56 protein-coding genes and 1 tRNA gene (2 of these 57 cut by a window edge) are annotated in these 56,891 nt (G+C 68.8%); 36 read left to right on the plus strand and 21 right to left on the minus strand.

All coding sequences use genetic code 11. The annotated features are described in order from the left end of the window. A protein-coding gene (locus tag RCP80_RS19440) for an NERD domain-containing protein (RefSeq protein WP_308479230.1) crosses the window boundary here: on the minus strand, positions 1–560 show its 5' end (the start). 1,093 nt of this gene lie to the left of the window's left edge; only the first 560 of its 1,653 coding nucleotides appear in the window; the start codon lies at positions 558–560; its stop codon lies beyond the left edge, outside the window. A 95-nt stretch (positions 561–655) separates the two neighbouring features. On the opposite strand from RCP80_RS19440, the gene RCP80_RS19445 reads away from it, so the two are divergent. Next, the gene (locus tag RCP80_RS19445) at positions 656–1,636 is read left to right on the plus strand and encodes a pirin family protein (protein WP_308479231.1); all 981 of its coding nucleotides are present in this window, start codon (positions 656–658) and stop codon (positions 1,634–1,636) included. Further along, positions 1,636–1,968 carry a GNAT family N-acetyltransferase gene (locus RCP80_RS19450; RefSeq protein ID WP_308479232.1) on the plus strand — a complete coding sequence of 111 codons (333 nt, stop codon included), beginning with the start codon at positions 1,636–1,638 and terminating at the stop codon, positions 1,966–1,968. The genes RCP80_RS19445 and RCP80_RS19450 overlap by 1 nt, the downstream gene beginning before the upstream one ends. Here the strand turns inward: RCP80_RS19450 and RCP80_RS19455 are convergent, their stop codons facing one another. From RCP80_RS19455 to RCP80_RS19470, 4 genes are all read right to left on the minus strand, one after another. Beyond that, positions 1,969–2,193 (minus strand): hypothetical protein, encoded by a 225-nt coding sequence (locus RCP80_RS19455; protein ID WP_308479233.1) that lies wholly within the window; start codon positions 2,191–2,193, stop codon positions 1,969–1,971. A gap of 166 nt (positions 2,194–2,359) precedes the next feature. After that, a complete protein-coding gene (usfY, locus tag RCP80_RS19460; RefSeq protein ID WP_308479234.1) occupies positions 2,360–2,671 on the minus strand; it encodes a protein UsfY in 312 nt (103 codons plus the stop codon). 368 nt (positions 2,672–3,039) lie between these two features. Next, entirely contained in the window at positions 3,040–3,861 is an 822-nt protein-coding gene (locus RCP80_RS19465) for a TspO-related membrane protein (protein ID WP_308479235.1), read from the minus strand. Between the two features lie 216 nt (positions 3,862–4,077). Next, positions 4,078–4,160, minus strand: a tRNA-Tyr gene (locus RCP80_RS19470). Between the two features lie 118 nt (positions 4,161–4,278). Between RCP80_RS19470 and RCP80_RS19475 the strand changes: the two genes are divergently transcribed. The 3 genes from RCP80_RS19475 to RCP80_RS19485 all read left to right on the plus strand — a co-directional run bounded on the left by RCP80_RS19475 (position 4,279) and on the right by RCP80_RS19485 (position 7,434). After that, positions 4,279–4,770: a YajQ family cyclic di-GMP-binding protein gene (locus tag RCP80_RS19475; RefSeq protein WP_308479236.1), complete on the plus strand. Its 492-nt coding sequence runs from the start codon at positions 4,279–4,281 to the stop codon at positions 4,768–4,770. Positions 4,771–4,838: 68 nt separating this feature from the next. Beyond that, the gene (locus RCP80_RS19480) at positions 4,839–6,350 is read left to right on the plus strand and encodes a flavin-containing monooxygenase (protein WP_308479237.1); all 1,512 of its coding nucleotides are present in this window, start codon (positions 4,839–4,841) and stop codon (positions 6,348–6,350) included. Positions 6,351–6,408: 58 nt separating this feature from the next. Continuing rightward, positions 6,409–7,434, plus strand: a complete 1,026-nt coding sequence (locus RCP80_RS19485) for an NAD(P)H-dependent glycerol-3-phosphate dehydrogenase (protein ID WP_308479238.1) — start codon at positions 6,409–6,411, stop codon at positions 7,432–7,434. A 6-nt stretch (positions 7,435–7,440) separates the two neighbouring features. Here RCP80_RS19485 and RCP80_RS19490 read toward each other — a convergent pair whose 3' ends face one another. Further along, positions 7,441–7,974, minus strand: a complete 534-nt coding sequence (locus tag RCP80_RS19490; RefSeq protein WP_308479239.1) for a hypothetical protein — start codon at positions 7,972–7,974, stop codon at positions 7,441–7,443. Between the two features lie 127 nt (positions 7,975–8,101). Here RCP80_RS19490 and RCP80_RS19495 point away from each other — a divergent pair, with 127 nt between their 5' ends. The 11 genes from RCP80_RS19495 (at position 8,102) to RCP80_RS19545 (ending at position 20,272) form a co-directional block, all read left to right on the plus strand. Further along, positions 8,102–9,394 (plus strand): PE-PPE domain-containing protein, encoded by a 1,293-nt coding sequence (locus RCP80_RS19495; RefSeq protein ID WP_308479240.1) that lies wholly within the window; start codon positions 8,102–8,104, stop codon positions 9,392–9,394. 484 nt (positions 9,395–9,878) lie between these two features. Beyond that, positions 9,879–10,640, plus strand: a complete 762-nt coding sequence (locus RCP80_RS19500) for an MlaE family ABC transporter permease (RefSeq protein WP_373693382.1) — start codon at positions 9,879–9,881, stop codon at positions 10,638–10,640. A 1-nt stretch (position 10,641) separates the two neighbouring features. Next, positions 10,642–11,499 carry an MlaE family ABC transporter permease gene (locus RCP80_RS19505; RefSeq protein ID WP_308479241.1) on the plus strand — a complete coding sequence of 286 codons (858 nt, stop codon included), beginning with the start codon at positions 10,642–10,644 and terminating at the stop codon, positions 11,497–11,499. After that, positions 11,500–13,101: an MlaD family protein gene (locus RCP80_RS19510; protein ID WP_308479242.1), complete on the plus strand. Its 1,602-nt coding sequence runs from the start codon at positions 11,500–11,502 to the stop codon at positions 13,099–13,101. It begins immediately after the preceding gene. Next, entirely contained in the window at positions 13,098–14,153 is a 1,056-nt protein-coding gene (locus RCP80_RS19515; RefSeq protein WP_308479244.1) for an MCE family protein, read from the plus strand. The genes RCP80_RS19510 and RCP80_RS19515 overlap by 4 nt, the downstream gene beginning before the upstream one ends. Continuing rightward, positions 14,146–15,192, plus strand: coding sequence for an MCE family protein (locus RCP80_RS19520; protein ID WP_308479245.1), 1,047 nt, complete (start codon positions 14,146–14,148; stop codon positions 15,190–15,192). Before RCP80_RS19515 ends, RCP80_RS19520 begins: the two co-directional genes overlap by 8 nt. Next, positions 15,189–16,307 carry an MCE family protein gene (locus RCP80_RS19525; RefSeq protein ID WP_308479246.1) on the plus strand — a complete coding sequence of 373 codons (1,119 nt, stop codon included), beginning with the start codon at positions 15,189–15,191 and terminating at the stop codon, positions 16,305–16,307. Before RCP80_RS19520 ends, RCP80_RS19525 begins: the two co-directional genes overlap by 4 nt. Continuing rightward, positions 16,304–17,569, plus strand: coding sequence for an MlaD family protein (locus RCP80_RS19530; protein WP_308479247.1), 1,266 nt, complete (start codon positions 16,304–16,306; stop codon positions 17,567–17,569). The genes RCP80_RS19525 and RCP80_RS19530 overlap by 4 nt, the downstream gene beginning before the upstream one ends. Continuing rightward, complete coding sequence (locus RCP80_RS19535; RefSeq protein ID WP_308479248.1) at positions 17,566–18,819, plus strand: MlaD family protein; 1,254 nt, start codon at positions 17,566–17,568, stop codon at positions 18,817–18,819. The genes RCP80_RS19530 and RCP80_RS19535 overlap by 4 nt, the downstream gene beginning before the upstream one ends. A 26-nt stretch (positions 18,820–18,845) precedes the next feature. Continuing rightward, positions 18,846–19,466 carry an Rv1363c family protein gene (locus RCP80_RS19540; protein ID WP_308479249.1) on the plus strand — a complete coding sequence of 207 codons (621 nt, stop codon included), beginning with the start codon at positions 18,846–18,848 and terminating at the stop codon, positions 19,464–19,466. Positions 19,467–19,483: 17 nt separating this feature from the next. Then, positions 19,484–20,272: a DUF3298 domain-containing protein gene (locus tag RCP80_RS19545; RefSeq protein ID WP_308479250.1), complete on the plus strand. Its 789-nt coding sequence runs from the start codon at positions 19,484–19,486 to the stop codon at positions 20,270–20,272. A gap of 7 nt (positions 20,273–20,279) precedes the next feature. Here RCP80_RS19545 and htpX read toward each other — a convergent pair whose 3' ends face one another. Both htpX and grcC1 read right to left on the minus strand, forming a co-directional pair. Further along, positions 20,280–21,185 (minus strand): zinc metalloprotease HtpX, encoded by a 906-nt coding sequence (gene htpX, locus RCP80_RS19550; RefSeq protein ID WP_308479251.1) that lies wholly within the window; start codon positions 21,183–21,185, stop codon positions 20,280–20,282. Between the two features lie 72 nt (positions 21,186–21,257). Further along, on the minus strand, positions 21,258–22,265 hold the full coding sequence (gene grcC1 / locus RCP80_RS19555) for a nonaprenyl/(2E,6E)-farnesyl/geranylgeranyl diphosphat synthase (RefSeq protein ID WP_308479252.1): 1,008 nt from the start codon (positions 22,263–22,265) through the stop codon (positions 21,258–21,260). Between the two features lie 27 nt (positions 22,266–22,292). On the opposite strand from grcC1, the gene menJ reads away from it, so the two are divergent. Then, entirely contained in the window at positions 22,293–23,519 is a 1,227-nt protein-coding gene (gene menJ / locus RCP80_RS19560) for a menaquinone reductase MenJ (protein WP_308482934.1), read from the plus strand. Between the two features lie 2 nt (positions 23,520–23,521). Beyond that, positions 23,522–24,001 (plus strand): GAF domain-containing protein, encoded by a 480-nt coding sequence (locus RCP80_RS19565; RefSeq protein WP_308479253.1) that lies wholly within the window; start codon positions 23,522–23,524, stop codon positions 23,999–24,001. Between the two features lie 4 nt (positions 24,002–24,005). On the opposite strand, the gene RCP80_RS19570 is transcribed toward RCP80_RS19565, so the two are convergent. Both RCP80_RS19570 and RCP80_RS19575 read right to left on the minus strand, forming a co-directional pair. Continuing rightward, complete coding sequence (locus tag RCP80_RS19570) at positions 24,006–25,772, minus strand: hydroxysqualene dehydroxylase (protein ID WP_308479254.1); 1,767 nt, start codon at positions 25,770–25,772, stop codon at positions 24,006–24,008. 57 nt (positions 25,773–25,829) lie between these two features. Beyond that, a complete protein-coding gene (locus RCP80_RS19575) occupies positions 25,830–27,068 on the minus strand; it encodes a TetR/AcrR family transcriptional regulator (protein ID WP_373693548.1) in 1,239 nt (412 codons plus the stop codon). A gap of 293 nt (positions 27,069–27,361) precedes the next feature. On the opposite strand from RCP80_RS19575, the gene RCP80_RS19580 reads away from it, so the two are divergent. The 11 genes from RCP80_RS19580 (at position 27,362) to RCP80_RS19630 (ending at position 38,272) form a co-directional block, all read left to right on the plus strand. Then, positions 27,362–28,174, plus strand: coding sequence for an MlaE family ABC transporter permease (locus tag RCP80_RS19580; protein WP_308479256.1), 813 nt, complete (start codon positions 27,362–27,364; stop codon positions 28,172–28,174). Further along, positions 28,171–29,028 (plus strand): MlaE family ABC transporter permease, encoded by an 858-nt coding sequence (locus RCP80_RS19585; protein WP_308479257.1) that lies wholly within the window; start codon positions 28,171–28,173, stop codon positions 29,026–29,028. Before RCP80_RS19580 ends, RCP80_RS19585 begins: the two co-directional genes overlap by 4 nt. Beyond that, positions 29,029–30,423 (plus strand): MCE family protein, encoded by a 1,395-nt coding sequence (locus RCP80_RS19590; protein ID WP_308479258.1) that lies wholly within the window; start codon positions 29,029–29,031, stop codon positions 30,421–30,423. After that, positions 30,420–31,466, plus strand: a complete 1,047-nt coding sequence (locus RCP80_RS19595) for an MCE family protein (RefSeq protein ID WP_308479259.1) — start codon at positions 30,420–30,422, stop codon at positions 31,464–31,466. The genes RCP80_RS19590 and RCP80_RS19595 overlap by 4 nt, the downstream gene beginning before the upstream one ends. Then, complete coding sequence (locus RCP80_RS19600; RefSeq protein ID WP_308482935.1) at positions 31,466–32,518, plus strand: MCE family protein; 1,053 nt, start codon at positions 31,466–31,468, stop codon at positions 32,516–32,518. The genes RCP80_RS19595 and RCP80_RS19600 overlap by 1 nt, the downstream gene beginning before the upstream one ends. Positions 32,519–32,541: 23 nt before the next feature. Next, the gene (locus tag RCP80_RS19605; RefSeq protein WP_308479260.1) at positions 32,542–33,627 is read left to right on the plus strand and encodes an MCE family protein; all 1,086 of its coding nucleotides are present in this window, start codon (positions 32,542–32,544) and stop codon (positions 33,625–33,627) included. Positions 33,628–33,632: 5 nt separating this feature from the next. Beyond that, entirely contained in the window at positions 33,633–34,691 is a 1,059-nt protein-coding gene (locus RCP80_RS19610) for an MlaD family protein (protein ID WP_308479261.1), read from the plus strand. Next, complete coding sequence (locus tag RCP80_RS19615; protein WP_308479262.1) at positions 34,688–35,902, plus strand: MCE family protein; 1,215 nt, start codon at positions 34,688–34,690, stop codon at positions 35,900–35,902. Before RCP80_RS19610 ends, RCP80_RS19615 begins: the two co-directional genes overlap by 4 nt. A gap of 25 nt (positions 35,903–35,927) precedes the next feature. Next, entirely contained in the window at positions 35,928–36,476 is a 549-nt protein-coding gene (locus tag RCP80_RS19620; RefSeq protein ID WP_308479263.1) for an Rv1363c family protein, read from the plus strand. Between the two features lie 19 nt (positions 36,477–36,495). Continuing rightward, positions 36,496–37,398 carry an oxygenase MpaB family protein gene (locus tag RCP80_RS19625; protein ID WP_308479264.1) on the plus strand — a complete coding sequence of 301 codons (903 nt, stop codon included), beginning with the start codon at positions 36,496–36,498 and terminating at the stop codon, positions 37,396–37,398. Between the two features lie 103 nt (positions 37,399–37,501). Next, positions 37,502–38,272, plus strand: a complete 771-nt coding sequence (locus tag RCP80_RS19630) for an oxygenase MpaB family protein (protein WP_308479265.1) — start codon at positions 37,502–37,504, stop codon at positions 38,270–38,272. Between the two features lie 13 nt (positions 38,273–38,285). On the opposite strand, the gene RCP80_RS19635 is transcribed toward RCP80_RS19630, so the two are convergent. Continuing rightward, entirely contained in the window at positions 38,286–38,972 is a 687-nt protein-coding gene (locus RCP80_RS19635) for a demethylmenaquinone methyltransferase (RefSeq protein ID WP_308479266.1), read from the minus strand. 68 nt (positions 38,973–39,040) lie between these two features. On the opposite strand from RCP80_RS19635, the gene RCP80_RS19640 reads away from it, so the two are divergent. Then, positions 39,041–39,865: an SDR family oxidoreductase gene (locus tag RCP80_RS19640; protein ID WP_308479267.1), complete on the plus strand. Its 825-nt coding sequence runs from the start codon at positions 39,041–39,043 to the stop codon at positions 39,863–39,865. A 45-nt stretch (positions 39,866–39,910) separates the two neighbouring features. Here the strand turns inward: RCP80_RS19640 and RCP80_RS19645 are convergent, their stop codons facing one another. Continuing rightward, positions 39,911–41,071, minus strand: a complete 1,161-nt coding sequence (locus RCP80_RS19645; RefSeq protein ID WP_308479268.1) for a glycosyltransferase family 4 protein — start codon at positions 41,069–41,071, stop codon at positions 39,911–39,913. A 71-nt stretch (positions 41,072–41,142) separates the two neighbouring features. Between RCP80_RS19645 and RCP80_RS19650 the strand changes: the two genes are divergently transcribed. Continuing rightward, positions 41,143–41,838: a thioredoxin domain-containing protein gene (locus RCP80_RS19650; RefSeq protein ID WP_308479269.1), complete on the plus strand. Its 696-nt coding sequence runs from the start codon at positions 41,143–41,145 to the stop codon at positions 41,836–41,838. 4 nt (positions 41,839–41,842) lie between these two features. On the opposite strand, the gene RCP80_RS19655 is transcribed toward RCP80_RS19650, so the two are convergent. Genes RCP80_RS19655 through RCP80_RS19680 form a run of 6 tightly spaced genes read right to left on the minus strand, consistent with a single transcriptional unit; the run spans position 41,843 to position 47,569 of the window. Beyond that, entirely contained in the window at positions 41,843–42,331 is a 489-nt protein-coding gene (locus RCP80_RS19655) for a DUF3592 domain-containing protein (RefSeq protein WP_308479270.1), read from the minus strand. Beyond that, a complete protein-coding gene (gene menD / locus RCP80_RS19660; RefSeq protein WP_308479271.1) occupies positions 42,328–43,980 on the minus strand; it encodes a 2-succinyl-5-enolpyruvyl-6-hydroxy-3-cyclohexene-1-carboxylic-acid synthase in 1,653 nt (550 codons plus the stop codon). Before menD ends, RCP80_RS19655 begins: the two co-directional genes overlap by 4 nt. Before the next feature lie 4 nt (positions 43,981–43,984). Further along, complete coding sequence (locus RCP80_RS19665) at positions 43,985–44,779, minus strand: alpha/beta fold hydrolase (protein ID WP_308482936.1); 795 nt, start codon at positions 44,777–44,779, stop codon at positions 43,985–43,987. 60 nt (positions 44,780–44,839) lie between these two features. Then, a complete protein-coding gene (locus tag RCP80_RS19670; RefSeq protein WP_308479272.1) occupies positions 44,840–45,574 on the minus strand; it encodes a DJ-1/PfpI family protein in 735 nt (244 codons plus the stop codon). 18 nt (positions 45,575–45,592) lie between these two features. Further along, positions 45,593–46,558 carry a GlxA family transcriptional regulator gene (locus RCP80_RS19675; RefSeq protein WP_308479273.1) on the minus strand — a complete coding sequence of 322 codons (966 nt, stop codon included), beginning with the start codon at positions 46,556–46,558 and terminating at the stop codon, positions 45,593–45,595. Positions 46,559–46,612: 54 nt separating this feature from the next. Continuing rightward, positions 46,613–47,569 carry an o-succinylbenzoate synthase gene (locus tag RCP80_RS19680; RefSeq protein ID WP_308479274.1) on the minus strand — a complete coding sequence of 319 codons (957 nt, stop codon included), beginning with the start codon at positions 47,567–47,569 and terminating at the stop codon, positions 46,613–46,615. Between the two features lie 89 nt (positions 47,570–47,658). On the opposite strand from RCP80_RS19680, the gene RCP80_RS19685 reads away from it, so the two are divergent. Then, complete coding sequence (locus RCP80_RS19685; RefSeq protein ID WP_308479275.1) at positions 47,659–48,075, plus strand: YciI family protein; 417 nt, start codon at positions 47,659–47,661, stop codon at positions 48,073–48,075. Positions 48,076–48,131: 56 nt separating this feature from the next. Here the strand turns inward: RCP80_RS19685 and RCP80_RS19690 are convergent, their stop codons facing one another. Next, on the minus strand, positions 48,132–50,906 hold the full coding sequence (locus RCP80_RS19690) for an FAD-binding and (Fe-S)-binding domain-containing protein (RefSeq protein ID WP_308479276.1): 2,775 nt from the start codon (positions 50,904–50,906) through the stop codon (positions 48,132–48,134). Between the two features lie 32 nt (positions 50,907–50,938). On the opposite strand from RCP80_RS19690, the gene RCP80_RS19695 reads away from it, so the two are divergent. Beyond that, positions 50,939–51,643, plus strand: coding sequence for a GntR family transcriptional regulator (locus tag RCP80_RS19695; RefSeq protein ID WP_308479277.1), 705 nt, complete (start codon positions 50,939–50,941; stop codon positions 51,641–51,643). A 28-nt stretch (positions 51,644–51,671) separates the two neighbouring features. Then, the gene (fadD8, locus tag RCP80_RS19700; RefSeq protein WP_308479278.1) at positions 51,672–53,303 is read left to right on the plus strand and encodes a fatty-acid--CoA ligase FadD8; all 1,632 of its coding nucleotides are present in this window, start codon (positions 51,672–51,674) and stop codon (positions 53,301–53,303) included. Between the two features lie 81 nt (positions 53,304–53,384). On the opposite strand, the gene RCP80_RS19705 is transcribed toward fadD8, so the two are convergent. Further along, positions 53,385–54,713, minus strand: coding sequence for an LLM class flavin-dependent oxidoreductase (locus RCP80_RS19705; protein WP_308479279.1), 1,329 nt, complete (start codon positions 54,711–54,713; stop codon positions 53,385–53,387). A 265-nt stretch (positions 54,714–54,978) separates the two neighbouring features. Further along, positions 54,979–55,923 (minus strand): acyl-CoA dehydrogenase family protein, encoded by a 945-nt coding sequence (locus RCP80_RS19710; protein ID WP_308479280.1) that lies wholly within the window; start codon positions 55,921–55,923, stop codon positions 54,979–54,981. A gap of 179 nt (positions 55,924–56,102) precedes the next feature. Between RCP80_RS19710 and RCP80_RS19715 the strand changes: the two genes are divergently transcribed. Both RCP80_RS19715 and RCP80_RS19720 read left to right on the plus strand, forming a co-directional pair. Then, the gene (locus RCP80_RS19715; protein ID WP_308479281.1) at positions 56,103–56,561 is read left to right on the plus strand and encodes a nitroreductase family deazaflavin-dependent oxidoreductase; all 459 of its coding nucleotides are present in this window, start codon (positions 56,103–56,105) and stop codon (positions 56,559–56,561) included. A gap of 30 nt (positions 56,562–56,591) precedes the next feature. Continuing rightward, positions 56,592–56,891 carry the start of a 1,4-dihydroxy-2-naphthoyl-CoA synthase gene (locus RCP80_RS19720; RefSeq protein ID WP_308479282.1) on the plus strand. It continues 618 nt past the right edge of the window, so the window shows 300 of its 918 coding nt (coding positions 1–300); it begins with the start codon at positions 56,592–56,594; its stop codon lies beyond the right edge, outside the window.

Consider the following 56,891-nt stretch of genomic DNA (forward strand, 5'->3'; position numbering starts at 1 on the left):
AGACCGCGCCCGCTGAGCACGACCTGCAGTTGCTCGATGCCCTCGGCGGCCAGCAACGGCCGATCCAGCTCCTGATCGAGCAGCACCCGGGTGAGCCGGTCGACGATGTGCGGCAGGTCGTCGCGGTCGATGACCTTCCAACGCGGGCACTCGGGCAACGCGAAGTCCTGCGGGACAGCGGAGTTCGGGAAGACCACGACGTGGTCCCACCGCAACCGGCGCTGGGTCCAACGTGGGTCGGCCTCGATGAAGGAGCGCAGCGCGTAGCACGCTTCGCGCGCCTGTCGGACCGGCTCGATCTCATGGTCGCGGCCGTCGCGGCGGCGCTGGCGCCAGCTGATGCCGTCGTGGGTGACCTCACCGCCCTTGACCTCCAGGCACACGACGCCCGCGCCCTCCATCGCGACGACGAAGTCGACCTCGTGGTCCTTGAGGTGGTCGGTCACCCGCTTGCCCGGAATGGCCAGATCCCGCGAACTCAGCTGCGCGGTCAACTCATCCCAGACCCGGCGTTCGGCGCCGTTGATCAGTCTGGGCACCTCGTCAGGACTCGCGGTCACCGCGGCCCCCTTCCCACGTCCGCTCGTGCGTCGAGATGGTAGCCGCAGCCACCGACAGTTGCGCTCAGCCGCGCCAACGCGGACCATCACAGGTGATGAGCAATCTCGAGGTCGACCCCGTCGAAGTAGATTGCGCCGCCGGGCCCACCGAACGCATCGAGATCCTTGCGCCGCGCGACGTGCCGCTCGGTGGCCCGCGCGCGATGCGCGTCAAACGCACGCTGCCGCAGCGTCAGCGGTCGATGGTCGGCGCGTGGTGTTTCGTCGACCACTATGGCCCCGAGGACGTGCGGACCCGCCCGGGCATGGACGTCGCACCGCATCCACACACCGGATTGTCCACGGTCAGCTGGCTGTTCAGCGGCGAGGTCGAACACCGCGACTCGGCCGGTGTGCACGCGATGGTCCGCCCGGGTGAGCTCAATTTGATGACGGCCGGCGCCGGTATCTGCCACTCCGAGGTGTCGACGTCGGCGACGAGCGTTCTGCACGGCGTGCAATTGTGGCTGGCGCTGCCGGCGGCGACCCGCAACGGGGATCGCGGATTCGATCACTTCGCACCCGAACCGACCGTCGTCGGCGCTGCGACGCTGCGGGTGTTCCTCGGCTCGCTGGCGGGCGCGAGTTCGCCCGTACCGACCGCGACGCCGCTGCTCGGTGCGCAGATCGAGCTGCCGCCCGACACTTCGGTGCAACTGCCGATCGACCCGGCGTTCGAGCACGCGGTGTTGCTCGACCGGGGCGCGCTGCGCCTGGCCGAGACCCCCGTACAGCCCCACGAATTGGCCTATCAGGGACCCGGTCGGTCGACGTGGGAGCTGACCAACACCGGCACCGACCCGCTGCGGGCGATCCTGCTCGGGGGCGAGCCGTTCACCGAGGAACTGCTGATGTGGTGGAACTTCGTGGGCCGCACGCATGAGGAGATCGCGCAGTACCGCGAGCAGTGGGAGGCCGGCTCGGACCGGTTCGGTGCGGTCCTCGGCTATCAGGGTGCGCTGGAGCGGATTCCGGCCCCGGCGCTGCCCACCACCCGCCTCAAGCCACGGCAACAACCCCAACGAAAGGGCATCTGATGACTCTCACCGACAAGACCGGCGCCCCGGTCACCGTCACGCGGGAAGCCGACCGGTTCAACGTCGACGTAGAAGGAAAAACGGTGGGCCACGCCGCCTTCGCCGCACGCGACGGCAAGCGGGTCTTCTTCCACACCGAGGTGGCCGACGGCTACGAGGGGCGTGGGCTCGCGACCCTGCTCATCGGTGCGGCGCTGCAGGCCACCCGCGCCGACGGCACCCGCATAGTCCCGGTGTGCGAGATGGTCGCGGCCTACATCGACAAGCATCCGGAGTTCGCCGACATCACCGATGCGGCGACGCCGGAGATCCGGCAGGGGTTGCCCGACTAGTCAGGCGCCCACCCGGCTGAAGAACGCGGCACCCACCAGTCCGATGGCGATCGCGATGGCGGGTTGCCCGCTCATCACCGCCACGGCGACGCCGGTGACAACGGCGACGCCGATGAGCAGCAACAGCACACCGAGCAGAGCGCGATGGCCGCTGATGGATCCACCCGCAGCGGGCGGCAGCGCCTTCTTGGACTGTCCCGCGGTGCCCTCATCAAACCTGACCATTGCAATCCCCTTCACTATGGCGTGGGCCACAGTGTAAGCCGAGGTGTGGGATAAAACACAATGACACACCAAAACCGATATGTAAGGCCAGCTAAGCTATTTCCGCAGGTGACAGCCTCGCAGGCCGCACGCTGCGAGAATGCGGTTACCCCGGATCGGCCGCCGGCTAGCTCGCGCGCAGGTGCGGCATCCGGTCCGGGTGCTCGGCCCGCCACCGACGTTCGACGCGGTTGACCCGCTGATGCTCCAGGGTGATCAACAACGTGCCCGCGGTCACGATGGCGCCGGCGATGAGCGCCAGGGTCAGCGACAGACTGCTGTTGCCGTAGGCCGACGCCGCCACGGTGCAGGCGATGAGCACGGTGCCGATGCCCAACAGGAGTAGCCCGGGCCACCACAGCGTGTCGATGAACGATTCACCGGCTCGCGGCTGGGTGGTACGTGCGTGATCGATGGGGTCCCGATGCGCGCCCTTCATGGCATCTCCCTTCGTCGCAGAGATGCCCCCACGATACTCCTGTTGTGATGCGCATCACAGCTCGCCGCGCTTCGCCCACCCGCCCGCGCTTCGCCCAAAGGTGAGTTTGGGCCGGTTTGTGCGAGTAACTTCCGGCATTTCGCCCGCCTCGGCGATGCCCTCAACCCATTTGACTATCAACCACTTTGGCCGTACGCCGGCGGGGCGACGCGCGACGCGGCCCGGACTGGCATATCAACCCCGCCGCGCCGGCCCCGGCGGTCACTCGAGATGCCCTGGGGTCCAACCAGATTGGGTCGCCGCCGTCGCCCCGGAGTGCTGGGCGAGTACTGCTGCCTGCCCCGAACTCGACCCGCCGACCGCGATGCTCAGGAGTGGCCGCCGGCGCGGGATGCTCCCCTCGGCGCCCGCAGCAGATTCGCGACCAACGCCAGCCCCAGCACGACGGCACCGAGCAGCGCCGCGACCAGGATCGAGGTGGTGTCGCTCAGGCGCACCGCCACTGCGACCAGAGCCCAGATCACCACTGCCACATAGGCCGCGTCGGCGTGCAGGAAGGCCATTGCCAGGCCCAGCACGGTGGCCACCGCGATCATGATGACGCCCCACGTGGGTTCGGCGATGCCGAAGCCGTTCCAGCCGGCGTCGTCGAGCGTGATGGTGGCGTTCGCGATCGTCGCCACCGAGATCCAGCCGAGGTAGATGCGGAACGGGATGTGCACCGACCACAGTTCGAATTTGGAGTCGGCGGGCCGGACCACCAGCTTGCGGTAGATCACGATCAACGCCGCCAGCAGCACGACCATCAACAGCATGCTCAGCGGGAACTGATTGTGATGCCAGGCGATCAGCCAGCACGCGTTCGCCACCGCGGTGAGCAGATACCAGGGGGCGATCGCGAGCGCGCTGTCCGCGCCGCGGCCACGCGCCACGGCCAGGCTCAGATAGACGCTGTAGACGACCAGGCCCAGATAGATCAGGCTCCAGATGCTGAACGCGTAGCCCGCCGGAATGAAGTACACCTCGTACCCGCGGGTGACGTCGCCGGTGGTCTGGCCGTTGATGGGCAGCGCGTTGGCCAGGAAATTGACCAGGATCATCGCCGCCGTGGCGAGGCTGACGCCGGTCGCCAGCAGCAGGGCGCTGAGCGCTCGTTTCTGAACGCCGGGGCCGGCAGCAGGGGAGGACATTCTGGGCTCCTTTGGTGTGGTGCGGGTGCAGGGACTATGCCCGCTGGGAGCGCGATTGAATCCTGGCGCGCCCGGGGAGCGCGGAGCGCGGCGCGGCAATTGTGCGCGGGCCTGGATGCTCCGCGGCATGGCCCGGCTCACCGCAGCGAACGGTCGCGGCTGACTACCCCACAACGCAATCAGGCCCCCTCGCAAGAGGGGGCCTGAACGTACGCGTGGCAGGTACAGGATTCGAACCTGTGTAGGCGTAAGCCGACGGATTTACAGTCCGCTCCCATTGGCCGCTCGGGCAACCTGCCGTGGTACTGCGCCGCACCCCGGGCTCGATCTACACCCGGGTTGGTGCGAATAGCAGGGTACAACGAGGATGTACCCAACACGAAAACGGCACATCACCGAGTAGAGGGGACGGATCCAATGGCGGATTCATCGTTCGACGTCGTGAGCAAGGTCGACCGCCAGGAGGTCGACAACGCGCTCAATCAGGCTGCCAAGGAGCTGGCGACGCGCTTCGACTTCCGTGGCACCGACACCACCATCGAGTGGAAGGGCGAGGAGGCCATCGAGTTGGTCAGCTCCACCGAGGAGCGGCTGAAGGCGGCCGTCGACGTGTTCAAGGAAAAGCTGGTCCGCCGCGACATCTCGATGAAGGCCTTCGACGCCGGCGAGCCGCAGGCCAGCGGCAAGACCTACAAGGTCACCGGCACGCTCAAGCAGGGCATCGACAGCGAGAACGCGAAGAAAATCACCAAGCTCATCCGCGACGAGGGCCCCAAGGGCGTCAAGGCGCAGATCCAGGGCGAGGAGATCCGGGTGAGCTCCAAGAAGCGCGACGACCTGCAGGCCGTGATCGCGCTGCTGAAGGGTTCCGATCTCGAGGTGGCGGTGCAGTTCGTCAACTACCGGTAGGGGCACTGGCCCACCGGTCGGTTGATGCATATCGTGGGTGATGAACACCACACCCGCGAGAGGCCAGCATGACTGCGATTGAGCACGAACCGCACACCGATACCGGCGACGACGCCGAGGACTTCGACGTCCTGATCGTCGGGGCCGGTATCTCCGGGTTGGGCGCGGCGTATCGCTTGACCGAGCGCAACCCCGGCAAGCGGTACGTCATCCTCGAGCGCCGCGATCAGATCGGCGGCACCTGGGACCTGTTCCGCTACCCCGGGGTGCGTTCGGACAGTTCGATCTTCACGCTGAGCTTCCCGTACGAACCGTGGACGCACACCGAAGGTGTGGCCGACGGCACCGACATCCGCAACTACCTCGTCGACTTCGCCGACAAGCACGACATCGCCGAGCACATCCGGTTCGGGTGCTACGTCCGCGCCGCGAACTGGGATTCGACGACCGACACCTGGACCGTGCAGGTGGAGCAGGACGGGGCCACCAAGTCGTATCGGGCCCGCTTCCTGTTCTTCGGCAGCGGCTATTACAACTACGACGAGCCCTACGTTCCGGAGTTCAGTGGCATCGAGAACTTCGAGGGCACCGTCGTCAACCCGCAGCACTGGCCCGAGGACCTGGACTACTCCGACAAGCGGGTCGTGGTGATCGGCAGCGGCGCCACCGCGGTCACCCTGGTCCCGGCGCTGTCGCAACGCGCGGCCAAGGTGGTCATGCTGCAGCGCTCCCCCACCTATATTTTCCCGGGCGCCCGGGTCAACGGCCTGATCCAGTTCGTCCGTAATACCCTGCCGCGCAAGGTGTCCCATTGGTTCGCCCGGTGGTATGCCGCGATCTTCGAGGGGGTCGTCTGGTTCTTGTCGCAGAAGTTCCCGGCCATGATGCGGCGGTTCATCCGCAGCCGTGCGGTCGCGAACCTGCCCAGCGGCTATCCCGTCGACGTGCACTTCAACCCCCGCTACAACCCGTGGGATCAGCGGTTGTGCCTCGACGCCGACGGCGACCTGTTCAACGCGGTGTCCTCGGGCCGGGTGGAGATCATCACCGACCAGATCGACCGCTTCGACGCCACCGGAATCTGGCTCAAGTCCGGCCGGCACCTCACCGCCGACATCGTGGCGACCGCGACCGGTCTGCAGCTGCAGGCCCTCGGCGGAGCCCGAATCAGCCTGGACGGCACCGAGATCAAGCCGCAGGACCGCTACGTCTACAAGGCCTATCTGCTCGAGGACGTGCCCAACCTGGCCTGGTGCGTGGGCTACACCAACGCCTCCTGGACGCTGCGCGCCGACATGACCGCCGAGCACTTCGCCAAGCTGGTGGCCTACATGGACGAGCACGGCTACAGCCACGCCTACCCGCACCTGGGCGATGAGCCGATGCCGGAGAAGCCGGCCTGGGACATCAACGCCGGATACGTGCAGCGGGCCCCGCATGCGCTGCCGAAGTCGGGCACCAAACGTCCGTGGAACGTGCGGCAGAACTTCTTCGCCGACGCCATCGACCACCGGTTCGACCGCATCGAGGAGTCGATGGTGTTCGGTCGCGTCGCACACCGCAGCCGCCTCAGCGCCTGAGCCACGAAAGTTCGCCCGAACCGCCCGACGATCTGCGGCGCCCGCATACGCTGTCGCCATGAGTGCGGATGTGCGTCAGCCCAAGGTTGTTGTGCTCGGTGGCGGCTCGTGGGGAACGACGGTCGCGGCGATCTGCGCGCGGCGCGGCCCGACGCTGCAGTGGGTGCGTTCCGAGGCCACGGCCAAGGACATCAACGAACACCACCGCAACACCAGCTATCTCGGCGGCGAGGTGGAACTGCCGGAATCGCTGCGCGCCACCAACGACTTCTCCGAGGCCGCGAACTGCGCCGACGTCATCGTGATGGGGGTGCCCTCGCACGGCTTCCGCAGCGTGCTCGGTGAGCTGGCCAAGGAACTGCGACCGTGGGTTCCGGTGGTGTCGCTGGTCAAGGGCCTGGAGCAGGGCACCAATATGCGGATGAGCCAGATCGTCGAGGAGGTGCTGCCGGGCCACCCGGCCGGCATCCTGGCCGGTCCCAACATCGCCCGCGAGGTCGCCGAGGGATACGCCGCCGCAGCGGTGTTGGCGATGCCCGATCCGAGCCTGGCCGCCAATCTCGCGAAATTATTCCGCACGAAGCGGTTTCGCACCTACACGACCGACGACGTGATCGGTGTCGAGATGGCCGGGGCGTTGAAGAACGTGTACGCCATCGCGGTCGGGATGGGCTACTCGCTGGGCATCGGCGAGAACACCCGGGCCATGGTGATGGCCCGCGCGATCAGCGAGATGTCCAAGCTCGGCGAGGCGACCGGCGGCAAGCGCGACACTTTCTCCGGCCTGGCGGGAATGGGCGATCTGATCGTCACCTGCACCTCACAGCGCAGCCGCAACCGCCACGTCGGGGAACAACTGGGCCAGGGCAAGACCATCGATGAGGTCATCGCCGCGATGAACCAGGTCGCCGAGGGCGTCAAGGCTGCCAGCGTGGTCATGGAGTTCGCCAACGAGTACGGCCTGAACATGCCGATCGCGCGCGAGGTCGACGGCGTGATCAATCACGGCTCGACGGTCGAGCAGGCCTACCGCGGCCTGATCGCCGAGAAGCCCGGCCACGAGGTGCACGGCTCAGGCTTCTGAGCCCGCTCAGTTCGCATACGGGTTGGTGCCCTCGGGACGGGCCACCAACGGATTGTGGTTCAACACAAAGCTGCCCGACGGGGTCAGCACGAATCCGGACTGATCCTGGGCGTTGACGCACATGGTGGTCGCCGCCCCGTCCGTGGTGCAACTGACGGTGCGAAAGCTGATCCGGGTGTTGGCCGGCAGGTCCTTGAGCGCGCCCAACCCTTCGAAGATCGGCCGGGCCGACGAGGCAAAGCCCGGGGCGCCGACGGCGCCGCCGCTGACCACGTTCGCGCCGCCCGGGGCGGCCGGGATCGGCCCGCTGCACCCGTAGGCGCCGCTGTTGCGGTCGAAGGCGCACGACAACCCGTCGGCGGTGGACCAGGCGAAATACCGGCCCTCCAGCACCGAGTAGTCGACCGGACTGACCAACTGCAACGCGTTGACGTCGGGCACCGGCGGCGGCGGCGCGGGCTCGCCCGACGCGGTGATCGGCGCCGCGACGGCGGCCGCCGCAAGCGCACCGGCTCCGGCCAGAAGGACTCTGCTCAACACGTTGCTCACCCTAGGTGTTCCGTGCCGGTCTCGCAGAACGTTACAAACGGTCGGCCGCCCCGCGCATAACCCGGCACGGCCGTGCCGCGGCGCTTAAGCTGAGTCGATTATCTGGGGGAGGCTGACTTTGGGCGGGGCAGAGAGGTCCTCGATCGGTGGGACCATCGGCGTCGGCGCGGCGGTCGTCGCGCTGACCGTGACCGCGCCTTTTGCCACGGTCGCCGCTCCCGCGGTGCTGGCGGCGTTGATCATCGAGGGCAGTTCCACCAACCCGACGGGTGCCGGCGTCGAGGATTTCTTTCGCGGCAAGTTCACCCAGGACGGCGCGGACCCCACCTACGTCAACTTCCTGACGGGTCCGTTCGGTATCTGGCGGGCGCTCGCGCAGGCGACCCGGGCCGACCCCGCCGATCCCAACACCGTGCTGTCCTCCGGCTGGGGCGCGGCCAACGCCAGCCTGCTGGTGTCGTACCTGCACGCCACCGATCCGAACAACCCGTTGCTGACCGACACCACCTGGGTCCTGGACAACAACGTCGCCAACCCGAATGGCGGATTCGGCACCCGCTACCCGGTTTTCGCGGTCATCGGAGTCAATCCGGTTCCCACACCGTCGAATCCGGGCGCCGTGGTGATCTCGACCGCCTACGAGTACGACATCAACGGCAACGCACCCAAGTACGTGCTCAACCCGGTCGCGACCGCAAACTCGTTGCTGGCCTATGCGGATCGACGGTTGACACAGGCGGACCTCGTGATGCCGGCGGACGCCGAGGGCAACATCCGCGGCGCCGATTGCGAGTCGACCTGCCAACTGGATGACGAGACCACGGTGCAGCGGGTGGGCGACGTCTACACCTTCACCTTCGTCGACGGCACCGTCGCGCGCGTCGAGAAGGTCGACGGGGTCACCTACGTCGGCTACCGGTCCCCCGGCCTGCCACTGGTCAAGCCGCTGCGCGACCACGGCGGTGCGGCCGGCGAGCGCATTGCCGACGCCGTCGAACCCGCGCTGAAGGCGACCGTCGACTGGGGCTACCCGGACAACGATCCGCTGGCCGGGCCCGGCACCGTGGAACGGGCGGGCATGCTGCCCAGCCGCGCCGAGAACCGAAAGTTCGTCCGCGACTTCAGCGACGGCGTGCGCGCGGGAATCGACACGCTGCGGCCCGATCCAGCAGGCCAGCGGAACCGGCCCGCCCGCACGCTGTTCCGCACCCACGGTCTCGTCCCCCGGGACGACGCCGCGACGACCGAGCGTCGCACGCCCCCGCGGCCGCGGCCGATCTCCGCCAAGCGCGCGGTGGAAAAGCTCACGAAGGCCTTCGGTGCGCCGCGGTCGGCGACCAAGGAGACCTCCGACGACCGCCGGCAGCGCGCCTCGGATCCCGCCGGCGCCGGCCAGGGCACCGCCGAGTAGCGTGCCGCGCAGCCAGATAAGTTAACCGCGGTAAGCATCACGGCAGGATGCTGGGCCCGCCCGCCGGTGCCCCACGGCAGCGGCTGCGCCGTCCCGACCATTGCTTTCCGGCAACTGCACTGATGGTCTCGTCGACACTTTGACGATTGTGTTCACCGGCGCAGCAAGGCGGCAGCGACGTCAACCGGCAGCACCCAGCGCAGCGCGTGCCGTCGCCGCGGGACCCGCGAGCTATGGATATCGCCGCCGATATGTGTAGCGTGATTCTCACCAAAGCCAAGACACATCCGCGTGGCTTCGATACCGTCTCGAAGTTGACAACAACCGTCATCAGAAAAACGTCTCGGTTGGGTTCGACCTGACGGATCGGGAGGAAGCTTGACTGTGCCGGCCGACGGAGCCTCGCCGAGCCGCGGCACGCCATCCGGCATCCGCATCGTGGAGCTGGGTTACCGGCTACACCCGGCGCCACCCCCTCGCTTCCTTGGCCACCGTCGGCGACCAGTTCGTGCTCGGTGTTCGCACACTGCAATACCTTGTCACGGACCTGCTCACCGGACGCTTCAAATGGCAGGAGTTCATCCGGCAGGGCGCCTTCATGGCCGGCACCGCGGTAGTGCCGACGGTGCTGGTGGCACTGCCCATCGGGGTCACGCTGTCGATCCAGTTCGCGCTGCTGGCCGGCCAAGTCGGTGCCACCTCGCTGGCCGGCGCCGCCAGCGGGCTCGCGGTGATCCGGCAGGCCGCGTCGTTGACCGCCGCGATCCTGATGGCCGCCGCCGTCGGTTCCGCGATCACCGCCGACCTCGGCTCCCGCAAGATGCGTGAGGAGACCGATGCGATGGAAGTCATGGGCGTCTCGGTGATCCGGCGTCTGGTGGTGCCGCGCTTCGCCGCCGCGATCATGATCGGCGTGGCCCTGACGGGCGTGGTCTGCTTCGTCGGATTCCTGGCCAGCTACCTGTTCAACGTGTACTTCCAGAACGGCGCCCCGGGCAGCTTCGTGGCCACCTTCGCGTCGTTCGCCACCACCGGCGACATGATCGTCGCGCTGGTCAAGGCCGTCATCTTCGGGGCGATCGTCGCGATCGTGTCCTGCCAGAAGGGACTGGCCACCGTCGGCGGGCCGACGGGCGTGGCCAACTCGGTGAACGCGGCGGTGGTCGAATCGATCCTGATCCTGATGGTGGTCAACGTCGCCATCAGCCAGCTCTACATCATGATGTTCCCGCGAGTGGGACTGTGACGTGACCGCGTCGGCCTATACGCCCAAGCTGCTGTCGCCGTGGGTGCGCCTGTACCGGCGGACCTCGGTTCCGATCATCCGGCTCGGCCACATGCTGGTGTTCTTCGTCCGCGCGCTGGCCGCGGTGCCCGTCGCGCTGCGCCACTACCGCAAGGAATTCATCCGGCTGGTCTCCGACATCGCCTGGGGTAACGGCTCATTGGTCGTGGGCGGTGGAACCGCCGGCGTCGCGATCGTGCTGGGCATCACGGTCGGCGCGCTGGTCGGCATCGAGGGCTACAACTTCCTGGACCTGCTGGGCCTGGGCCCGGCGACCGGCATCATCTCCTCTCTGGTGAACACCCGGGAACTGGCGCCCATCGCGGCGTCGCTGGCGTTTGCCACCCAGGCGGGGTGCCGGTTCACCGCGCAACTCGGGTCGATGCGCATCGCCGAGGAGATCGACGCGCTGGACTCCATCGCGATCCGTCCCATCCCCTACCTGGTCACCACGCGGCTCATGGCCTCGGTGGTGGCCGTGATCCCGCTGTACGTGCTGTGTCTGGCCGTCAGCTACCTGACCACCCAGTTGGTGGTGCGGATCATCAGCGGCGGCGCGACGGGGTCCTACCTGCACTACTTCACGCTGATGCTGTCCGGGCAGGACATTCTCTACTCGCTGGTGAAAGCCATCATCTTCGTGTGGATCGCCTCGACGGTCCAGTGCTACTACGGCTTCTATGCCTCGGGTGGGCCCGAGGGCGTCGGCGTCGCGGCCGGCCACGCCATGCGGGCCAGCATCACGGTGGTGATCATCGTCAACATGCTGCTCACGATGGCGCTGTGGTCGGTCGATGCCGGAGCCAGGTTCGGGGGTTAGATGGCGGCGAACGCGTGGGAGCCGGACGGCCGAGGGGTCTCCGAACGGAATCTACTGATCTGCGGGGTGGCCGTACTCGCCGTCGCCTCGTTGATCTCACTCGCGCTGGTGGTCAAGGCAACCGGACGCCTCGATCCCCACGTGCGCGTGGTGGCCGCGCTGAACAACGTCGGTGACGGCCTGCCGCAGCGCTCCGACGTCAAGTACCACGGTGTCCTGGTCGGGGTGGTGAACGACGTCACGCCCGCCTCGCACGGCAATCCGAACTACGTCGACATCGACCTCAAGCCCGAATACGCCCGGTCCATCCCCGCCTCCGTCACGGCCCGGGTGGTGCCCAGCAACGTCTTCGCGGTGTCGTCCGTGCAACTCGTCGACCGTGGCGCGGCGCCGCCGATTCAGGCCGGCGCTCAGATCCCGGAGGACACCGGACTGCCGACGGTGCTGTTCCAGACGACCATCAGCAAGCTGCGCGACGTCCTGGCCGCCACCGGGCGCGGGCGCGAGGATCAGACAATCGGTCTGTTGGCCGCGGTGAACGCCGCCACCGAGAACCGCCGCACCGGACTGCTGACCGCCGGGGCCCAGCTCAACCGGCTCATGGACGAGCTGGACGCAATCGTCGCGACCGAGCCCGGGCCCACCACGGTCTCGGCGCTGACCGACGCCGCCCGCGGCCTACAGAGCACGGCGCCGGAACTGGTGGACGCCCTGCACCAGGCCGTGGAGCCGATGCAGACGCTGGTCGAGCAGCGCGCGCAGCTGACGGAGCTACTCGAGGCCGGCCTGCACACCGTGGGCACCACGCACACCGCACTGAACAATCACTCCGACCGCATGGTGAACATCACCGGCAACCTGACTCCGGTCCTCGGCGCGGTGGCCGACACCGCGCATCACTTCGAGCCCGCGTTCCTGAAGTTGAACGGCCTGGCCGACAAGTACTTCGACGAGGTGTACATGCCGGACCTGGGCATCGGGAACATGCGGGTGAACCTGTCGTTGACCCCGTCCTACAGCTACACCAGGACCGACTGCCCGCAGTACGGAGAACTCAAGGGCCCCAGCTGTTTCACCGCACCGCTGGTGCCCACCCGCCCGGAGCTGCCGGATGTGCTGCTGCCGCAGAACTATCAGCCACCCAAGGATCTGGCGCCGCCGCCCGGGACCGTCCTGGGGGCCCACGGCAATCTCGTCGCGGTCGGCCCGCCCTACGTCAACCAGAACCCCAGCCTCGCCGACCCCAACCCGCCGCTGCCGCCAGGGCTGAACCCGTCGCCGCCGGTGCCCGGCTCCGCCAACCCCGCCCTGATCCCCACCCCGCCGCCGCCGGTACGGCTGTCGCCGCCGGCCCCGGTGGCCCCCAAGCCGGGATCGCCCCCGCCGCCCGCGCCGGCACCCGCGCCCGGGTTCTCCGCCGAAGCCGCCCCCGCGTCCTTCGGCGGCAACGTCGGCCCCGTCGGCGGCGAGCAAGAACGCAACCAGCTCAGCCTCGTCACCGGGCAGCCCGCGACCTCGGCGACCCAGCTGCTGCTCGGACCCTTGGCGCGGGGCACCACCGTGACGGTCAATGGCCAACCCCCGGAGGGAGGTTCGCGATGAAGGAACGCGGCGCGCTCATCGGATTGTCGTTGTTCATGGTGGTGGCGCTCACGTTGACGTGGCTGGTCTATGTGACCCTGCGCCGGGATGTCGCCGGCAGCACCGTGCCGTACGCGGCCGTGATCTCCGATGTCTTCGGTCTGCGCGAGGGTGACGACGTCCGCATGGCGGGTGTCCGGGTCGGCCGCGTCGAAAAGATTGAACTGCAGGGCGACAAGGCCAAAGTGTCGTTCGTCGTGCAAGCCGATCAGCAGGTGCTCGGTACCACGGTGGCCTCGGTGATCTACCAGAACATCGTCGGACAGCGCTACCTCGGGCTGTCGTTGGGCACGCTCGGAGAGCCGGACCCGCTGCCGCCCGGCAGCGTGATCCCGGTCGAACGCACCGACCCGTCGTTCGACGTCGGCAGGCTGCTCAACGGTTACGAGCCACTGTTCAGCCTGCTCAATCCGCGTGACGCCGACAGCCTCACCAAGGGCGTCATCGAGTCGCTGCAGGGCGATCAGGGCTCGATCGCCGCCCTGGTCGACCAGACCGCCCAACTCACCGACTCGTTCGCCGGTCGCGACCAGGAACTCGGCGCGGTCATCACTGATCTCAACTCGGTGGTCGGCAACCTGGCCCAGCACAATGACACCCTCGATGAGGTGATCGGCGAAACCCGCTCCATGGTCGGCACATTCGACGCCCGCCGCCCCGAACTGGTGGAGTCGATGGGGTCGATCTCGGCGGTGGTGCGGCAGCTGTCGACCATCTCCGACGAGGTGTACCCGCCGCTGAAGGAACTCGTGGTCCGCCAGCCCGGTTTCGCCCAGCACCTGGTCAGCATCGAACCGCAGTTGGCCTACACCGGCGCCAATCTGCCGCTGCTGCTGAAGGGTTTCGCCCGCATCACCGGCGAGGGCGCCTACGTCAACACCTACATCTGCGACCTGAACCTCACCGGCTTCTTCCCCGGCCTCAACGACGTGGTGCCGATCATCGTCGACGCCGCCTCCCGCGGGGACGGAACCCAGTACACCCCGAGATGCAGGATCACCGAACATGGCTGAGAGCACACCGAAACAGCGGAAGTGGCGCCGCCCGATCGAGGACTGGAACAAGACCGTGCTCGGCGTCATCGCGGTCGCCGTCGTCGCGGTTTTGATCGGCGCGCTGATGGCGGTCAAACTCGCCGACGTCGGCCACCGGCACTACACCGCGAAGTTCCAGCAGGCCGCGGCGCTGCGGGCGGGCAACCCGATCACGATCGCCGGTATCCCCGTCGGCGAGGTCACGGGTATGAAGCTGGCCGGAGATCACGTGGTGGCCGAATTGAAGGTGCGCGACGACATCGAGTTCGGCGCGCACTCCCGGGCCACCATCATGATCACCACCATCCTAGGTTCGCGCTACCTGGCGCTGCACCCCGCCGGTCCGGGAACGTTGCCGGACAACACCTTCGACCTGGAGCACACCGAGGTCCCGTACGACCTGCAGGAAGCGCTGGCCGACGTCACCACCACCTTCGAACAGGTCGACTCCGACAAGTTCGCCGAGACCCTCGGCATTCTCGGTCAGCAGATGGAGTCACTACCGGCCATCGTGCCGCAGGCCATGCAGAACACCCACACGCTGTCGACCATCATCGCCGAACGCCGCGATCAACTCGGGTCGCTGCTCCAGACCACCGAGACGGTGACCAACACGCTGCGTCGGCAGCAGTCGACGCTGGGCAGCCTGGTGAATCAGGGCAACAGCCTGGTCGGCGAGTTCGTCGCACGGCGGGACTCCTTCCGCGCGATGATGGCCGGCCTGACCAACCTCGTCGAGACACTTTCGGGCATCGCGATCGACGACCGCCCGGAGTTGGAGGCCCTGCTGCAGGACATCCGGGAACTGACCGACATGCTCGCCCAGCATGACGACCTGCTGCGCAGCATCCTGCAGTCCGGGCCGGTGGCCCTGCGCGGCATCGCCAACGCCACCGGGTCGGGCAACGCCGCCAGTCTCTTCGCCCCCGGCGGCCTGCTGATCGATTCCTGGATGTGCGCAATCAGCGGCCGCGCCGAACAGTTCGGCATGATCCAGTACTACCAGGACTGCGAATGATCAGCGCCCGAAGCAAACTCATCGCCCTGCTCGCCGCCGTCGCCCTGGCCGCGCTCGTCGTCGCGGGTGCGGGCTGGTGGTACCTCCACGAGCGGATGAACACCATCAACGTCACCGCGCAGTTCGACAGCGCCGCGGGCCTCTACGAGGGCAACACGGTGGCGGTGCTGGGAATGCCGGTGGGCCAGGTCGCCAAGATCACCCCGAAGGGCAGTTACGTCGAGGTCGAGTTCACGGTGGACTCCGACGTCGCGATCCCCGCCGACGTACAGGCTGTCACGATCTCCAACTCGATCCTGACCGACCGCCAGATCGAACTGACCCCGGCCTACACCGGCGGTCCCACCCTCGAGAACAACGCCACGATCGACCGCGAGCGGACCAAGACACCGGTCGAATTCGCGCGCGTGCTCGATGTTTTGGACAAGATGGCAGGATCGCTGCGCGGCGACGGTCAGGGCAACGGACCGCTGGCCGCGGTCGTCGACGCCAGCGCCGCCATCGCCGACGGCAACGGGCAGCTGATGAAGGACGCGCTCGGCGAACTCTCGAATGCGCTGCGGCTCAGCGCCGATCGCGGCGAAGTCACCCGCGATCAGCTGACCACCATCATCCGCAACCTGAGTTCGCTGCTGCAAGCCGCCGCCGACAACGACGCCACGCTGCGCGAGTTCGGCTCGTCGGTGCGCGCGCTCAGCCAGATCCTCGCCGACGAGAACCTCGGGACCGGGACCACCGGCAAGAAGATCGACGACGTCATCAAACAGGTCAGCGAGGTTCTCGACACCCACCGCGAGGCCATCAAGCAGATTGTCGCCAACGGCGACACCGCGTTGATCACCACCGTGGAGCATCGGCGCGACCTCGCCGAGTTCCTCGACCTCGGGCCGTTGACCCTGGACAACATCTACAACGTCATCGACCAGCAGAACGGGGCGGCCCGGGCGAATGTGCTGGTCGACAAGGTGCTGTTCGACACCCAGACGATCAAGGAGGTCTGCAACATGATGGGCCTGCGCCAACTCGGTTGCAGCACCGGAACAATGCAGGACTTCGGCCCGGACTTCGGGCTGTCCTACATGCTGGACGGCCTCGCGGCGATGGGACAGAAATGACGGCGCCGCGCACCAGACCGCGCTATGTGCTGCCCCTGGTGCTCACCGCCGGGCTCGGGCTCTCAGGTTGTGCGACAGAGGGTTTGAGCAGCCTGCCACTGCCGGCACCAGGAGTGGGATCCGGGGGGTACACGGTGACCGCGGTGTTCGGCAATGCGCTCAACCTGCCCGCCGACGCCAAGGTGAAACTCGCCGGCGCCGACGTGGGGCAGATGGAATCGATGCAGGCCCGCGACTACACCGCGGTGGCCACGCTGCGGATCATGGACGGCGTCCGACTGCCGGAGGGGACCACCGCCGAACTGCGTTCCGCGACGCCGCTGGGCGATGTGTTCATCTCGGTGCGGCCGCCCGCCACCGTCGAACCGAGCGCGCCGCTGCTCGGCGACGGCGACGTCATCGACATCGACTCCACGGCCTCGGCCGCCACCGTCGAGTCCGTGCTCGGTTCGGCGGCAATCCTGGTCAACGGTGGTGCGGTGCGCAGCTTCACCAACATCATCAACGGTCTCGGCAAGGCCACCGGCGATCAGGGCCAGGCCTTCGGCGCCCTGATCGACAAGACCAACCGGACCCTGGGCAAGCTCAACGCCCGATCCGACGAGATCGCCACCGCGGTGTCCGAGACCAACAACCTGGTGGCGCAGATCGAGACCAAGAACGACGCCCTCGGAGAGCTGATGACCGAGGCCGGCCCCGCCGCCAACACCCTGGCCCAACACACCACCGGAATCGCCGATCTGGTTCAACAGGTCGGCGCTACCACCGACCAGCTCAAGAAGTTCCCGTCGATCGCGGGCACCGACACCAGCGGACGCAGCGTCATCGCCGACGCCAACCAGATCGCCGCATCCTGGAATGACCTGGTGGTCGCCCCCGATGCCACGCTGCGCTCGCTCAACCGCCTGATGCCGCCCCTGATCAAGGGCACCTCCGGCAATTCGCTGGCCACCCGGGCCAGCATCGACCGCCTGGTCCTGGGTTCGATACCGGACATCGGGTTCACCGGCGATGTGGGCCTGCACGGCCCCAAACGCTATAACTGGGAACAACTGGTCGGTTCGTTCAAGTACACGCTGTGGCGCCTGCAGGAGCGCATCGTCGGCAAGGGCCCCGAGGTTCCGCAGGTGCCGGTGCTGCCGAGTCCGACCGAACCGGGCCAACTTGTGGTGGCCCCGACTCTCCCCGAGGCGCCACCGCCGCCCCCGGGCCCAGAGGCGCCCCTGCCCGGTCCGCCCCAGAACGCCGAGGCGCCACGGTGATCGGCGCTGTGGCCGACGGGCTCGTCGGCGTGGCGCGCGCCGGTCACCGCAAACGCGCGTGGCTGTCGACGTGCGCGCTGATCCTCACCCTGGTGGTGGCCACCGCCTATCTGCTGCTCGGTGCGCTTCGGGTCAACCCGTTCGCGTCGAGCTACCGGCTCACGGTCGAACTTCCCGAATCCGCGGGGCTGCTGCCCAATCAGGACGTGACAGTGCGCGGGGTGCCGGTCGGGCGGGTCGAGCGCCTCGACATCACCCCGGCCGGCGTCAACGCCGTGGTCACCGTGAAATCGACGGTCCAGATACCGGAATCCAGCGCTGTTCGGGTGTCGGGGTTGTCCCCGGCCGGCGAGCAGTACATCGACTTCGCGGCCGAATCCGAGGCCGGTCCGTTCCTGCAGGACGGCAGCGTCGTCACCCAGGGCCGCGCCACCGTGCCGGTCAGCCTGGCCGAACTGCTGGCCAACGCCGACGGGGCGCTGGCCCAGGTCGACACCGGCAAGATCGAACTCATCAAGCGCGAGCTGAGCCTGAGCAAGGCCGGACCGCAGAAGCTGGCCGACATCGTCGACGGCGGAACCTTCCTGCTCTCGACGCTGGACTCGGTACTGCCCGAGACCACCAGCGTGCTGCGCACCAGTCGCGTGGTGCTGACCATGGTGGCCGACAAGAACGCCGGAATCGATGTCGCCGCAGACAATCTCGACCAGACGCTGGCGGGGATCAGCAGCATGCGGGAGGGCTTCCGGCGCCTCACCGACCAGGCACCGGACGCGTTGGGCTCGGTCGACAATCTGTTGGCCGACAACTCCGACACCATGGTGCAGCTGCTCGGCAACCTGACCACCACCTCGCGACTGCTGTATCTGCGGGTGCCCGCATTGCACGCGCTGTTCCCCACCCACCGCACCTCGGTGCTGGATGCGCTCGGCAGCGTCATGCATGACAACGGGCTGTGGGCCACCGCCGACATCTACACCCGGTATGCGTGTGATTACGGCACCCCGCGGCGGTCGCCGGCCGCCGCCGATTTCGCCGAACCCTTCATGTACACCTACTGCCGCGACGACCACCCCGGAGTCCTGGTGCGCGGCGCCAAGAACGCTCCGAGGCCGGCCGAAGTGGACAACGGGGCCGGCCCCCCGGCCGGCGCCGACCTCGGCAGGACCACCGATCCGACGCCGCGGGGCCGGTACTCGATTCCGACGCCGTACGGCGGGCCGCCGCTGCCGTTCGAACCCCCACGTTGACGATGAACAGTTGCGAAGGAGACGCTGTGACGGTGACCACCGACAAGAATTCCGACACCGATCCCGACGACGCGACCGCGCCCGCTGAGCCGACAGACACCGCTGAGGCGACGGACGTGCCCGAGGAGGAGGTCAGCGACGCCCCCGAGGAGACCGCGGCCGCGCCGTCGAACCGGCGCCGGTTGCTGCTCGGTGCGACCGCGCTGGTTCTGGTCGCGGCGCTGGGCGTCGCCGGGTTCCTGGGCTGGAAGCTGTGGGCGCTCAGCAGCGCGGCCGACGCCGGCCGGCAGGCGCAGGAGGCGGCGGTGTCCTACGCCCAGGTGCTGACCAGCATCGACTCCGAGATGGTCGACGAGAACTTCGACCAGGTGCTCGACGGCGCCACCGGCGAGTTCAAGGACATGTACTCGCAGTCCAGCACGCAGCTGCGACAGCTGCTGATCGACAACAAGGCCACCGCCCACGGCGTCGTGGTGGAGTCGGCGGTGCAGTCGGCCTCGCGGGATCAGGCCGTGGTGCTGCTGTTCGTCGACCAGTCGGTGTCCAACACCGCCGTTCCGGATCCGCGCCTGGACCGCAGCCGGATCAAGATGACCATGGAGCTGGTCGACGGACGTTGGCGGGCAAGCAAAGTCGAGCTGCCCTGAGTGCGCGGGTGATCGACATGGGCATCCGATCCGGCCTGGCGGCGGCCGTCGTGACGGCCGCGGCCGTGCTGACCGCGCCGTCGGCGGCCGCGGCACCGGCACCGTTCTGCGCGGAGTTGCAGGGCCACTGGGACGGCCAATACTGCCGCGCCCAGGTGGTCTCGGAGCAGCAGGCGACGCGCGAAATCAAGGTCGCGATTCCCGCCGAACTCATCGACGATCCCGTCGCCGGCCCGGTGCTGCGCGACTACCTCGCGACGCTGGTGGGCAACTGGCGGCGGGTGGGGGCGAAGATGTTCGCCGACAGCTTCGGTGAGGGCAACTACCAGGTCTTCCGCCGCGGCGATGTCACCTCGGTGGTGTTCCGGGAGACGTATCACGCCGACGGACCCGACTTCAACAACGCCTACCGCACCTTCACCTTCGACCTCGCGGGCGGCCGTCAGTTGGCGCTGGCGGACCTGGTGAAGCCGGGCCTGGACCCGTTGGTGGCGATTCCGCCGCTGGCGCATCCGTTCGTGGTGACCGCCTTGGATCAGGCGCCGCCGCCGCACCAGCCCGGCAGCTATCCGTTCATCGCGGATCGTTGGACGCCCGACAAGGTCTACTCGGGCGGGTACAAGGCGTGGGCCCTGACCCCCGACGAACTCGTGCTCTACATGCCCGACTATCCGGTGGCGCGGGACTCCCCGACCGACTTCACGCCGGGGGTCATGCAGTGGGCGATGGACGGCGGCACCGTGCAGGCGCACATCCCGCTGGCCGCGCTGGGGCCGGTGCTACGGCCCGAATTCGGGGGCAGCTGACGGCTTTTCAGTAACCCCCGGGACGAAGACCGCCCCGGCCCGCCATGTCCTCGAGCCGCTTGATCCGCTCGGCCATCGGCGGGTGCGTCGAGAACAGCTTGCCGATCTTCTCCCCGGCACGGAACGGGCTGGCGATCATCAGATGCGCCTGATCGGCCAGCTTCGGGTCCGGTGGCAACGGCGCCTGCTCGATGCCGCCGGAGATCTTGCGCAACGCCGAGGCGAGCGCCAGCGGGTCGCCGGTCAGTTCGGCGCCGGACTGGTCGGCCTGGAATTCGCGGGAGCGCGAAACGGCCATCCGCACCACGGTGGCCGCGATCGGGCCGAGCAGCTGAATCAGCAGCAGCGCGAAGATGTTTCCGCCGCCGCCCTGGCGGTTGCCGCCGAACATGTTGGCGAAGAACGCGAAGTTGGCCATCGCGGTGATCACCGAGGCCATGGCGCCGGCGACGCACGAGATCAGGATGTCGCGGTTGTAGACATGCGACAGTTCGTGACCGAGCACCGCGCGCAACTCACGCTCGTCGAGGATGTTGAGGATCCCGGTGGTGCAGCACACCGCAGCATTGCGCGGATTCCGGCCGGTGGCAAAGGCGTTCGGATTCGCGGTGTCCGAGACGTAGAGCCGCGGCATCGGCTGGTGCGCGGTCGTCGCGAGTTCGCGAACGATCCGGTACATCACCGGGGCCTGCACCTCGGTGACCGGCACCGCGTGCATGGCCCGCAGCGCCAGCTTGTCGCTGTTGAAATACGTGTAGGCGTTCGTGCCCAACGCGAACAGCAGGGCGATCCACAGCCAGATCGTCGAACCCGTCGACTGCGTGAACAACGCCCCGATGAACATGATCAACGCCGAGAAGCCGACCAAGAGCACAAAGGTCTTGATCCGGTTACCGGTCGGATGCCAGGTCATCAATGTCCTCCTACATGAGCACTGTCAGCTGATTAAACGACAACCGAGGCATCGAAGTTCCGTGAACCGGAACTACCCGTCTCGGTTCACCGTGTAATCCACCAGCGACGCCAGTGCGTGGCGGCCCGGGACATCGGGTAGCTGCTCGAGTTCGGCCAGCGCTTGCTGGGCGTAGTCCCGGACGGTCTCCTTGGCCCGGACCATCCCCGGGGACACCCGCAGCAGCGCCAGTGCCTCGGCCAGCACGGCCTCGTCCTCGACCGGGCCGGTGAGCAACTCCCGCAGCCGGGCCGCCTCGGGCCCGTCGTCGCGCAGCGCATAGAGCACCGGCAGCGTGTGCACGCCCTCGCGCAGGTCGGTGCCCGGCAGCTTGCCCGACTCGTCGGGGTCGCTGTCGATGTCGATGATGTCGTCGGAGATCTGGAAGACCATGCCCACCTGACCGCCCAGGCGCGCCAGGCGCTCGATCTGGTCCGCCGAGGCGCCGGAGAACGTCGCGCCGAACCGGCCGGAGGCCGAGATCAGGCATGCGGTCTTCTCGTACACCACCTTCAGGTAGTGCTCGATGGGGTCGGTGTCCTCGACCGCGCCGCGGGTCTCCCGCATCTGACCGGTGACCAGTTCGGCAAAGGTGTCGGCGATCACCAGCACCGCGTCCGGGCCCAGCCGCGAGACCAGCCGCGACGCCGTGGCAAAGAGGTAGTCGCCGGCCAGGATCGCGATGTTGTTGCTCCACCGCGCGTTGGCGCTGGGCGCCCCGCGGCGCACCTGCGCATCGTCCATCACGTCGTCGTGATAGAGCGTCGCCAGATGGACCATCTCGATCACCGCGCCGGCGATGGTGACCTCGGTGGCGTCCGGGCGGGGCCCCAGGGCGGCCGCCAGCACCGTGAACAACGGCCGGAACCGCTTCCCGCCGGCCAGGAACAGGTGCTGGACCGCCTCGGACATCAGGCTGTCGGCCCGGCCGAGTTCGGCCTCCATCAACTGCTCGATCTGGGTGACTCCGTCGCGAACACTTCGGGCGAATTCGGGGTCCCCGAAGTCCACCCCCGCAACCACGCTCGCCGGCGTTCTCATGCGTCCAACATACTGGTCATCGTGAACATCTACCCCGCCCATACCGCCGACGTGGCTGTGGTGGGTGCCGGACCGGCAGGTTCTGCCGCCGCGGCCTGGGCAGCACGGGCCGGCCACGACGTCGTCGTCATCGATTCGGCGACTTTTCCCCGCGACAAGGCCTGCGGCGACGGACTGACGCCGCGCGCAGTCGCCGAGCTGCAATTGCTGGGCCTGGGCGGCTGGCTCGACGAGCACATCCGGCACCGGGGCCTGCGGCTGGCCGGCTTCGGTTCGGCGGTGCAGGTGGACTGGCCGGGGCCGTCGTTCCCGTCGACGGGCTCGGCGGTCCCGCGCACCGAACTCGACGATCGCATCCGGCAGGTCGCCGAGGCGGCCGGCGCCAAGATGCTGCTCGGTGTCAAGGCCGTCGACGTGGAACGGGACGCGGCCGGTCGGGTCAGCGCGCTGGTCCTGGACGACGGCGCGGTGGTGCGCTGCCGGACGTTGATCGTCGCCGACGGCGCCCGCTCCACGCTGGGCCGGGTCCTGGGCCGGCAATGGCACCAGGAAACCGTGTACGGGGTGGCCGCCCGCGCCTACCTGGCCTCACCGCGCGCCGACGAACCGTGGATCTCCTCGGACCTGGAACTGCGGTCGACCGACGGCACCGTGCTGCCCGGCTACGGCTGGATCTTCCCGCTGGGCAACGGCGAGGTGAACATCGGCGTGGGCGCGCTGGCAACCGTCAAGCGGCCCGCCGATGTCGCGCTCCGGCCGCTCATCAAGGGATACACCGACCTCAAACGCGACGACTGGGGCTTCGTCGGCGCGCCGCGGGCGGTGTCGTCGGCGCTGCTGCCGATGGGCGGCGCGGTGTCCGGCGTCGCCGGCGTCAACTGGATGCTGATCGGGGACGCGGCCGCCTGCGTCAACCCGCTCAACGGTGAGGGCATCGACTACGGCCTGGAGACCGGGCGGCTGGCGGTGGACCTGCTCGACGGCCGCGATCTGACGCTGGCGTGGCCGGCCGTGTTGCAGCAACACTTCGGCAAGGGCTTCTCGGTGGCGCGGCGGTTGGCGCTGCTGTTGACCATCCCGCGGTTCCTGCCGATGACCGGTCCGATCGCGATGCGCTCGAGCACCCTGATGGGCATCGCGGTACGCGTCATGGGCAACCTCGTCACCGACGACGACGTCGACTGGATCGCCCGGGTGTGGCGCACCGCCGGCGCGGGGTCGCGGCGCCTCGACCGTCGCAAGCCGTTCGAGTAGCGATGGCTCCCGAGGCCTACCGGGCGCCGCTGCGGTCGCGCCGCGACGACATCGACGCGGCGCAGACGTTTCGACGCGCGCTGAGCCTGGGCTTGTGCGGCTTCGGCGGGGTGCTGCGGCCGGCCCCGGCCGATCTCGCTGCGGCCCTACGGCTGGCCGCGGAACAGTACGACGAGCGCACCAGCGCGCGGATCGCACGGTTTGCCGCTGTGGCCGACGGCGCGCTGGTGTGGACGCGCGCTGCCGACGGGATGTTCTGGCTCGGGCGCATCGAGGGACCGTGGCGCTACGACAAGACCGCGGCGGCCGCGGCGGTCGATCTGGTGCACGTGCGCCGGTGCGGCTGGGCACCGCGGCCGTTCCTCGAGCGGCACACCCCGGCGGCGGTGGTCGCGACATTCCGCCGCGGCGGCAAGAACTTTCAGCGCATCCGCGCCGAGTCCGCGGGCCCGGAATCGGAGCGCTGCTGGCAGCGCCATTGATTGCTCAGCGGCCCGGCCAGCGGGCATCGACGATATCGAGCGCATTGGGCAGCCGCGAGCGGTACCGCAGCCGGTCGGCGGCCTTGAACGGCCCCCACCACGGTGCCTGGAACAGCGGCACGATCTTGACGGCCGGCCCCGAGTAGCCCGAGGCGATCAACACCCCGTTGGCGGCTTGACGGCCGCCCTCGTTGGCGCCCTCCATCGTGGTGACGTTCTGATCGGTCTTGACCCAGTCGCCGGCCAGGAACAGATTGTCCACCGCCGTCACCGACGCCGGCCGACGGGCCCAGGAGCCCGGGTCCTGGATGAACAGCGGCTCGTCGTTGACGATGCCGGGCGTCCCCGGGTTGATGATCGCAGGGTCGAGCATCCAAGAATGCAGCATGCGGTCGGTGACGACGATGCCGGTGTCGTTGAGGTGGGCCTTGATCTGTTTCCAGGCCTCGGCCGCGATCTCCGGCGCGGTGCACGCTTTGGCGCTCTTGCCGTTGAAGTTGCCGGGTGTGGTCCAGTCCGAGATGATCGCCGACAGACAGTCTTTGACGGTCCCGTCGCCGTATCCCGTCAGGGGCCGCCGCCAGAATTGGGCCTGGCTGATGGAGGTCATGCCCCAACCCGAGTCGACATAGTTCACGTGCCCCTTGGTGACATCGACGCGCTCACGAAGGTAGAACATCAGCCCGTTCATCCATTCGGTGCGCAGCCGCGCCACGTTGGCCAGGCCGGGGTCTGCCGCCAGCAGGTCGGGGGTCAGCACCGCGGCGAGCTTCTCGCAGGGCAATGCGGAGATGTACCAATCCGCGTGCACCGGTTGGGGAACGCCGTTGCCGCCCGCCACCGTGGCCGCGGTGATGTGTCGCCCGTCGGTGGAAAAACCGGTGAGGGCCTGACCGACCCGGAAGTCCACACCCTTGGAGCGCAGGTGGGCAACCCACGGGTCGATCCACTGCGAGCTGGTCGGACCGTTGAGCACCCGGTCGAAGCCCTTGTTGTCGATGTCGTTGCCCAACAGCAGGATCGACCACACCGACGCCTCCCCTACCAGTCCGATCGAATGCGCGCTGGCATCCCGGGATTTGGAGGCCGCCAGGTTGCGGATGATGCCGTCGGCGAGGTACCGGTTGTACTCCTTGGAGGCGCGGTCGGCGCCGATGTAGCGTTCCCAGGTCATGTTGTCCCACTGACCGATCTTGCGTTCGTCACAGCTGGTGACGTAGACCGCGAGCTTCTGGGCGGCATACGCCGCTTCGTGCAGCGGCAGCCGCAGCAACGTCTGGAACACCGCGGTCAGGGATTCGATGAACGCCTTGGGAGTGATCGGATTCGGCAGCGTCGGCAGCGGAAACGGCAGCGGGATCGTCAGATCCGCCCGGCCCAGACCGGAGTGCAGATAGGCGGTGGCCCGGGTGAGGTTCTGCCACACCCCGTGGGAGTTGCCGGCGAACGGGATCCGCCGCATCGTATCGGTGACGTTGCGATAGAAGCCCGGGAAGAACCGGAAGCCGTGCTCACCGGGCAGCGGGGTGGCACCGGAATTCGGCGCCGGTATTGATCGGGCCTTGCCGCCGAGCGACTTTCGTTCATAGATCGTCACCGCGTAGCCGCGATCCACCAGTTCGTGGGCCGCCGTCAGACCGGCTACTCCCGCGCCGAAGATAGCCACCGTCCGGCCCGCGGCCCGGGCCGTGCGGATCGGAGCAAGCGAGGCCAACATGGTCGCCGCCGCACCGGCGGCCGCCGCATTCTGCAGAAATCCCCGCCGAGACATCCGGTGACTGTCGGTACGTTCTGGCATTCCCCACCCCCACGCTGGGACCACGATCCGTCAAGCAGACAAGTTAACCGCGATTCCGTCGGTTTCGGGGATTTCGCTCGGCGTGTCGGCGGATCCGAACAGGGTGGCCCGCACCAGCGTGCGGACCCAGGTGCGGGCCTGCTCCGAGTCGGCAGGGCCGTCGTGGCCCATCAGGCGTCCGATGTCGATTACCACGGCGAAGCCACCGTGCACGACGAAATGCGCCTCGGCCATGCCGAATTCCGGCTGCACTCCGGTCACCAGCTGCGCCCAGGCCTCGACGGTCGCGCGCTGAATGTTGCGCAACACCTTCTGATCGGCGGGCGCCAGGTTGGTCCGCTCGGTGTGATAGACGTGGGCGAGTTCGGGATTATCGAACGACCTCGCGATATAGGCCTCGATCAGCCGGCTCAACGCCCGGTCCGGATCCGTCTCGGCGGCAAGGGTATTGGCGACGTCGGCGGAAACCCGGTCGGCGGCCCGGCGAAAAGACGCCGCCAGAATGTCGGCCTTACCGACGAAGTACCGGTAGATGCCCGAAGCCGGCATCCCGACCGCGGCGGCGATGTCCTCCACACCGGTCTGGTGGTACCCCCGTCCGTGGAACAGGATCAGCGACGCGCGCAGCACCTCCTCGTACCGGCCCGCACTCACCTCCCCCGGGGCGGCCACGATGGCCTGCGAGATCCCCTGCGGCAGTTCGGCACTGAGCACAGCGACGGCCCGGTCGAGCAACAGCGTGCGAATCTGCGCGTGGCCGAGTTGCGCGTGATGGTCGGCGACCGACCCGATCACGCTAAGCGCTGCCGCCGACAGCGTCCAGCGCTGCGGGCTGGTGAGGTCGGGGCGCAGCTCGCGCAACGGCAGCTGGATCCGGCGGTTGACCAGCTTCAGCTGATCCATGAGCAGCCGGCGGTCGTCGTCGCTCAGATACCTGGCCTGGCGCCGGTAGAGCCCACCCGAGCTGCGGTTCGTCAGCGCCGTATCGATGAGCGCCCCGAGGATCCGCTCGCGTAACTGCACTGGATCATCGCCCGCGGGCGTCGTCTCGACGAACTCGGTACAGTCGGCCAGCTGAGCCCCCAGCGCCAGGACCGCATCCCGGAACAGCTGGTACTTGCCGGCGGCGTGGCGGTACAGCGCCGTCGCCGAGATGCCGACGCGGGCGGCGATGTCGTCCATGCTCACCGCGTGGTAGCCCGACTCCCCGAAGGCCTCGGCCGCCGCGCGGGCAATCTGAGCCTTGCGGTTTCGGGGACGCCTACGCACCGAGGACATGGCCGATACGGTAACGCACCGGCGACCGTGGCGTGCGACCGCACAGTGGGAATTCATCACAACATCACGGTGCGTGTCCACACTCGTGCATATGCGAATATAGCTGCTCGGCAGGATCATAGCGGCGTAACCGGCGCTATTCTCGACGTCCCGTTCGACCACCATCAGCGCGAACGATCATTAACTTAGTGCTTGCGCACGCATCTCAGCTGTGCCATGCTCCACACGACCGGGGGGTCGGGAACTGCATCCCCGGACGACGCGACCAGACCGGGAAGGACGCCATGACCTACGAGCTGCCGGTCACCAAGGGCCCGGTGCGCGACCTCATGGTGCAGGCCGGTTACATCCTGGGATTCTCGGTGCAGGCACTCCTGAACGTCGGGACCGCGGTGGTCCGCCGACGGTTGGCGGTCGACGAGCTGGTGACCCAGACGCTGTTCATCGGCCGGGTGTGCACCGGACCGGCGCTGCTGCTGATGATGCCGATCGGCGTCTTCATCGCGGTCTCGGTCGGTGAGCTGGCCGGCCGGATCGGGGCCGGCGGCTACTCGGGCGCGGTGGTGGCGTTCATCGTCGTAGGTCAGGCCGCCGCCCTGGTGTGCGCGTTGATGATGGCCGGCGTTGCGGGATCAGCGATCTGCACCGACCTGGGGTCGCGAAAGATCCGCGAGGAGGTCGACGCCATGGAGGTCATGGGCCTCGACGTGATCGAACGCCTGGTGGCACCGCGGCTGATCGCGGCCGTGATCGTCTCCGTCGCGCTGTGCGCGATGGTCACCTTCGCCGGCGTGCTGGCCTGCTACGCGTACCACATCGCGGTCCAGCAACTACCCGCCGGCAGCTTCCTGGCGACCTTCAGTCAGTACGGCCGGGTCTCGGACTTCACTATGGCGCTCATCAAGGCCGCGGTGTTCGGTCTGACCGCGACGTTGGTGGCGACCTTCAAGGGTTTGCACGCCAAGGGGGGACCGCGCGGTGTCGCCGACTCGGTCAACGAGGCCGTGGTGCTGGCCTTCGCGCTGGTGTTCATCCTCAACACCATCCTGTCCGCGCTCTACACGGTGGTGGTGCCGGCGGTGGGCAGCTACCGATGACCGCCCTGACCAGCTCAGCTCCGCTGCATCGCGTGGCCCAGCCCGCCACCGCCGGCTACCACGGCCTCGCCGTCATCGGCCAACACGTCAGCTTCTACGGCAAGGTCCTGAGCTCGCTGCCGTATGCCCTGGTCCGGTACCGCAAGCACACGCTGGGCCAGATCGGCGAGGTCACGTTCGGCAACAGTTCGCTGCTGTCCGGCGGCGGGACCATCGGCATCGTCTTCGCGATGTCGCTGGCCGCGGCCATGATGCTGGGGGTCGAGACCCAGCGCGGCCTGGATCTGGTGGGCATGAACACGCTCTCGGGCATGCTCGCGGCGATCGCGAACACCCGCGAACTGGCACCGGTCGTCGTCGCAATCGCGTTGGCCGCCAAGGTGGGAACGGGATTCACCGCCCAGATCGGCGCAATGCGGATCTCCGATGAGATCGACGCCCTCGACGCGATGGCGCTGCGGTCCATCCCGTTCCTGGTGGGCACCCGGGTCATCGCCGCGGTGGTCTGCGTCATCCCGATCTACATGATCGGGCTGCTGGCCAGCTACCTGTCCACCCGCACCGTGGTGGTGTTCTTCAACGGTGCCTCCCCGGGCACCTACGACTACTTCTTCCATTTGGCGCTGAGCCCGCAGGACCTGTTGTATTCGGGCATCAAGGCCGTCGTCTTCGCCGTCGTCGTCGCCCTGGTGCACTGCACCTACGGCTACTTCGCCACCGGCGGTCCCGAGGGCGTCGGTCAGGCGGCCGGACGTGCGTTGCGCACCGCGATCCTGGCCATCGGCATGCTCGACGTCCTGCTGACGTTCGCGCTGTGGGGGCTGGTCCCCGAGATCCCCGGGATGGGGATGTAAATGCGCATCCCACGAAAAAGACGGCGCCGCAGGTCCTTTCTGCCCGGTCGGCCGTGGCTGGCGGTCCGCGGGTTGATCGCGGTGGTGGCCGCCGGGGCCATCGCGGCCGTTCTCGTCGGCCGCGCCACCGGCAGCCTCGATCCCACCGGCGACGTCTTCGTGGGCGTCCCGGTCTCGGCCGGCCTGATCAGCACCGCCGCCCCGGTGCGCTACCACGGTGTCAACGTCGGACGGATCGCCGAGATCGAGTCCGGCACCCAGACCTCGCGGGTCCGTCTTGCCATCGACCGGGATTCGCTGCCGCTGATCCCGGACACGGTGGTCGCCCGGATTGTGCCCCGCACCTTCTTCGGCGACATCTACCTGCAGTTGGCCGACGACCCCGGCGGGCGCACCGGCAAACCGCTGGGCACCGGGGCCACCATCTCGATCGACGACAGCGACGACGCCATGGCGCTCTATGACGTCTTCACCAAGATCGTCGACGTCTTCAGCACCATCAAGCCCGAGAAGATGCAGACCGCGCTCACCGCGATCAGCCAGGCGCTGCGCCACCGGGGCACCGAAATCGGTTTTACGATCGACAATCTCAGAGACGTCTCGGCCCTGCTGACCCCCACCGTGGTCCAATTCCTGGACACCACCCCGCAGTTCCGCGATGTGATGGCGGCCCTGCACACCGCGACACCCGACATCCTGACCACGTTGTCGGCCGCCACCAACGTGTCCAATCGGCTGGCCGACGACAGCGCCGCGTTCGGCTCCGCGCTCAGCGAGATGGCCGGCCTCGGTTCGCTGCTCACCGGGTTCTTCGCCGACCACCGGGACCAGTTCATCACCGTCCTCGACGCCGCCGGCAAGGTACTGGCCACCACGGCGGCCCACCCCGAGGGGTTGGTCGAGACGCTGGTGGGTGCCCGTGATTTCGGCGCGGCCGGCAGCAAGGTGTTCGCCACCGGCAAGTTCAGCATCACCGCGGTCGCGACGTTCGCCGGGCCGATGCCCTACACGGCCGCCGACTGCCCGGTGTACGGGACCAGCTACGGCGCGCACTGCGCCGAGGCCGACCCGTTCAACCCGGTCCCGACGATGCCGCTGGAGGTTCCGTTGCCGGACTCGGTGGACCTGAAAACACCCGCGCCCGTGGTGTTCCTCCCGGAGGGCCAGCCCAGCGGCGGCGCTGCGCCCCCGCCGCCGGGACCCGCGCCGCACTTCCCCGCCGAAGCCGCACCGGCCGCCGCGATCGCCGGCGGCGCCGCCGAGGCCCACGCCCTGGGCGTGCTGCAGAACGAGGTGCTCGGCCGCGGCGCGCGCGACGGCACCCCCGAGCCGAACATCGCCACCGTGATGATGCTCGGCCCGTTGGTGCGCGGCACGGCGGTGCAGGTGTCATGACCGTGCGTTGGCAGGCCTGGGCCAAGGTGGGCGCATTCTGCGCCGCCGGGTTGATGAGCGGATTGCTGGTGGTCAACACATTGTCGGTGCCGGTGCGCGGCAAGACCACGCACTACGTCGCGCAGTTCAGCAGCATCGAAGGCCTCAGCGTCGGCAACCCGGTGACCATGAACGGGATTCGGATCGGCCGCGTCGACTCGATCCGCTTCGCCGACAACGGCCAGGGCACCAGCCGCGCCGACGTCGGGCTGGAGGTCAAATCCCGCTACGCGCTGACCACCGACGTCACCGCCGCGGTGCGCTACGGCGACATGCTCGGCGCCCGCTACGTCGCGCTGTCCGACCCAACCGGAACCGTGCTGGAGCTGTCCACCGGGGAGCCACGACAGCTGCTGGCGGCCGGCGGTGTGATCCCGCTGACGGCCACCTCCCCCGCCGTCGACCTGACCGCGCTGCTCAACGGATTCAAGCCGCTGTTCGACGCCCTCGAGCCCCAGCAGGTGAACACGATCACCCGCGGCTTCGCCGAAACCTTCGGCGGCCAAACCCAGACGGTCACGACGCTGCTGGCGCAGATCGCGACCATGACCGCCGCCATGGACCACAACGAGCAGATCTTCACCGCGCTGATCGACAACGTCTCGGCGCTGATGAGTTCGGTCCACGCCCGCCAACCGCAACTATCCGAAATGCTCGACGGGCTCGAGCGGCTGACAGCGACGGTCACCGGGCCCAACGGCCAACTCGAACTGCTGCTCGACCAGGGCAACGCGGTATTGGCCACCCTCGCCAACACCGTCACGCAGTCCTCGGTCGCCTACGGCGACGCCGTCACCGACCTGAACGCCATGCTGGGCACCTGGACCGACAACACCGGCGAGTTCCAGGCGCTCGTCGAAAAGCTGCCGCAGTTCGCCGACTCCATCAACCGCGCCAGCAGCTACGGCGGTTTCGTCAGCCTCTACCTGTGCAACTTCACGCTGAAGATCGCCAAGCATGAGGCGAACATCTTCGGACGCCGGCATACGGAGGTGTGCCGGTGATGTTCCTGGTCAAGCTGATCGACCTGCTCGTCGGCGCGGTGCTGTTCCTACTGAAGAAGGACCGCGGACACAATCCGACGATTCCGTTGACCCTCGGGGCGCTCGGCACCCTCGGTCTGATCGCGCTGACGCTGGTGACGATCGCGCTGCCCCGCACCTGGTATCAGGTACGCACCGACGCGTTCACCGCCGAGATGGCCAACGCCAGCGGACTGACCGGCGGCGACCCGGTGTACGTCGCGGGGGTGCCGGCCGGGCGAGTCGAACGCGTCAACCTCGCCGGCGACCACGTCCGGGTCGACTTCCGCCTCGACAGTGCCCAACCCCTGGGCAACCAGACCACAGCGACGGTGCGGCTCCGCACCGTGCTGGGCAAGCGCTTCCTCGACGTCATGCCCGCCGGTGTGGTCGATCCGGCCGCCGGCACCGTGATCCCGTTGTCGCGCACCACGGTTCCCTACAGCCTCGACGAGGTGGGGCGCTCGGCCGAGGCGGCCGCCACCGGCGTCGACCAGGCGGCGTTGACCGCCGCGATGCGCACCGTGCAGGAGTCGATCCCTACCGACAACACCGACCTGAGTGCCGCGCTGGCCGGGATCGGCAGCGCCAGCGCGGTATTCGCCGAAAGCGGCGACAAGTTCGACGAACTGCTGCGCATCTCGCGGTCGTTGTCGGCGCTGCTGGTCGAGCAGAACGAGTCGGTGACCAACACCGCCGCCAACGCCGCGCACATCGTCTCGGCGCTGACCGCCCGCCGAGACGCGCTGAGTCAGATCGTCACCAACCTCAGCGCGCTGCTGCGCGAACTGTCGGTGGTGTACAGCGAAAAGCAGCCGGAGTTCCGCGAAGTGATCACCAAGCTCAGTGCCGTGACCGCCACCCTGAAGGCCAACGCCTACCACATCGACGAAACGCTGCGCACCCTGCCGCCGGCAATGCGGTCGGTCACCAACGCCACCGGCAACGGCAATTGGGCCGACGTCAACTCCCCGTCGCTGGTGATGCCGGACAACCTGCTGTGCGCCTTGAACATCCAGCGGTCGTGCCGATGAGGTCCCGCAAACGTGCCGTCGCGATGGCCGTCGCAGTCCTGGCCTTCCTGGGCGCCGGCGGGTGGTACGTGTTCGGCAAAACCGACAACGCCACCACCGTGCATGCCGACTTCAGCTACATCAACGGCATCTACCCGGGCAGCAGCGTCACGGTGCTCGGGGTGCCGGTCGGTCGGGTCACCGCGGTCAACCCGCAGGGCACCACGGTCCGGGTCTCGATGTCGCTGCCGGCCGAGGTGGAGTTGCCCGCTGAGGTCAACGCCTACATCATGAGCCCCGCGCTGATCAGCGATCGCAGCGTCGAGCTCGGCCCGGCCTATGGCGGCACCGGCCCGAAATTGCAACCTGAGCAGGTCATCCCGGCTGACCGCGCCCACGCCCCGATCACCTTCGACAGCATGCTGACCAGTCTCACCACCATGACCGACGCGCTGGGCCCCGACCAGGGCGACCTGAGCCGGCTGCTGGCCAGCGGCGCCGACCAGTGGCGGGGGCAGGGCAAGCAGTTCAACACCGCGATCCGCAACCTCAGCACGGCCACCGGCGTCGTCGGCGCCCGAGCCGAGGACATCGACACCGTGGTCGAGAACCTCGGCACCATGATGAGCGCGTTCAACCAGCGCCAGGTCTCGCTCAATGACCTCGTGAGTTCCCTTGGGATGCTCGGAGACTCGTGGGCGGATCAGAATCTGGACATCACCGGCCCGATGAACGACCTCAAGACCGTGCTGGACCAGGTGAATGCCGTCGTCGCCAATCACACCGACGACATGGGCGCCATCGCCGGCAACCTCAACGCCGTCGGCGACATCCTGAACCGGCGTCAGCCCGAACTCGCCGAGTTCATGGACCTGCTGCCGCTGATGATGCAGAACCTGTCGGGCACCATCGGTCCGGACCGCCGCGGCCGGATTCGGCTCAACGTATCTTCGGTGCTCACGCAGTTCGCGGACGCGCACAACTTCTGCGAACGCCACCAATGGCCGATCTGTTCGGGTATCGGCCTGGTCAACCCGATCTCGTTCCCCATCAGCCGTTCCGACCCGCTGGGCATCGTCAGCGCCGTCACCGGCGTCATCCCCCCGCCGAACCCGGAGCACCCGAGGTGAGCCCCGTGCGCAAACCGGCCACCACCACCGCGGCCATGCTCGGCATCGCCGCGCTGAGCGGCGTCGCCCTGTGGGCCGGATCCGAGATCGGCATCCAGGACCTGCCGATCGGACGCAGCGCCCAGGGCCAGGCGATGTCGCTCACCGTCGTGCTGCCGACCGCGGACGGCATCGCGATCGGCGCCGACGTGCGCGACGGGCAGAAGGTGGTCGGGCGGGTCAGCGGGTTGAGCCTCGCGGCCTCCGGGGCCTCGGTGGAGCTGAGTGTGCGTGCTGACGCGCAGTTGCCCGTCAACACCATCGCCAGCGTGGAACTGCCGTCGGCCCTGGGCAATCCGTTCGTTCGACTGGCTGCACCCGAGCAGCCGTCCGGTCGTGCGCTGCGCGACGGCGACGTCATTCCGCCCACCCAGACCGAACTCGGGCCGCAGATCGAGACGGCGCTGGCCACCTTCGGCGCGTTGATGTCCCGCAGCGGCGTCGACCAGTTGACCACGATCGTCACCGAACTCGACAAGGCCTTCGGGGGCCGCACGGCGAAGGTCCGCGGGCTCCTCGACGCGATGTCGGTGCTGACCGCCAAAACCGAAGAACACCAACGCGACTTCGATGAGGCATTGCGCCTGGCGTCCGACATCAGCGCGCAGTTCGCCCGCGAACAGCACACGCTCAACGCCTATCTGGACTCGCTGCCCAGGGTGGTGGCCATGCTCGATGTCCAGCGGGCCAAGATCGAGACGCTGTTCGCCTCGACGACCGCGCTGGCCGCCACCGCCAACCATGCCTTCGCGCACGCCGACACCGCGGCGATCGTGCGCGATGCCGGCACCGTGGTGACGGCGCTGAGCAGCTACAACGACCGGCTGACCGACACCTTGTCCACCATGAACACCTTCCTCGACCGGTTCGGTGCGTCGGTGCACGGTGACTACCTGATGTTCGATGGGGCGCTGGACATTCCGGGCACCATCGACAAGCTGCTCACCGGCGGTTTGATCGTCAACGGCATCCCGATCACCGGCCAACAGGCGCTCGACGGATTCCTCTCTGGGGGGTTGCGATGAGTCGGCTGGTCCTGGTTCAAGTGGCCATCTTCGCGGTCATCAGCGCCATCGTGGTGCCGTTCGGCATCCGGTACGTGGTGGGTTCGCAGGGTTTTCAGACCCCGACGACGTTGCACGCCACCATGGCCGACGGCTTCGGTCTGACCGCGGGCACCAGCGTCACCGTGCGCGGCGTCGAGGTCGGCACCGTCGCCGCCGTGGGGTTGGGACCCGAGGGCGGGGCCCAGGTGGAGCTGTCGGTCGATCCCGAGGCCCGCATCCCGCGCGATTCGATCATGACCGTCGGCATGGGCACCGCGGCCGGCATCCAAAGCGTGGACATCCTCCCGCAATCCGGTGGGGGGCCGTTCCTGGCCTCCGGCGATACCATCGCCGCGCCGGCCGAACGGCAGCCGGTACAGATGGATCGCGTCATGCAGGAAGCCGGCCGGCTGATCAAGGGCATCGACGCTCGGGCGGTCGCGGATGTCTCCACCGAGCTGTCGGATTCGTTCACCGGGCTGGGGCCCAGCCTGGCCACGCTGATCGACAACGCCGCCGTCATCTCCCAGGGTCTGCACGACCGCGCCAGAGCGCTGCAGCCCCTGATTGAGGGCACCGCCCGGCTCGTCACGACAATGGCCGCGCAGCAGAGCAGCTTCGTGCGCGGCATGGGCGCCAGCGCGCGGTTCACCACCCAACTCGACGACAACGGGCCGGTGTTTCTCCACCTGACCGACCATTCCCCGGCCGCGCTGGCCTCGGTACGGACTGCGCTGGACACCTACCGCGACACCTTCGGCGCGACGTTGGCCAACCTCGCCACGGTGGCGCCGATCGTCGGCGACCGTACCGAGTCCTTGGCCACCGGACTGACCGCGATTCCGCAGGGGCTCTACGACCTGTCCTCGATTGTCAAGGGCGATCGTGCGAACTTCGCGCTGATCGCCACCCAGGGTCCGGTGTGCGTGCATGACGTCGACCGCCGCACGATCGGCGACATCTCCCCCGTCGAACCCGACCTGGTGCGGTATTGCCCGCCGTCACCGGATATGCAGATGCGCGGCGCGGTCAACGCGCCCCGCCCCAACGACCTCGGCATGCAGAACTCGCAGCTTCCCGGCGGCGTGATCGGGCCGCCGGTGGTGCGCGACCCGATCAAGATCCCGACCCTGGCAGAGCTGGTTTACAAATGGCGAATGATTCTGCGCAACAACGATGTACCGCGCTGATGTGACAACTCCTGGAGGATCCGCAATGGCAACAACCGAGACCGTCACCGACGACGCGAGCGTGGAAACCGAAGCCGACACCGCGCCCGATCCATCCTCGCGCGGCCGGACCCGTCGCGCCCTCGTGGCCCTGTTGGTGGCCGCAGTCCTGACCCTCGGCGGGGCCCTGGGTTACACGCTGTATCAGCAGAGCGAGTTGCATACGCTGCAGCAGGATGCGGTCTCCACGGCCCGCGACTACCTGGTGGCGATGGCGTCGTTCGACTACCAGAATCTGGACGCCAACAAGGGTGCGATCACCGCCGGGTCCACCCCGGAGTTCGCGCACAAGTACGACGAGATGGTGGCGGCGCTGCGCGACATCGTCGTCACCAGCAAGGGCGTCGCGACGGCAGCGGCGGAGCACGTGGCCGTGGAACGGCTGGCCTCCGACGCAGCCACCGTCATCGGGTTCGTCGACCAGCAGGTCACCAATGTCACTGCACCCGAGGGCAACACGCAGCGCTACCGGATGGCGGTCGAGTTGGTTCGCAGCGGCGATCGCTGGCTCGTGAACGACGTGCAGACCCTGTAATCACCCGAAGGAGATCGCGATGCCAGCTCAGTACCTGCCCGTGGAGACGCCACCGGCGTTGACCACCGAGCAGACCCGGATTCAGATCACCCAGCGCACCCCGCGCTGGAACAAGAAGCAGGTCGACCTCACCGACGCGCTCGACTTCTGGTCGGCGGCCGCCTCGGCCGCCAACGTCATCATGCAGCTCAGTCGGCCCGAGGTGGGCTACGGCGTCGCTGAAAGCCGCGTCGAATCCGGGTCGTTGATGCATCATCCCTGGAAACGGCTGCGCACCACCGCACAGTATCTGGCGGTCGCGATCCTGGGCACCGACGAGGAGCGCGCCGCCTATCGGGAGGCCGTCAACGTCGCCCACCGGCAGGTTCGCTCCACTGCCGAGAGCCCCGTCAAATACAACGCCTTCAATCGTGACCTCCAATTGTGGGTGGCAGCTTGCCTGTTCATCTTCTATGAGGACACCTACCAGTTGCTGCACGGCGCCATGTCGCCGGAGCAGGCCGAGAACTTTTATCAGAGCGCCATGCCGATCGGCACCACACTGCAGGTGCTCGAGGACCAATGGCCGGCCACCCGAGCCGATTTCGACGTGTACTGGAACACCTCGTGTGAGCAGATCCAGATCGACGACTTCGTGCGCGACTTCCTCAACGAGCTGGTCGCGCTGAAGATGATCAACATCGTTCCGCGGCTGATCCTGGCGCCGCTGCTGCGGTTCTTGACGATCGGTTTTCTGGCCCCGGTGTTCCGCGAACCGATGGGATTGGAATGGTCCGAGACCGACCGTCGCCGCTTCGAGCACCTGTTCCTGTTCGTGTCGCTCGTCAACCGGTTCATCCCGCGCTTCGTGCGCACCTACAACTACACGATCCTGATGAAGGATCTGCGCCGCCGCATCCGCCGCCAGAAGGCCCTGCTCTGACCGTGCCGACCCCCTTCTCCTTCTTGCGCGAGCGGGCGTGTCCCCGGCCGACACGCCGGGGATTTTCCGGTGTTCACGCACGCTCGCCGTATGGAGTAGCCCCGTGACAGCGACCATGCTGCGACGCTATGTCGGCGACCGACGGTTCCTGTTCATGCTGCCGCGGGCGGTGTGTCTGCAATTGCTGCATCCCGCGATCGCCACCGGTATCCGGGACCACGCGCTGCTGCGCGAGCGGATCTGGCAGCACAAGAAGCGGACCGTCACCGCCGCGGTCGACATCGCCTTCACCGAGATGGACATGCGCTCGTTCATCCGGTTCGGACACGAGCACGTCAAGGGCCGGACCGCCGACGGCACCAAGTACCACGCCCTCGATCCCGGGATCTTCCACTTTCAACACGCAACCTACGTGGAATCCCTGGTGACAGTGGTTAACTCGTTCATCCGGCCGCTCGACGACATCGAACACGAGCAGCTGTATCAGCAGTGCTGCCAGTGGTATCGCCGGTACGGCATTTCGGCGCGCGCCATGCCCGCGGACTGGCCCGCATTCCAGACGTACTTCGCGGACTACTGCCGCACCGAACTCGTCGGCGGCGAGCACTTCGAGCATTTCCGCACCGAGATCTTCGAGCCCTCGGACTGGTGGCCACGCCTGGTGCCGCGCTCGGCGATCCGCGCCATGCAGCACGAGATCGCGGTCGAACTCACCGGGGTGCGACCCAGCGCCCGGGATCGGCGCGCGCTGCGCACCTTCGCCGGTCTGTCCCGCGTCGGCGCGACGATTCCCGCGCTGCGCGCGCCCGCGAAGGTGCGCAAACCCGCAAAAGTGTCCGGCGGGTCGGCCGGGGACACGCCCGCTCGCGCTTAGGGCACGCTTGCGCTCAGGGCTTGACCGCGGCGTGCAGGGCGACGATGCCGCCGGTGAGGTTGCGCCAGCGCACCGAAGACCAACCGGCGCTTTCGATCCGGCGCGCCAACTCCGCCTGATCGGGCCAGGCCCGGATGGACTCCGCGAGGTACACATACGACTCAGGATCGCTGGAGACCGCGCCGGCCATCGCCGGCAGCGCCCGCATCAGGTACTCCTTGTACACCGTCGAGAACACCGGCACCGTCGGCGTGGAGAACTCGCACACCACCAGCCGGCCACCGGGCTTGGTCACCCGCGCCATCTCGCGCAGCCCCGCGACGTGGTCGACGACATTGCGCAGCCCGAAGCTGATGGTGACCGCATCGAAGAGCGCATCGCCGAAGGGCAGCTTGGTGGCGTCGCCGGCCACCTTCGGCACGTTGCGGTGCGCACCGGCCTTGAGCATGCCCACCGAAAAATCACAGGCCACGCACCACGCGCCGGCCTTGGCCAGCTCGACCGTCGACACCGCGGTACCCGCAGCGAGGTCCAGCACCCGGTCCCCCGGCGCGATCCCCAGCGCGGCCCGGGTGGCGCGGCGCCACAGCCGGTCCTGGCCCAGCGAGAGCACGGTGTTGGTCAGGTCGTATCGACGGGCCACGGCGTCGAACATCGACGCCACCTCGTGGGGATCCTTGTCCAGCGTCGCGCGGCTCACCGCACCGACGCTACCTGTGAACTTGCTCGAATCGGGAATCACTGCCCGTGAGCTCGGTTAGATGGGTCATGACTGAAAAAGTGTGGTTCATCACCGGTACTTCCCGCGGCTTCGGCCGACAATGGGCGATCGCGGCCCTCGAGCGCGGCGACAAAGTGGCCGCGACGGCTCGCGACACCTCATCCCTGGACGACGTCGTCGCCCGGTTCGGCGACGCGGTGCTGCCGATCGCGCTGGACGTCACCGACCGCGACGCCGACTTCGCCGCGGTCGAGGCCGCGCACGAGCACTTCGGCCGTCTCGACGTCGTCGTCAACAACGCCGGCTACGGACACTTCGGGCTCATCGAGGAACTCACCGAGGCCGAGGCCCGCGATCAGATCGAAACCAATGTGTTCGGGGCGTTGTGGATAACCCAGGCCGCGCTGCCCTACCTGCGGGCCCAGCGCAGCGGCCATTTCATCCAGGTGTCGTCGATCGGCGGCATCACCGCGTTCCGCGGCCTGGGCATCTATCACGCGTCCAAGTGGGCGTTGGAGGGTCTCTCGCAGTCGCTGGCCCAGGAGGTGGAGCCGTTCGGGATCCACGTCACGCTGGTGGAACCGGGCGGCTTCGCGACGGACTGGGCCGGCTCGTCCGCCAAGCGTTCGACGCCGCTGCCCGACTACGCCGAGGTTCACGAGGAGGCGCAGCGGGTGCGCAGTCAACGGGTCGCCGAACCCGGGGATCCGGCCGCCTCCAGCCGGGCCATCCTGGCGATCGTCGATGCCCCGGAGCCGCCGCTGCGGGTGTTCTTCGGGACCCTGCCCCTCGAGTTGGCCAAGGCCGACTACGCGCAGCGGATCAGCACCTGGGAGGCCTGGCAACACGTGGCGGAGTTGGCTCAGGGCTGAGCACGGCGCTGGAACGCCCCCGCGAACGTGCGCAGAACCGGGGTTTTACCCGGTGTGTCGGCCGGGGACGCGCCCGCTCGCGGGAAGAGACGAAGAGGGTGTGGAGGAGACGGCGGCGTAGTGGCCCAGGAGTTCGTCGCAGATCACGGGCCAGGTGCGGCCCAGCACGCTGCGCCGCGCGGCCACCGCGTACCGGCCGCGCTCGGCGATCAGGTGGTCGACGGCCGCGTCGAGGCGCTGTTCGAACTCGGCGACCGGCAGCAGCAGACCGGTCTGCATGGGGGTCACCAGGTCGCGCGGCCCGCCGGCATCGGGTGCGATCACCGGCAGTCCCGAAGCCATCGCCTCCTGGACGGCCTGACAGAACGTCTCGTGCTCGCCCGGGTGTACGAAGACGTCCATGCTGGCATACGCCGCGGCCAGCTCCGATCCGTACAGCGCGCCGGTGAACACCGCTGCGGGCAAGACGGATTCGAGCTTGCGCCGGTCGACGCCGGCACCGACGATCACCACCTGCAGATCGTCGCGCCGCGCCAGCGCCGCCAGCCGCTCCACGTGCTTCTCCGGCGCCAACCGGCCGACGAAGCCCACCACCGGCTTGCCGGCCGGCGACCAGACTCGGCGCAGCGCGGCGCTGCGGGCCGACGGCGCGAACCCGGTGACGTCGACGCCGCGGGCCCACCTGTGTACCCGCGGAATCCCGTGGGCGGCAAGGTCGTGCATGGCCGAGGTGGACGGGGCCAGGGTGCGATCGGCCTTGGCGTGCAGTTGCCGCGTCCACGCCCAGGCTGCCCGCGAGGCCATCGCCATCCCGTAGCTTTCGGCAAAACCGGCGATGTCGGTCTGGAACACCGCGACGGTCGGCACGCCCAGGTGGCGCGCCGCGAGCACCCCGCCCCAGCCGAGCAGGGCCGGCGAGGCCAGATGCACGACGTCGGGGTCGAAGCCGCGCAGCACCCCCACCATCCGCGGCCAGGGGATCCCCAGCGGCAGCGAGGTCACCTTCGGAAACATCCGCGACGGGACCCGGTGCACCCGGATGCCGTCGTGCACGCGGTCGGCCCGGGGTTGCCGGCGCGGGGTGTCCGGGGCGATCACCAGCGCCTCGTGCCCGGTGCGACGCAGATGTTCCAGCACCCGAAGCACCGAGTTGGTGACACCGTTGACGTTCGGGAGGAAACTTTCTGCGACAATCGCAACGCGCACGACTGCGAGGGTGCCAGCGCCACGTTGCCGCCTGGTTGCGGACAGGCAGACAGCAGACGAAGAGACATCGGATGCGCGCACCGGAAGGGGTCACCATGGGTTGGCGAGGCTTGCTGGCGGCGGCCGCGGTGGCGGCGCTGCTGCTGAGCGGGTGCACCACCACGATCACCGGGGCGGCCCGCCCGGATCTGCGCGGCCCCGGGGTGGAGCTGACGCCGGACGGGGCCGGGATCATCCTCGGGTTCACCGACGCCGCGGTGCAGTTGGAGCTGTTCACCGAACCGCAGTGCCACCGCTGCGCCTACCTGCAGTCCGAGTACGGCGACGAGATCAAGTCCCACCTCGATTCGGGCCGGCTGGCCCTCACCTACCGGCCGATGATGTTCCTCGACGACGTGACGGGCAGCGGCTATTCGGCGACGGTGACCAATGCGTTGTTCCTCGCGGTCGATCCAGCGGTCTCGGCCGGCGGTTATCAGGGTTTCGTCCAGCAACTCTGGGCCCATCAGGACCTGTCGCAGCTGCGCTTCTCCGACGGCGACTTCGCGGCGATCGCCACCCGCAGCGGCCTGCCCGCCCCGGTGGTGCAGAGCATCGGCCAAGGCACGGATGCGGTCGACACCGCGGCGGTCGCCGACGTCAACGCCGCACTGCTGGAGGAGGTGTACGGCGAGGTCGCCACGCCCGTCGTCTACGACCCGGCGAGCCGGGAAACCCTCGACATCGACGACCCCCGCTGGCTGGCCGATCTGATGCGGTCGGCGTGACCGCTCACAGCACGCGTCGTTCGAGGGCCGCGAGTCCGGCCAGCGCGCCGAAGGCGACCACCCAGCCCAGCACCGCGATCGAACCGGCCGGGATGATGGCCAACGTCGCATTGCGGTGCTGCACCCGCACCAGATCCGGATCTGCTCTGTCGTATTCGACGTAGATGCGCATGCCGGTGGCCAGCTCGGACGGATAGAGCACGCCGAGCTCCGGCCGGTAGGTGACGCGGTCCGACGTCACGAATTCGATGGTGGACCGGCGCGGGCCGGCGCTGAGCACCTCGGCCTGCGCCACCCCCATGTTCGCCTCGATCTGGCGGTCGTTGCGCCACGCGCCGGCCACCAGCAGCAGCGACTGCAACGTCACCACCACCGCCAGGATCCAGACGCCGGTCTTGGCCCACCGCAACACCTTTCGACGCGGCGTATCCGGCGCGTCGATGGGTTTGCTCGGTAAGAGTTGCCGCAGAACGGGTTTGAGCTCGGCCTTCACAGCGCGGCCTTGATGGACGCGTGCAGCTGCCGCAGCGACGACCGGTCGGCCTTCACCTCCACGACCCGCATCCCGGTGAACGGTTCGTCGAGCACCGCGGCCAACTCGGCGGCCTCGACCTGCCGGCACTCGACGTGATAGGCCCGGCACAGCGCCGCGATGTCGACGTCGTGCGGGGTGCCGAAGATCCGCGAGGACACATCGGAGAACCGCGGATCGCCCTGTTCGAGCAGCTCGAAGATGCCGCCGCCGTTGTCGTTGGAGACCACGATGGTCAACTGGCGCGGGGTGGGTTCGGTGGGCCCGATCAACAGCCCCGAGCTGTCGTGAACGAAGGTGAGGTCCCCGATCAGCGCCACCGTGCGGCCCCCGGCGACGCGGTCGTGGGCCAGCGCGGCGCCGATGGCCGTCGAGACCGTCCCGTCGATGCCGGCCACCCCGCGGTTGGAGCGCACCGTGATGCCGCGGGCGGAGCCGGCCTCGGCGAGGCCGACCAGCGCCGCGTCGCGGACCGGGTTGGAAGCGCCGAGCACCAGCTGGTCCCCGTCGCGCAGCGCATCGGCGACCTCGGCCGCCACATGCAGGCCGGTCGTCACCGGATGCGCCTTGAGCTGACTGCGCACCGCCTCGACCGCGTGCCGGTTGACCTCCGAGCAGCGCCGCAACCACGCCGGGCTCGGCTCCCCGCTGACCACCGCGCGGGTGCCGGTGGCCTGCGAGTTGCCCGAGACATCGGGCCAGCGCGGCCCGGTGGTCAGGGCGAACACCGGCACCGACGGATCGGCCAGCAGCGCCGAGACCGGCCGGTGCAGCGTCGGCCGTCCCAGCATGATCACCTGATGCGGCCGCAGCAGCGGCAACGCCAGCGGGTGCAGCGGGTTGGCGGGCAGCGGCGCGGTGGGCTCGGCGATGGTCGGCAGGCCGGCCAGGTTGGGCTGCATCCCGGCGCCGTGGCCGGCGATCACCACGGTGTCCGGACCCAGATCGATGTCCAACGGCTGATCGAAGGTCACCGGCGGGGTGAAGGTCCACGGCCGGCCGTCGGGACGTCCGTCGGGTGGGCCCGCGCCACCATCGGTTTCGCGGTCGGGCACCAGCGGTTCGCGCAGCGGGATGTCGAACTGGACGGGGCCGGCGTTGGCACTGCGGGATCCCTTGGCGGCCACCAGGACCCGGCACGTCGCCGAGCGCCACTTCGCGTTGAGCACGTCCATCCGCTCCGGAGACCCCTCGGCCAACCCCAGGCTGATGTTGGCGCGCACCTGGGTACCGAAGTAGCCGAGCTGCTCCATGGTCTGATTCGCCCCGGTCCCCAGCAGTTCGTAGGGCCGGTTGGCGCTCAACACGATCAACGGCACCCGCGCGTAGTTGGCCTCGACCACGGCGGGCCCCAGGTTGGCCACCGCGGTTCCGGAGGTCATCGCCACGCACACGGGCGCGCCGGCGGCCACCGCCAGGCCGATGGCCAGGTATCCCGCGGTGCGTTCGTCGATGCGCACGTGCAACCGGATCCGACCCGCACGGTCGGCGGCCTCCAGGGCGAACGCCAACGGCGCATTACGCGATCCGGGGCACAGCACCACATCCCGCACGCCGCCACGAATCAATTCGTCAACGACGATGCGCGCCTGGGCCGTCGATGGGTTCACCACCTCAGGGTGTCACACCACCAGTCGAGGAGAAAAACTCCAGGATCGCGGTGTTGACGACGTCGGGGCGTTCGATGAAGCCGAGGTGCCCGGCGTCCGGAATCTCCAGGTAGCGGCCGTTGGGCAGGGCATCGGCGACCTCCTTGCCCAGGTGCGGCGGCAGCAGCACATCGTCGGCGAATCCCAGCACCAGCACCGGGGTGGCGATGGACCGGTAGACCGACAACCGGTTGGCCCCAGGGTTGATCTCCAACTGCTGGCGCAGGCCGGGGGTGGCCTTGGTGGGCCACATGGTGAACATCTGGATCCAGTCGTCGGCGCTGCGGTCGTCGTTCAGCGTCTTCGGCGAAAAGTTCTCCATCATGCGAACTTTCGCGTCGTACTCCGGTGGCACCTGCACCCCGGCATCCATCATGGTGCGCTCGGCGGCGTTGAAGAATTCGCGCGCGCGGTCGTGGCGGCCCCGGGTGGCCATCAGCACCGCCTGGCTGACCAACTCGGGCCGGGAGAGCATCAGTTCCTGCGCGATGAACGACCCCATCGACACCCCGACCACCCGCACCGGGCCGCCGACGAGTTCGTCGATCAGCGTGGCGGTGTCGGCCACCATGGTTTCGGTGGTGAACGCGCTGGCGTTCTCGGTGGCACCGACGCCGCGGTTGTCGAAAGTGATGGTGCGGAACCCGGCCCGGCGGAAGGCCGGGACCTGGTGCAGGTGCCAGGTGCGTCCGGCGCCGCCGCGCCCGGCGATGAAGAGCACCGGATCACCGGTACCACGGTCTTCGTAGGCCAGATTGATCACCCGGCCACGTTAGCCGAGGACGGCTTCGGCGTGATATGCCACGCCCACCGTGTCAGATCACGCCGAAATCGCCCGCTTGCGGCGGCGGCCCCGGGCGGTGGCGATGGCGCGGTCCCAGGCCAGCAGCGCACCCGCCTTCAGCAGCGCGGGCTTGGCCATGTCCTTGGACAGCAGCGCGGTGGCGGTGGCCCGGGTGGCCGCCGAGGCCTTGGAGACATGGCCGGAGTCGAACGGCGGCTGCGGATCGTATTCGATGCCCAGCTGAACGGCCTTGGCCCTGGCCTCGCCGGCGAGCCGAGCCGCCAGCCACAGCCCCAGATCGATGCCCGCCGAGACGCCCGCGGCGGTCACGGTGTCGCCCTCGTGCACGATGCGTTCGTCGCCCACCGGGGTGACGCCGAACATCTTCAGCGTGGGCAACGTCGACCAGTGCGACGTGGCGCGCTTGCCGTCGAGCAGACCGGCCGCGGCCAGCACCATCGAGCCCGAGCACACCGAGGTCGTCCACGCGGCGCCGTGGTGCGCGCGGCGCAGCCAGTCCAGCACCTGCTCGTCGCGTGCCACCTCGACGCAGCCGGGCCCGCCCGGCACCAGCACCACATCCGGTGCCGGGGTCTCGTCGAAGGTGTGGGTGGCGCCGATCATCAGCACCCCGGAGTCGGCGGTCAGCGGGCCCGTCTCATGCCAGAGGAGGCGCACCTCGGCATCGGGCAGCCGGTGCAGCACCTCATACGGTCCGATGAAGTCCAACGCGGTGAAGTTCGGATAGAGGACGATCGCGATCTGGGTCATGGCGTGCTCCTTGACGGGTCAGACGAAACTTCTGCGGTACTGGTCCGGCGAGATGCCGATGCGGCGAACAAAGTTGCGGCGCATGGTTTCCGAGGTGCCGAAGCCGCAGCGCGCGGCGATGGCGACGACGGTGTCGTCGGTTTCCTCGAGCTGGCGGCGGGCCGCCTCGGTGCGGATCCGCTCGACGTAGGCGCCCGGCGATTCGCCGACCTCGGCGGTGAACACCCGGATGAAATGCCGCGGACTCATCGCGGCGCGGCGCGCCAGCTCCGGGATGCTGTGCCGGCCGCCCGGCTCGGCTTCGACGACCTCTTGCACCGCACGGATCGGCGCGCGTTTGGCCCGCGGCATCCACACCGGCGCCGCGAACTGCGTCTGTCCGCCCGGTCGGCGCAGGTAGAGCACCAGGTAGCGGGCCACCGTCTGCGCCACCTCGGTGCCGTGGTCGTCCTCGACGAGGGCCAGCGCCAGGTCGATGCCCGCGGTCACCCCCGCCGCCGTCCACACCCGCTCCGAGCTGCGCACGAAGATCGGTTCGGGATCCACCTCCACGCCCGGGTACTCGTCGGCCAGCCGCTGCGCGAACGCCCAGTGGGTGGTGGCCCGGCAGCCGTCGAGCAGGCCGGCCTCGGCCGCCAGCGTCGCGCCGGTGCACACGCTGACGACGCGGCGCGCGGTGCCCGACACCCGCCGAATCCACGCCATCAACTCCGGGTCGCGGCGGGCGCCCTCGACGCCCGTGCCGCCGGGCAACAACACGGTGTCGACGGACCCGGCCGCGGGCAGCGGGTGCGCCGCCAACTCGAGTCCGCTGTCGGTGCGGACCGGCTCTCCGCCGGCCGACACCAGCGTGACGTCGTATCCGACATCGGGGTTGCCGCCGCCGGCCAACACCAGCGAGGCCGTCGCGAACACCTCGAACGGGCCGACGACGTCCAGGGACTGCACCCCCGGAAAGCCCAGCAGCACGACCGTTGTTCGCATGGATCTCATCGTGGCCCCCGGCGGCCGTGGCGTCTACGCCATACACCCCACCAATTAGGACAACAGCGGATAGCACTCGGCGATCCGGCGCAGCCACCAGTCCCGCCGCGGCGCCGCGGCGCGCAACGCGGCCAGCCGGGCCGGATCCGGGGCGACCGGACCCACCGGGAGAAATCCGTCGACCGGTGCCGGCACCTCGGCCACGTCCTCGACGAACAGCCCGCCGGTGCCCAGCCCGCACGCGTGGTGCAGCGACGGCAGCGCCGCCGCGGCCCCGAGACCCACGGCGATGCCCACCGCCGAGTCCAGCGCACTGGAGATCACCACTGGGATGTCGATCTGCTCGGCGATCCGCAGCAACGCCGAAACACCGCCCAGCGGAGCCACTTTGAGCACCGCGACATCGGCCGCGCGGGCGCGCACGACCTGCAGCGGATCCTCGGCCTTGCGGATGCTCTCATCGGCCGCGACGGGCGTGGACACCCGGCGCCGCACCTCGGCCAACTCGGCGACCGACCGACAGGGTTGTTCGACGTACTCCAGCGGGCCGTCGGCGGTCAGCGCATCGATCGCGGCCACCGCCTCGGCGACCGTCCAGCCGCCGTTGGCGTCCACCCGCACCGTGGGCAGCTGGGCCCGCACCGCGTTGACCCGCGCCACGTCGTCGGCCAGGTGCTGGCCGGGCTCGGCGACCTTGACCTTGGCGGTTTGCGCGCCGGGGAAGCGCGCCAGCACCTCGGGGACCTCGGCGGCAGACACCGCGGGCACGGTGGCGTTGATGGCGATCCGGTCGCGGCGGCGCGGCGGGGGCCGATCGAAGGCCGACTCGACCGCCGAGGCCAGCCAGCATGCGGCTTCGGGCGGCTCGTACTCGGTGAACGCCCCGAATTCGCCCCAGCCGGTGGGGCCGTCGATCAACGCGACCTCGCGCTCGGTGATGCCGCGGAACCGCACCCGCATCGGCAACGCGACGACGTGCACGCGGTCCAGCAGATCGCTCAAGGGCTCCACGGGATCTGAGGCTAGTCGGCGGTGCGATGAGTTTCCGGCCGCGGCGGCGTCTATACCGGCGACAGATCCCCGATGCGTAGGAGCTACCGATGCGTTACATGCTGATCATGCGGTCGACCCCGGAGGCCGAGGAAGCCATGAAGGAAGTCCCGTTCGACGAGGTCGTGACCCACATGGGCCGCTACAACGAGGAACTCATCAACGCCGGGGTCATGGTGGCCGGCGAGGGCCTGGCCCCACCCGAGGACGGCGGTTTCGTCGTCGACTTCAGCGCGGACCCGCCCGCGGTGCGCGACGGGGCCGTCGGCGAGGCGGCCGTGCTGTTCAACGGCTTCTGGATTCTCGAAGTGGCCACCAGGGACGAGGCCATCGGGTGGGCCACGAAATGCCCGCTGGGCCCCGGGATCAAGCTCGAGGTGCGGCGGGTGCCGACCATCGACGAGTTCCCGCCGGACAACGAGTACGTCCAGAAGGAGAAGGCCTGGCGCGAAAAGCTCAAGATATGAGCGATTTCGGTGCGCTGGGTGGCGCTGAGCGCCTCCCAGCGCACCGAAATCACGCGTTAGAGGTGGTGTTCCAGCAGCTGAGCCAGGTGGATGCCGCGGCGCTCCGTCAGGTCGGCCAGCTGCGTCCGGCACGAGTAGCCGTCGGCCAGGATCGTGGTGTGCGGGCCGGCGGCGGTCACGGCCGGGCGCAGCGCCAGATCGGCCACCGCCACCGAGACCTCGTAGTGCCCCTTCTCCACCCCGAAGTTCCCGGCCAGTCCGCAGCAGCCGGGAACCCGCTGCACCTGTGCGCCGGCCGCGGCCAGCAGCGCGGCGTCGGTGCCCCATCCCAGCACCGCGTGATGATGGCAATGTGGCTGGGCCAGCACCGATTCCCCGGCCAGCGACGGCGGCTCCCACCCGCGCTGCACCAGCAGTTCGGCCAGGGTGCGGGTGCGCGCGGCCACCGGATCGGCGGTGGGGCCCAGCAGTTCGCCGGCATCCGAGCGCAACACCGCCGTGCACGACGGCTCGATCCCCACAATCGGCATGTCGGTGGCCGCCAACTCGTGCACGGTGCGCCCCAGGATCTTCTTCGCCGCATCGAGTTGACCGGTGGAGATCCAGGTCAGCGCGCAGCACCGCTGCTTGGCGGTCAGCACCGGCGCGTAGCCCGCGGCCTCCAGCACCCGCACCGCGGCGCGGCCCACCTCGGGGGTGAAGTAGTTGGTGAAGGTGTCGACGAACAGCAGCACCGGATCGCCCGGGGCCGCCGGCCGCCGGGCGAACCAGGATCGGAAGGTCTGGGGCGCGAACTCGGGAATGCGGCGGCGCCGGTCCACCCCCGCCAGCGCCGTCCCCAGCGGCCCGAGGCCGCGCAGGCCGGTGGCGGCGTTGACCAGGCGCGGCGCCGCGGCGGCCAGCTTGGCCCAGCGCGGCAGCCAGCCCAGCGAGTAGTGCGCGGCCGGCCGCGGCCGATGGCGGTAACTCTGGTGCAGCACTTCGGCTTTCAGCGCCGCCATGTCTACTCCGGTCGGGCAGTCCGACAGGCAGCCCTTGCAGGACAGGCACAGATCCAGCGCCTCATGCACTTCCGCGGCGCGCCAACCGCCGGTCACCGCGGTGCCGTTGATCATCTCCTGCAGCACTCGGGCGCGGCCGCGGGTGGAGTCCTTCTCCTCCCCGGTGGCCAGGTACGACGGGCACATCACGCCGCCGGTGGCGCTGTTGTCGGCGCGACACTTGCCGACCCCGGTGCACCGGTGTACGGCCTGGGTGAAGTCGCCGCCGTCGTGGCGGTAGGCCAGCGCCAGGTCGCGGCGGCGGCTGGGGGCGGCGGGTTCGCGCAGATCGGCGTCGAACGGTCGCGGGTCGACCAGCACGCCGGGGTTCAGGATATTGCCCGGATCGAAGACGTGCTTGACGGCCGCGAACAACTCCAGCGCGGCCGGTGAGTACATCAGCGGCAGCAATTCGCTGCGGGCGCGGCCGTCGCCGTGCTCGCCGGACAGCGATCCGCCGTAGCCGGCCACCAGGGTCGCCGCGTCCTCGAGGAACCGGCGAAAGGCCGGTGTGCCACCGGGTTTCCGGAGCGGAAAATCGATCCGGATGTGCAGGCAGCCGTCGCCGAAGTGCCCGTAGGGCAGGCCCGTGAGGCCCGCGTCGGCCAGCAGCGCGTCGAAGTCGCGCAGGTAGCTTCCGAGCCGCTCCGGCGGCACGGCGGCGTCCTCCCAGCCGGCGTGGGCGGGCAGCCCCGCCGGACTTCGGCTCGACAGGCCCGCGCCGTCGGCCCGGATCCGCCACAGCGCAGCGGCCTGTGCCGGGTCCGAGACCACCGCCGCCGCCACGGTGCCGCAGTCCGTGCCGATTCGCTGCGCCCGCGCCACGGTGTCGGCCAGATCGTCGCCGGTGAGCTCGACGAACAGCCAGGCCGCTCCCGCCGGCAGCGGCGGAACCGCCTGCGGCCCGAACCTTTCCCGCACCACCTCGACGATCCGCGAGTCGATCCCCTCGCACGCCACCGGCCGATGCGTGAGCACCTGGGGCGTCGCGTCGCCCGCCGCCGCGATATCGGGATAGCCCAACACCGCCAGCACCCGGTGCGCGGGTTCGGACACCAGCGCCACGGTGGCCTCGGTGAGGACGGCCAGCGTCCCCTCGCTGCCCACCAACAGCCGATTCAGGTCGAATCCCCGTTCGGGCAACAGGTTTTCAAGGCCGTAGCCCGAGACCTGCCGGCTGAACCGGGCGAACTCGGTGCGGATGGTCGCCAGGTTGTCCCGGCCGATCCGCTGCAGTCGCGACCGCGTCGACGCGGCGTCCAGAGTCTCGCCCTCGCCGGTCAACCCGCGCAACGCGAGCACGTTGTCGCTGGTGCGGCCGTAGCCCAGCGCGCGGGTGCCGCACGCGTTGTTGCCCACCATGCCGCCGATGGTGCACCGCGACGACGACGACGGGTCCGGCCCGAACCGCAGGCCCCGCGGTGCCAGGTGGCGCTGTAGCACCTCCTGGACGACGCCGGGTTCCACGGTCGCGGTGCGCGCCTCTGGGTCGACCGCGAGCACCCGGTTGAGGTGACGGCTGAAGTCGAGCACCAGGCCGGGGCCCACGGCGTTGCCCGCGATGGAGGTTCCGCCCCCGCGTGAGGTCAATGGCACTCCCTCGGCGCGGCACACCGCCAGCGCGGCCGCGACCTCGTCGACGTGCCGGGGCCGCGCCACCACCAGTGGCGGCACCCGGTACAGCGAGGCATCGGTGGAGTAGGCCGCCCGCGTGGTGCCGTCGGTCAGCACGTCGGAGACGCCCGCACGGCGCAGCAGCGCCCCGAGGCTCGCCGGATCCATTCGTAGCATGCTACACCGTCGTAGCATGCTACGGTGTGCGGGTGGCGCAGGGACTTCCCGGGCTGCAACCGCTGGCCGAGCACGGCCGCCGATCCGAGGCCGCGGTGGCAGCGGTGCGGGCGGCAATCGACGACGGCCGGATGCAGCCCGGGATCCGCTACTCGGTGTACCAACTCGCCGAGTCGCTCGGCGTCTCCCGCACTCCGGTCCGCGAGGCGCTGCTGCTCTTGGAAGAGGTCGGGCTGGTCAAATTCGAAGCCCGGCAGGGGTTTCAGATCCTGGCGCCGCGCGCGACCGACATCGCCGACATCTTCGAGGTACGCCTGGCGCTGGAGATTCCGGCGGTGCGCACGGTGGCCGGCAGCGGGACCGGTCGGGACCGGTTGCTGCGGCAGCGCGAACTGATGCGCCAGGCCGCCGCGGCCGGTGACGAGCGCGCCTTCGTCCAGCACGATCAGGGGCTGCACGACCTGATCCTGGAATTGGCCGGCAACGCCCGGGCGCGGGCCATCGTCGCCCGCCTGCGCGAGGCCACCCGCCTGCTGGGCGCCTCGACGGCCGAGAAGACCCGGACGCTGGCCGACATCGACGCCGAACACGGCCCCATCGTCGACGCGGTGCTGGCCGGAGACCCCGATGCCGCCGAGGCCGCCATGCGCTCCCACCTCGTCGACACCGGAAAACTGCTGGTGGAGCAGTCCCTGCGGGAAAATCCGGCGACCGGCGTCGAATCTGCCGTGTACTAGAACTGGAACACGTTCTAGTGTGGGTGCCATGACCGACGACCAGCTACTGCGCCATCCGGTCCACTCCGGCCACCTGCTCATCGGTGCCCTCAAACGGCACCGCGACTCCCCCGTGTTGCATCTGGGCGACACCACGCTGACCGGGGGCCAGTTGGCCGACCAGATCAGCCAGTACGTCCAGGCGTTCGACACCCTGGGTGCGGCCTCGGGTGAGACCTCCGGGCTGCTGTCGCTGAACCGTCCCGAGGTGCTGATGATCACCAGCGCGGGGCAGACCCAGGGCTACCGCAGGCTGGCGCTGCACCCGCTCGGCTCGCTCGACGACCACGCCTACGTGCTCGCCGATTCCGGTGCCACGTCGTTGATCATCGACCCCAACCCGATGTTCACCGAACGCGCGATCGGTCTGCTCGGCAAGGTCGACGGCCTCAAGCAGGTGCTGACCATCGGCCCCGTGCCGGCGGAGCTGAGCGCCGCGGCGGCCGCCGCGGGCCGCGAGGTCACCGTGCTCGACCTGACGGCCGAGGCCGCCAAGTACCCGCCGCGTCCGCTGCGCGCCGCCACCCTGTCGCCCGATCACGTCAACGGCCTGTCCTACACCGGTGGCACCACCGGAAAGCCCAAGGGCGTCATGATGACGACGCAGGCCACCACCACCATGACCACCATCCAGCTGGCCGAATGGGAGTGGCCGCAGCACCCCCGCTTCCTGATGCTGACGCCGCTGTCGCACGCCGGGGCCGCGTACTTCCTGCCCACCCTGATCAAGGGCGGCGAGATGCACGTGATGGCCAAGTTCGATCCGGGCGAGGCGCTGCGCTACATCGAGGAGCACCGGATCACCGCAACCTTCGTGGTGCCCGCCATGCTGTATGCCCTGATGGACCACCCGGACTCGCGCACCCGCGACCTGTCCTCGCTCGAGACGGTCTACTACGGCGCCTCGGCGATCAACCCGGTGCGGCTCGCCGAGGCCATCGACCGGTTCGGCAAGATCTTCGCCCAGAACTACGGGCAATCCGAGGCGCCGATGGCCATCTCGTATCTGGCCAAGAACGACCACGACGAGAAGCGGCTGTCCTCCTGCGGTCGGCCCACGTTGTTCGCGCGGTGCGCGCTGCTCGACGCCGACGGCAACCCCGTCGCCCAGGGCGAGGTCGGCGAGGTGTGCGTGTCGGGGCCGCTGCTGGCCGGCGGCTACCTGAACCTGCCGGAGGAGACCGCCAAGACCTTCGCCGATGGCTGGCTGCGCACCGGTGACATGGCCCGCGAGGACGAAGACGGGTTCTGGTTCATCGTCGACCGAGTCAAGGACATGATCGTCACCGGCGGTTTCAACGTGTACCCGCGCGAGGTCGAGGACGTCATCGCCGAGCATCCGGCGGTGGCGCAGGTCTGTGTCGTCGGCGCCCCCGACGAGAAGTGGGGCGAGACCGTGACCGCGGTGGTGGTGCTGCGCTCCGACGCCGGCACCGACGAGGACTCGGTCGCGGCGATGACCGCCGAGATCCAGGCCGCGGTCAAGGATCGCAAGGGCTCGGTGCAGGTGCCCAAGCAGGTCGTCGTCGTCGACGCGCTGCCGTTGACCGGGCTGGGCAAGCCGGACAAGAAGGCCGTGCGGGCGCCGTTCTGGGAGGGCGCCGCGCGGGCGGTCGGCTGACGATGTGGGGGCGAGGAACGAGCCCCCACTGAGGAGGCCGCCAATCCAGCCCTGTCGGCTGAGCACCGCCCGCCGCGACGCTCAGTACTCCTGCAGGCTGTCGCGCAGCGTGGTCCCGGGGTAGCGGGTGCGAAACCGGCCGCGGCGCTGCAACTCCGGCACCAACAGTTCGGTCATGTCGTTGAAGCAACCGGGGGTGTCGGTGGCCAACATCATGAAGCCGTTGCAGCCGCCCTCGTCGAGGTACTGCTCCATCTGATCGGCCACATCCGACGGGGTCCCGACCGCCACCGGGGCGCCCATCGACACCCCGTAGATCTGCGCGGCCTCGCGCACCGTCACCGGCGCACCGTCCTTGGCCTCCAGGATCGCATCGAACAACCCGCGGATGCCCTGCACGTCGGCGTCGACCACGTTGTCGTCGAGTCCGAGGGTGGAGAAGTCGAATCCGGTGTGCCCGGACAGGATTCCGAGCGCACTTTCGATCTGGACCTTCTCCACGAACTCGGCGTAGCGATCGTTGGCGCGCGACTTGTCGCGATCGATCACGGTCTGCAGGCCGTAGATCAGCTTCACCGACTCCGGGTCGCGACCGTGGTTGTCGGCGCGGGTCCGGATGTCGTCGGCGTAGGCCCGCATGCTCTTGGGGGTCGGGAAGATCCCGAACACCGATTCGGCGTGCTTGGACGCGAATTCGCGGCCCTGCTCCGAAGATCCGGCCTGCCACAGCACCGGCCGCTGCTGCGGTGACGGCGCCACGAAGTGCCGGCCCTTGGACTGGAAGAACTCGCCCTGGAAGTCGACCTCACGCACCTTGGCGGGGTCGGCGAAGATCCCGTTCTCGCGGTCGTAGACGATCGCGTCGTCGTCCCAGGAATCCCACAGCTGGTAGAGCAGCTGCATGTACTCCTCGACCACCTCGTAGCGCTTGTCGCGCGGGGTGAGGTTCTCCTTGCCCATCGCCTGGAACTCACTCTTGGAGTACGAGGTGACAATGTTCCAGCCGACCCGGCCGGCCGTCAGGTGATCCAGCGTCGAGAGCTGACGGGCCATCATGTAGGGCGGCACAAAGGAAGTCGAGAGCGTGATACCGATTCCGAGGTGCTTGGTGAACGCCCCGATGATCGGCACCAGGCTGGCCGGCTCGTGCACCGGACACTGCCCGGCGAACTTCACGACGGGATCGGAGCTGCCCTTGTAGGTGGTGTAGGGCGCCAACTCGTCGGCGATGAACATCGCGTCGAACAGGCCGCGCTCCATCGTCCGGCCCAGATCCCGCCAGAACTCCGGGCGCGACCAGTGATAGCCCACCTTGTCGCGCGGGTGCGCCCACATCGTCGAGGCGTGGTTCATCACGCCGTGCTGGACGAAGCCCAGCAGGTGGGCCTTCCTTTTCAAATCCGCGCTCACAGTGCGGCCTTTCGATCGAAGGTGAATGCGGCGGCCACGGAGCCGACCGCGAGACCGCCGGGAGCTACCCGAATGCGGGCAGCGGGTACCGAGTCTCCACGCAGCATCGCAGGGTCGGCGGCATCAGCCAACGGTTGCGATCAACGTGAGTTTTAGCTTTCGCATCCGCGTGTTGCTGATCGGATGCGCGGGTCATCGAACGTGCGAGATCATCCGGGTAGGCGGCGTGTCGCGGATGAAACCGCACCCTCGGACCTGGGGCGCGTCAGGCGGGCGCATCAACCAGCGCACCGAGCGCCGCGAGGTCACGTTCGGCCTGACTCTGGCGCACGTAGATCGACAGGTCCGTGACGCGTCGGGCGTGGAATTCACTGCGACACAACGGGGCCGGACCCAACGCTCGCCCGACCCTGGTGATGGTCTCGTCCACCGCGGTCTCGACGACCGCACGCACGCGGCGGGCCAGCAGTTCGCCTTGGCCGGCTCGGTCGAAGGGGTCGGCGTCGATCTGTGCGGCACTGACCGACAGCATCGCCTCGGCGGCCGCCACCGCCGCGTCGACGGCGCCGAGGTGGGCCAGGGCGTGCGCGTCGGCCCCGTCGCGGGCGCAATGCTCGTACAACGGCCGGGCCACCTCTCGGGCGCCGCCGAACCAGCACGCCGCGGCCTCGATGGTGCCGTGCCAGAAGCCGGGCCGATTCCGATACTGGCCGGGCTCCCCCACCGGCACAGCCGCGGTGTTGCTGAATTTGACTGCGCGCGTGTCGCTTCCCACCATGCCCGGATTCGTCCACTCACTCGGCAGCGCGCGCACCGTCGGATCCCACAGCGAGACCGCGAACAGGCTGTCGGCGCCATCGTGGCCCTGCGCCGTCACCAAGGCGTGCGTGCAGAACGACGCCCCTGCACACCATGTCTTGGTGCCGGACAACGTCACGGTGCCGTCGTCCGTCGGGGTCGCCGTCACGGTGGCCTCGGGGTCCTCGACATCCCACACGCCCCACAGCTGGCCGGCCTGCACTGGCTTGCCGCCCAGTTCGTCGAGGATCGCCACGGCGTCGATGTGGGACTGAGCCACCCGGGCGGCCACCAGATCTTCTTGCGCCAACGCGCTGAGTCGTTGCCACCGGCGCGCGGTGGCCCCCGACCCCGGGAGCGGCAAGTCGAGCTTGCCGCTGTCGAGCCAGTACTTGACCACTCCGGCCGTCATCGGCTCACCGCCGCCGGATGCGCAGAACAGAGCGTGAACATGACGGAATAGATAACCAATTCAGCGAAGATTCACACCGAATGCGATGGCACCATGGAAAGCGTGCAGTCCTCGCGTCCGCGCACCGCCGCGCTGCTGCGGGAATTACGGGAACACGGAGTCGAGCGGTAGGAGCGCGGATGTCGGAACGGATCAGGCCGCCGTGGTGGCTCAAACCGCTGAACAAGGTGTTGATCGTCGCGGCCAGGACCGGCCTGCCCATCTTCGGCAAGGAGAAGCCCGTCATCCTGACGGTGACCGGGCGACGCACGGGCAAGCGCCGCTCCACTCCCATCACGCCGATGGAGGTCGACGGGCAGCGTTACGTGGTCGGCGGCTTTCCCGGTGCCGACTGGGTGCGCAACGCGCAGGCCAACCCCGAGGCCGAACTGGCCCGCGGCCGACACGTCGAGCGGGTCCGGCTGGTGGAGTTGCCGGTCGAGGCGGCCCGGCCGCTGCTGCGCGAATTCCCCACGCTGGTGCCCACCGGGGTCGACTTCATGAAGAACGCGGGGCTGATCACCGAGGGGCGGCCCGAGGAGTTCGAGGCGCTCGCGGGCCGGTGCTCGGTGTTCCGATTCGATCCGCCCGCGTCCTGATATTCCGGGCACTGGGCTACCGTTCACGTCGTGAGTGAGAACCCCTTCGATCCCAAGCTGTGGCGTCCGGTCGACGGTTTCGCCGACCTGGTCGACATCACCTACCACCGCCACATCGATGACGCCGGACGTCGGCAACCCACGGTGCGGATCGCGTTCAACCGGCCCGAGGTGCGTAACGCGTTTCGGCCCGGCACGGTCGACGAGCTCTACCGCGCCCTGGACCACGCCCGGATGTCGTCGGATGTCGGAGTGGTGCTGCTGACCGGCAACGGCCCGTCGGCCAAGGACGGCGGCTGGGCGTTCTGTTCCGGCGGCGACCAGCGCATC

The organism is Mycolicibacterium sp. MU0053, assembly GCF_963378095.1.
GTDB lineage: Bacteria > Actinomycetota > Actinomycetes > Mycobacteriales > Mycobacteriaceae > Mycobacterium > Mycobacterium burgundiense.

Coding starts and splice junctions, on each gene's coding strand:
- RCP80_RS19485 (WP_308479238.1), top strand. CDS start 6,409: ATGAGTGCGGATGTGCGTCAGCCCAAGGTTGTTGTGCTCGGTGGCGGC.
- RCP80_RS19620 (WP_308479263.1), top strand. CDS start 35,928: ATGGCAACAACCGAGACCGTCACCGACGACGCGAGCGTGGAAACCGAA.
- RCP80_RS19455 (WP_308479233.1), bottom strand. CDS start 2,193: ATGGTCAGGTTTGATGAGGGCACCGCGGGACAGTCCAAGAAGGCGCTG.
- htpX (WP_308479251.1), bottom strand. CDS start 21,185: ATGACCTGGCATCCGACCGGTAACCGGATCAAGACCTTTGTGCTCTTG.
- RCP80_RS19545 (WP_308479250.1), top strand. CDS start 19,484: ATGGGCATCCGATCCGGCCTGGCGGCGGCCGTCGTGACGGCCGCGGCC.
- grcC1 (WP_308479252.1), bottom strand. CDS start 22,265: ATGAGAACGCCGGCGAGCGTGGTTGCGGGGGTGGACTTCGGGGACCCC.
- RCP80_RS19670 (WP_308479272.1), bottom strand. CDS start 45,574: ATGACCCAGATCGCGATCGTCCTCTATCCGAACTTCACCGCGTTGGAC.
- RCP80_RS19650 (WP_308479269.1), top strand. CDS start 41,143: ATGCGCGCACCGGAAGGGGTCACCATGGGTTGGCGAGGCTTGCTGGCG.
- RCP80_RS19675 (WP_308479273.1), bottom strand. CDS start 46,558: ATGCGAACAACGGTCGTGCTGCTGGGCTTTCCGGGGGTGCAGTCCCTG.
- RCP80_RS19480 (WP_308479237.1), top strand. CDS start 4,839: ATGACTGCGATTGAGCACGAACCGCACACCGATACCGGCGACGACGCC.
- RCP80_RS19685 (WP_308479275.1), top strand. CDS start 47,659: ATGCGTTACATGCTGATCATGCGGTCGACCCCGGAGGCCGAGGAAGCC.
- RCP80_RS19530 (WP_308479247.1), top strand. CDS start 16,304: ATGACGGCGCCGCGCACCAGACCGCGCTATGTGCTGCCCCTGGTGCTC.
- RCP80_RS19565 (WP_308479253.1), top strand. CDS start 23,522: ATGGCTCCCGAGGCCTACCGGGCGCCGCTGCGGTCGCGCCGCGACGAC.
- RCP80_RS19600 (WP_308482935.1), top strand. CDS start 31,466: ATGTTCCTGGTCAAGCTGATCGACCTGCTCGTCGGCGCGGTGCTGTTC.
- RCP80_RS19640 (WP_308479267.1), top strand. CDS start 39,041: ATGACTGAAAAAGTGTGGTTCATCACCGGTACTTCCCGCGGCTTCGGC.
- RCP80_RS19615 (WP_308479262.1), top strand. CDS start 34,688: ATGAGTCGGCTGGTCCTGGTTCAAGTGGCCATCTTCGCGGTCATCAGC.
- RCP80_RS19590 (WP_308479258.1), top strand. CDS start 29,029: ATGCGCATCCCACGAAAAAGACGGCGCCGCAGGTCCTTTCTGCCCGGT.
- usfY (WP_308479234.1), bottom strand. CDS start 2,671: ATGAAGGGCGCGCATCGGGACCCCATCGATCACGCACGTACCACCCAG.
- RCP80_RS19510 (WP_308479242.1), top strand. CDS start 11,500: ATGGCGGCGAACGCGTGGGAGCCGGACGGCCGAGGGGTCTCCGAACGG.
- RCP80_RS19605 (WP_308479260.1), top strand. CDS start 32,542: ATGGCCGTCGCAGTCCTGGCCTTCCTGGGCGCCGGCGGGTGGTACGTG.
- RCP80_RS19465 (WP_308479235.1), bottom strand. CDS start 3,861: ATGTCCTCCCCTGCTGCCGGCCCCGGCGTTCAGAAACGAGCGCTCAGC.
- RCP80_RS19515 (WP_308479244.1), top strand. CDS start 13,098: ATGAAGGAACGCGGCGCGCTCATCGGATTGTCGTTGTTCATGGTGGTG.
- RCP80_RS19450 (WP_308479232.1), top strand. CDS start 1,636: ATGACTCTCACCGACAAGACCGGCGCCCCGGTCACCGTCACGCGGGAA.
- RCP80_RS19570 (WP_308479254.1), bottom strand. CDS start 25,772: ATGTCTCGGCGGGGATTTCTGCAGAATGCGGCGGCCGCCGGTGCGGCG.
- RCP80_RS19625 (WP_308479264.1), top strand. CDS start 36,496: ATGCCAGCTCAGTACCTGCCCGTGGAGACGCCACCGGCGTTGACCACC.
- RCP80_RS19445 (WP_308479231.1), top strand. CDS start 656: ATGAGCAATCTCGAGGTCGACCCCGTCGAAGTAGATTGCGCCGCCGGG.
- RCP80_RS19520 (WP_308479245.1), top strand. CDS start 14,146: ATGGCTGAGAGCACACCGAAACAGCGGAAGTGGCGCCGCCCGATCGAG.
- RCP80_RS19710 (WP_308479280.1), bottom strand. CDS start 55,923: ATGACGGCCGGAGTGGTCAAGTACTGGCTCGACAGCGGCAAGCTCGAC.
- RCP80_RS19715 (WP_308479281.1), top strand. CDS start 56,103: ATGTCGGAACGGATCAGGCCGCCGTGGTGGCTCAAACCGCTGAACAAG.
- RCP80_RS19525 (WP_308479246.1), top strand. CDS start 15,189: ATGATCAGCGCCCGAAGCAAACTCATCGCCCTGCTCGCCGCCGTCGCC.
- RCP80_RS19585 (WP_308479257.1), top strand. CDS start 28,171: ATGACCGCCCTGACCAGCTCAGCTCCGCTGCATCGCGTGGCCCAGCCC.
- RCP80_RS19475 (WP_308479236.1), top strand. CDS start 4,279: ATGGCGGATTCATCGTTCGACGTCGTGAGCAAGGTCGACCGCCAGGAG.
- RCP80_RS19690 (WP_308479276.1), bottom strand. CDS start 50,906: ATGCTACGAATGGATCCGGCGAGCCTCGGGGCGCTGCTGCGCCGTGCG.
- RCP80_RS19580 (WP_308479256.1), top strand. CDS start 27,362: ATGACCTACGAGCTGCCGGTCACCAAGGGCCCGGTGCGCGACCTCATG.
- fadD8 (WP_308479278.1), top strand. CDS start 51,672: ATGACCGACGACCAGCTACTGCGCCATCCGGTCCACTCCGGCCACCTG.
- RCP80_RS19595 (WP_308479259.1), top strand. CDS start 30,420: ATGACCGTGCGTTGGCAGGCCTGGGCCAAGGTGGGCGCATTCTGCGCC.